General features: G+C 34.3%; 49 protein-coding genes and 4 tRNA genes (2 of these 53 cut by a window edge). 20 read left to right on the forward strand and 33 right to left on the reverse strand.

All coding sequences use genetic code 11. The features are described 5' to 3' along the window. The 5 genes from PQF83_RS18825 to PQF83_RS18845 form a co-directional block, all read left to right on the forward strand. Positions 1 to 393: the 3' portion of an acyl-CoA thioesterase gene (locus PQF83_RS18825; protein WP_000412121.1), read on the forward strand. Its footprint begins 120 nt before the window's first position; 393 of the gene's 513 nt are visible here — the last part of the coding sequence; the start codon falls outside the window, past its left edge; it ends in the stop codon at positions 391 to 393. Between the two features lie 212 nt (positions 394 to 605). Next, positions 606 to 1,334, forward strand: a complete 729-nt coding sequence (locus PQF83_RS18830; protein WP_000151538.1) for a glycosyltransferase family 2 protein — start codon at positions 606 to 608, stop codon at positions 1,332 to 1,334. A 6-nt stretch (positions 1,335 to 1,340) separates the two neighbouring features. Continuing rightward, the gene (locus PQF83_RS18835; protein WP_001121772.1) at positions 1,341 to 1,691 is read left to right on the forward strand and encodes a DUF2304 domain-containing protein; all 351 of its coding nucleotides are present in this window, start codon (positions 1,341 to 1,343) and stop codon (positions 1,689 to 1,691) included. A gap of 103 nt (positions 1,692 to 1,794) precedes the next feature. Further along, positions 1,795 to 1,920, forward strand: coding sequence for a hypothetical protein (locus PQF83_RS18840; RefSeq protein ID WP_000046732.1), 126 nt, complete (start codon positions 1,795 to 1,797; stop codon positions 1,918 to 1,920). A gap of 228 nt (positions 1,921 to 2,148) precedes the next feature. Continuing rightward, a complete protein-coding gene (locus PQF83_RS18845) occupies positions 2,149 to 3,603 on the forward strand; it encodes an oligosaccharide flippase family protein (protein ID WP_001172390.1) in 1,455 nt (484 codons plus the stop codon). A 114-nt stretch (positions 3,604 to 3,717) separates the two neighbouring features. Here the strand turns inward: PQF83_RS18845 and PQF83_RS18850 are convergent, their stop codons facing one another. Further along, positions 3,718 to 4,683 carry a glycosyltransferase family 2 protein gene (locus tag PQF83_RS18850; protein ID WP_001124449.1) on the reverse strand — a complete coding sequence of 322 codons (966 nt, stop codon included), beginning with the start codon at positions 4,681 to 4,683 and terminating at the stop codon, positions 3,718 to 3,720. A gap of 452 nt (positions 4,684 to 5,135) precedes the next feature. Here PQF83_RS18850 and PQF83_RS18855 point away from each other — a divergent pair, with 452 nt between their 5' ends. The 3 genes from PQF83_RS18855 (at position 5,136) to PQF83_RS18865 (ending at position 9,378) form a co-directional block, all read left to right on the forward strand. Continuing rightward, positions 5,136 to 6,689, forward strand: a complete 1,554-nt coding sequence (locus PQF83_RS18855) for an ABC-F family ATP-binding cassette domain-containing protein (RefSeq protein WP_000055411.1) — start codon at positions 5,136 to 5,138, stop codon at positions 6,687 to 6,689. Between the two features lie 115 nt (positions 6,690 to 6,804). After that, a complete protein-coding gene (locus PQF83_RS18860) occupies positions 6,805 to 8,289 on the forward strand; it encodes an MBOAT family O-acyltransferase (RefSeq protein WP_000898526.1) in 1,485 nt (494 codons plus the stop codon). A gap of 18 nt (positions 8,290 to 8,307) precedes the next feature. Beyond that, complete coding sequence (locus tag PQF83_RS18865; protein ID WP_000278073.1) at positions 8,308 to 9,378, forward strand: hypothetical protein; 1,071 nt, start codon at positions 8,308 to 8,310, stop codon at positions 9,376 to 9,378. Positions 9,379 to 9,407: 29 nt separating this feature from the next. Here PQF83_RS18865 and PQF83_RS18870 read toward each other — a convergent pair whose 3' ends face one another. Further along, positions 9,408 to 10,280, reverse strand: coding sequence for a TetR/AcrR family transcriptional regulator (locus PQF83_RS18870; RefSeq protein ID WP_000659619.1), 873 nt, complete (start codon positions 10,278 to 10,280; stop codon positions 9,408 to 9,410). A gap of 142 nt (positions 10,281 to 10,422) precedes the next feature. Between PQF83_RS18870 and PQF83_RS18875 the strand changes: the two genes are divergently transcribed. Continuing rightward, positions 10,423 to 13,542, forward strand: coding sequence for an efflux RND transporter permease subunit (locus PQF83_RS18875; RefSeq protein ID WP_001033528.1), 3,120 nt, complete (start codon positions 10,423 to 10,425; stop codon positions 13,540 to 13,542). Between the two features lie 28 nt (positions 13,543 to 13,570). Here the strand turns inward: PQF83_RS18875 and msrB are convergent, their stop codons facing one another. Then, positions 13,571 to 14,536 carry a peptide-methionine (R)-S-oxide reductase MsrB gene (msrB, locus tag PQF83_RS18880; protein ID WP_000261258.1) on the reverse strand — a complete coding sequence of 322 codons (966 nt, stop codon included), beginning with the start codon at positions 14,534 to 14,536 and terminating at the stop codon, positions 13,571 to 13,573. A gap of 318 nt (positions 14,537 to 14,854) precedes the next feature. Here msrB and PQF83_RS18885 point away from each other — a divergent pair, with 318 nt between their 5' ends. Then, on the forward strand, positions 14,855 to 15,328 hold the full coding sequence (locus tag PQF83_RS18885) for a hypothetical protein (protein WP_000735636.1): 474 nt from the start codon (positions 14,855 to 14,857) through the stop codon (positions 15,326 to 15,328). 278 nt (positions 15,329 to 15,606) lie between these two features. Here the strand turns inward: PQF83_RS18885 and PQF83_RS18890 are convergent, their stop codons facing one another. From PQF83_RS18890 to lytS, 5 genes are all read right to left on the reverse strand, one after another. Beyond that, positions 15,607 to 16,641, reverse strand: coding sequence for an AI-2E family transporter (locus PQF83_RS18890; protein ID WP_001166015.1), 1,035 nt, complete (start codon positions 16,639 to 16,641; stop codon positions 15,607 to 15,609). A gap of 325 nt (positions 16,642 to 16,966) precedes the next feature. After that, complete coding sequence (gene lrgB / locus PQF83_RS18895; protein ID WP_000168869.1) at positions 16,967 to 17,659, reverse strand: antiholin-like protein LrgB; 693 nt, start codon at positions 17,657 to 17,659, stop codon at positions 16,967 to 16,969. Between the two features lie 34 nt (positions 17,660 to 17,693). After that, complete coding sequence (lrgA, locus tag PQF83_RS18900) at positions 17,694 to 18,125, reverse strand: antiholin-like murein hydrolase modulator LrgA (RefSeq protein WP_000104902.1); 432 nt, start codon at positions 18,123 to 18,125, stop codon at positions 17,694 to 17,696. Positions 18,126 to 18,257: 132 nt separating this feature from the next. Beyond that, positions 18,258 to 18,998, reverse strand: coding sequence for a LytR/AlgR family response regulator transcription factor (locus PQF83_RS18905; RefSeq protein ID WP_000921833.1), 741 nt, complete (start codon positions 18,996 to 18,998; stop codon positions 18,258 to 18,260). After that, positions 18,976 to 20,745: a two-component system sensor histidine kinase LytS gene (gene lytS / locus PQF83_RS18910; RefSeq protein WP_000933579.1), complete on the reverse strand. Its 1,770-nt coding sequence runs from the start codon at positions 20,743 to 20,745 to the stop codon at positions 18,976 to 18,978. Before lytS ends, PQF83_RS18905 begins: the two co-directional genes overlap by 23 nt. A gap of 328 nt (positions 20,746 to 21,073) precedes the next feature. Between lytS and PQF83_RS18915 the strand changes: the two genes are divergently transcribed. Continuing rightward, entirely contained in the window at positions 21,074 to 22,372 is a 1,299-nt protein-coding gene (locus PQF83_RS18915; RefSeq protein ID WP_001103431.1) for an MFS transporter, read from the forward strand. 112 nt (positions 22,373 to 22,484) lie between these two features. Here the strand turns inward: PQF83_RS18915 and PQF83_RS18920 are convergent, their stop codons facing one another. Both PQF83_RS18920 and PQF83_RS18925 read right to left on the reverse strand, forming a co-directional pair. Next, the gene (locus PQF83_RS18920; RefSeq protein WP_001242461.1) at positions 22,485 to 24,053 is read right to left on the reverse strand and encodes a BCCT family transporter; all 1,569 of its coding nucleotides are present in this window, start codon (positions 24,051 to 24,053) and stop codon (positions 22,485 to 22,487) included. Positions 24,054 to 24,416: 363 nt separating this feature from the next. Next, positions 24,417 to 25,487 (reverse strand): nitric oxide synthase oxygenase, encoded by a 1,071-nt coding sequence (locus tag PQF83_RS18925; protein ID WP_000047608.1) that lies wholly within the window; start codon positions 25,485 to 25,487, stop codon positions 24,417 to 24,419. Between the two features lie 215 nt (positions 25,488 to 25,702). Between PQF83_RS18925 and sodA the strand changes: the two genes are divergently transcribed. Further along, the gene (gene sodA, locus PQF83_RS18930) at positions 25,703 to 26,329 is read left to right on the forward strand and encodes a superoxide dismutase [Mn] (RefSeq protein ID WP_000094046.1); all 627 of its coding nucleotides are present in this window, start codon (positions 25,703 to 25,705) and stop codon (positions 26,327 to 26,329) included. Between the two features lie 88 nt (positions 26,330 to 26,417). On the opposite strand, the gene PQF83_RS18935 is transcribed toward sodA, so the two are convergent. The 3 genes from PQF83_RS18935 to PQF83_RS18945 all read right to left on the reverse strand — a co-directional run bounded on the left by PQF83_RS18935 (position 26,418) and on the right by PQF83_RS18945 (position 29,249). Beyond that, on the reverse strand, positions 26,418 to 27,299 hold the full coding sequence (locus tag PQF83_RS18935) for an NAD-dependent epimerase/dehydratase family protein (RefSeq protein WP_033671957.1): 882 nt from the start codon (positions 27,297 to 27,299) through the stop codon (positions 26,418 to 26,420). A 105-nt stretch (positions 27,300 to 27,404) separates the two neighbouring features. Continuing rightward, positions 27,405 to 27,995 (reverse strand): AmiS/UreI family transporter, encoded by a 591-nt coding sequence (locus PQF83_RS18940; RefSeq protein ID WP_000542569.1) that lies wholly within the window; start codon positions 27,993 to 27,995, stop codon positions 27,405 to 27,407. A 435-nt stretch (positions 27,996 to 28,430) separates the two neighbouring features. Further along, positions 28,431 to 29,249 (reverse strand): endo alpha-1,4 polygalactosaminidase, encoded by an 819-nt coding sequence (locus PQF83_RS18945; protein WP_000454997.1) that lies wholly within the window; start codon positions 29,247 to 29,249, stop codon positions 28,431 to 28,433. A gap of 290 nt (positions 29,250 to 29,539) precedes the next feature. Between PQF83_RS18945 and PQF83_RS18950 the strand changes: the two genes are divergently transcribed. Genes PQF83_RS18950 through pelG form a run of 5 tightly spaced genes read left to right on the forward strand, consistent with a single transcriptional unit; the run spans position 29,540 to position 36,366 of the window. Further along, positions 29,540 to 30,763 (forward strand): hypothetical protein, encoded by a 1,224-nt coding sequence (locus PQF83_RS18950; protein ID WP_000559346.1) that lies wholly within the window; start codon positions 29,540 to 29,542, stop codon positions 30,761 to 30,763. Further along, the gene (locus PQF83_RS18955; protein ID WP_000601986.1) at positions 30,763 to 31,683 is read left to right on the forward strand and encodes a tetratricopeptide repeat protein; all 921 of its coding nucleotides are present in this window, start codon (positions 30,763 to 30,765) and stop codon (positions 31,681 to 31,683) included. Before PQF83_RS18950 ends, PQF83_RS18955 begins: the two co-directional genes overlap by 1 nt. Then, positions 31,667 to 33,499, forward strand: a complete 1,833-nt coding sequence (locus PQF83_RS18960) for a DUF2194 domain-containing protein (RefSeq protein ID WP_000715314.1) — start codon at positions 31,667 to 31,669, stop codon at positions 33,497 to 33,499. The genes PQF83_RS18955 and PQF83_RS18960 overlap by 17 nt, the downstream gene beginning before the upstream one ends. 3 nt (positions 33,500 to 33,502) lie before the next feature. Further along, entirely contained in the window at positions 33,503 to 34,924 is a 1,422-nt protein-coding gene (gene pelF / locus PQF83_RS18965) for a GT4 family glycosyltransferase PelF (protein ID WP_001219502.1), read from the forward strand. After that, a complete protein-coding gene (gene pelG, locus PQF83_RS18970; protein ID WP_272792306.1) occupies positions 34,912 to 36,366 on the forward strand; it encodes an exopolysaccharide Pel transporter PelG in 1,455 nt (484 codons plus the stop codon). The genes pelF and pelG overlap by 13 nt, the downstream gene beginning before the upstream one ends. A 50-nt stretch (positions 36,367 to 36,416) precedes the next feature. On the opposite strand, the gene galE is transcribed toward pelG, so the two are convergent. After that, positions 36,417 to 37,433 (reverse strand): UDP-glucose 4-epimerase GalE, encoded by a 1,017-nt coding sequence (galE, locus tag PQF83_RS18975; RefSeq protein ID WP_000996533.1) that lies wholly within the window; start codon positions 37,431 to 37,433, stop codon positions 36,417 to 36,419. 186 nt (positions 37,434 to 37,619) lie between these two features. Further along, the gene (gene trhA, locus PQF83_RS18980) at positions 37,620 to 38,267 is read right to left on the reverse strand and encodes a PAQR family membrane homeostasis protein TrhA (RefSeq protein WP_000995365.1); all 648 of its coding nucleotides are present in this window, start codon (positions 38,265 to 38,267) and stop codon (positions 37,620 to 37,622) included. Positions 38,268 to 38,431: 164 nt separating this feature from the next. On the opposite strand from trhA, the gene PQF83_RS18985 reads away from it, so the two are divergent. Further along, complete coding sequence (locus tag PQF83_RS18985; RefSeq protein ID WP_000427879.1) at positions 38,432 to 38,992, forward strand: DUF1836 domain-containing protein; 561 nt, start codon at positions 38,432 to 38,434, stop codon at positions 38,990 to 38,992. Positions 38,993 to 39,030: 38 nt separating this feature from the next. Here PQF83_RS18985 and PQF83_RS18990 read toward each other — a convergent pair whose 3' ends face one another. Next, positions 39,031 to 40,476, reverse strand: coding sequence for a DEAD/DEAH box helicase (locus tag PQF83_RS18990; protein ID WP_001290602.1), 1,446 nt, complete (start codon positions 40,474 to 40,476; stop codon positions 39,031 to 39,033). 477 nt (positions 40,477 to 40,953) lie between these two features. Here PQF83_RS18990 and guaC point away from each other — a divergent pair, with 477 nt between their 5' ends. Together guaC and pepF are read left to right on the forward strand one after the other, a co-directional pair. Beyond that, positions 40,954 to 41,937, forward strand: coding sequence for a GMP reductase (gene guaC, locus PQF83_RS18995; protein ID WP_000432434.1), 984 nt, complete (start codon positions 40,954 to 40,956; stop codon positions 41,935 to 41,937). 134 nt (positions 41,938 to 42,071) lie between these two features. After that, positions 42,072 to 43,889, forward strand: coding sequence for an oligoendopeptidase F (pepF, locus tag PQF83_RS19000; protein WP_000655852.1), 1,818 nt, complete (start codon positions 42,072 to 42,074; stop codon positions 43,887 to 43,889). Positions 43,890 to 44,075: 186 nt separating this feature from the next. Here the strand turns inward: pepF and PQF83_RS19005 are convergent, their stop codons facing one another. From PQF83_RS19005 to PQF83_RS19085, 17 genes are all read right to left on the reverse strand, one after another. Next, the gene (locus PQF83_RS19005; RefSeq protein ID WP_000713636.1) at positions 44,076 to 44,954 is read right to left on the reverse strand and encodes a radical SAM/SPASM domain-containing protein; all 879 of its coding nucleotides are present in this window, start codon (positions 44,952 to 44,954) and stop codon (positions 44,076 to 44,078) included. A 136-nt stretch (positions 44,955 to 45,090) separates the two neighbouring features. Continuing rightward, on the reverse strand, positions 45,091 to 45,570 hold the full coding sequence (gene rlmH / locus PQF83_RS19010) for a 23S rRNA (pseudouridine(1915)-N(3))-methyltransferase RlmH (protein ID WP_001027003.1): 480 nt from the start codon (positions 45,568 to 45,570) through the stop codon (positions 45,091 to 45,093). A gap of 59 nt (positions 45,571 to 45,629) precedes the next feature. Then, positions 45,630 to 45,815 (reverse strand): CxxH/CxxC protein, encoded by a 186-nt coding sequence (locus PQF83_RS19015; RefSeq protein WP_001052827.1) that lies wholly within the window; start codon positions 45,813 to 45,815, stop codon positions 45,630 to 45,632. A 53-nt stretch (positions 45,816 to 45,868) separates the two neighbouring features. Beyond that, positions 45,869 to 47,044, reverse strand: coding sequence for a S1C family serine protease (locus PQF83_RS19020; RefSeq protein WP_272792307.1), 1,176 nt, complete (start codon positions 47,042 to 47,044; stop codon positions 45,869 to 45,871). Between the two features lie 63 nt (positions 47,045 to 47,107). Further along, a complete protein-coding gene (locus tag PQF83_RS19025; protein WP_000522836.1) occupies positions 47,108 to 47,902 on the reverse strand; it encodes an MBL fold metallo-hydrolase in 795 nt (264 codons plus the stop codon). Next, a complete protein-coding gene (locus tag PQF83_RS19030; RefSeq protein ID WP_000383724.1) occupies positions 47,886 to 48,728 on the reverse strand; it encodes a two-component system regulatory protein YycI in 843 nt (280 codons plus the stop codon). The genes PQF83_RS19025 and PQF83_RS19030 overlap by 17 nt, the downstream gene beginning before the upstream one ends. Then, on the reverse strand, positions 48,709 to 50,025 hold the full coding sequence (locus PQF83_RS19035) for a YycH family regulatory protein (protein ID WP_000061587.1): 1,317 nt from the start codon (positions 50,023 to 50,025) through the stop codon (positions 48,709 to 48,711). Before PQF83_RS19035 ends, PQF83_RS19030 begins: the two co-directional genes overlap by 20 nt. Beyond that, positions 50,022 to 51,863: a cell wall metabolism sensor histidine kinase WalK gene (walK, locus tag PQF83_RS19040; protein ID WP_000755380.1), complete on the reverse strand. Its 1,842-nt coding sequence runs from the start codon at positions 51,861 to 51,863 to the stop codon at positions 50,022 to 50,024. The genes PQF83_RS19035 and walK overlap by 4 nt, the downstream gene beginning before the upstream one ends. A 3-nt stretch (positions 51,864 to 51,866) precedes the next feature. Beyond that, positions 51,867 to 52,574: a cell wall metabolism DNA-binding response regulator WalR gene (gene walR / locus PQF83_RS19045; protein WP_000971872.1), complete on the reverse strand. Its 708-nt coding sequence runs from the start codon at positions 52,572 to 52,574 to the stop codon at positions 51,867 to 51,869. A gap of 403 nt (positions 52,575 to 52,977) precedes the next feature. Then, positions 52,978 to 53,050: transfer RNA gene (locus tag PQF83_RS19050), tRNA-Phe, on the reverse strand. Between the two features lie 41 nt (positions 53,051 to 53,091). Continuing rightward, a tRNA-Asp gene (locus PQF83_RS19055) sits at positions 53,092 to 53,167 on the reverse strand. A gap of 21 nt (positions 53,168 to 53,188) precedes the next feature. Continuing rightward, a tRNA-Glu gene (locus PQF83_RS19060) sits at positions 53,189 to 53,260 on the reverse strand. 13 nt (positions 53,261 to 53,273) lie between these two features. Then, positions 53,274 to 53,349, reverse strand: a tRNA-Lys gene (locus PQF83_RS19065). 140 nt (positions 53,350 to 53,489) lie between these two features. After that, positions 53,490 to 54,779: an adenylosuccinate synthase gene (locus PQF83_RS19070; protein WP_000100224.1), complete on the reverse strand. Its 1,290-nt coding sequence runs from the start codon at positions 54,777 to 54,779 to the stop codon at positions 53,490 to 53,492. 215 nt (positions 54,780 to 54,994) lie between these two features. Continuing rightward, positions 54,995 to 56,356, reverse strand: coding sequence for a replicative DNA helicase (dnaB, locus tag PQF83_RS19075; RefSeq protein WP_001286244.1), 1,362 nt, complete (start codon positions 56,354 to 56,356; stop codon positions 54,995 to 54,997). A 27-nt stretch (positions 56,357 to 56,383) separates the two neighbouring features. Next, on the reverse strand, positions 56,384 to 56,830 hold the full coding sequence (gene rplI / locus PQF83_RS19080) for a 50S ribosomal protein L9 (protein WP_000864231.1): 447 nt from the start codon (positions 56,828 to 56,830) through the stop codon (positions 56,384 to 56,386). After that, on the reverse strand, positions 56,827 to 57,671 hold the 3' portion of the coding sequence (locus tag PQF83_RS19085) for a DHH family phosphoesterase (RefSeq protein WP_001113897.1). The gene runs 1,129 nt beyond the window's last position; 845 of the gene's 1,974 nt are visible here — the last part of the coding sequence; its start codon lies beyond the right edge, outside the window; its stop codon occupies positions 56,827 to 56,829. Before PQF83_RS19085 ends, rplI begins: the two co-directional genes overlap by 4 nt.

Consider the following 57,671-nt stretch of genomic DNA (forward strand, 5'->3'; position numbering starts at 1 on the left):
GCTTCAATTGCGGCTGCAAGACATAGTCGTAAACATTGCGTAACAGCATCTATTGATTCAGTTGATTTTTTAACTCCAATTCACCAAGCTGATTCTGTTTGTTATGAAGCATTTGTATGTTATACAGGGAAATCTTCAATGGAAGTTTTCGTAAAGGTAATCGCAGAAAATTTATTAGCAGGCGAGCGTAGAATTGCTGCCACTTGCTTCATTACATTTGTGGCAATAAAAGATGGAAAACCTTCGTCCGTACCACAAGTACTTCCTGAAACTGAAGAAGAACATTGGTTACACACAACCGGTTCAGAACGCGCGGAAAATAGAAAAAAAGGACGTTTAAAAAGTAAAGAAATGGCTGAGGTTTTAACTTTAAATAAACCTTGGAATATTTAATACGATACTCTTCCATATACATGCATAGGTTCTTTCTTCCTTGCATGTATTTTTTATGCAAAATATTCCCCCTTATCCTTTTATTCTCAATCTGTCCTCTTAAATCATGCACCAGCTTTTCCTTTATTTTGTTATACTGTTAATGGTATATTAAAGAAAGTTCGTTTAAAAATAACCATAATATGATTAAGTATATAAGGGATGGTGCGGTAATGACTATTGAAGTACCAATTTCAATACCAAAAACGTTAATTATTATTCCAGCGTATAACGAGGAAGAGGCAATTGCAGATACATTAACAAGATTATTAAAACTAAAACAGCATTTTACTGGATTAAGCATTTGCGTTATTAATGATGGATCACACGATAAAACAGCTCAAATCGTAAAAGAATTTCCTGTTCACCTTGTGAATTTACCATATAATCTAGGTATTGGCTCAGCTGTACAAACTGGATATAAATACGCATATGAGAATGGATATGATATTGCGATTCAGTTCGATGCTGATGGACAACATAACCCAGATGATTTATATAAAATTATAAAGCCTATCGCTGAAGATGAATGCGATATGGTACTAGGGTCACGTTTTACAGAAAAAACAGCATATAAAGGTAGTATTTCCAGAAGAATCGGTATTTTTTATTTTACTGCCCTATTGAAAGTACTAACAAAACAAACATTTATGGATCCAACTTCTGGATATCGTGCTATCAATCGAGAAGTAATTACAATTTTTGCACACAATTATCCAAAAGATTATCCAGAACCAGAAGTTCTTATTCATTTAAAAAAGAAAAAACTTCGCATTAATGAAATATCTGTAAATATGCAAGAGCGACAAGGTGGACAATCTTCTATCACACCTTTTAAATCTGCATATTACATGATTAAGGTAAGTCTTGCTATATTGATGCAAAAAATCGTGAAAGGTTGATAATAAATGCCTATAATTACCTTTTCATTCATCTTTATTTTATTATTATTATTATTAATTATTAATTCTATTCGTCGCGGAACTTTAGAAACGAAATATGCTGTTTTGTGGATTTTTGTTTGTATTGCAATGGCTATTTTAAGTTCTACCGATAAAATTATAAACTGGATTGGAAAACTACTAAAAGTAGAATATCCCCCTTCCATTTTATTTTTATTTGGATTATTATTCTGTTTCATCTTAATTTTTGATCTAACAAGAAAAATTTCTAAACAACATCATCAACTTGTAACATTAACGCAAGATTATGCGTTACTAAAGCAAAAACTACATGCAACTGAGCCAGACAAAGATTAACCTATCATTTCAATTCTTAATACAAAAGCCTCTTACTTTCATATTAAGAGTTGAAGGGCACTCCACTTGTTAGACATATTCTAACAAGTGGAGTGCATTTTTTATGGCTCAATTTTCTTCAACAGAAAAAATCCAAGTAGTGAAACAATATTTGGATGATACAGAAAGCGAAAAAATAATTGTTAAATCTATAGGAGTTACTCCATATAGCGATATAAATAATCAATAATTATATTTCTTAATCAAAACCTCCCATAATAGGCTACCTATTATTCCAAGTATACAGCTCCAAACAGAATAACTATCTTTTATACACATTATAAATAATATAAAAAGTTGATTTACAAAGTTTATATGCGGTAAACTTATACAGATGTTCTTGTTCTTACTTTTAAAATTTTAGAATAAATATTTTGGTGCATTACAAAATTAAAAATATATTTAGAAGGGTTCTATTATGCAAAAATCAATTGCTAAAAATATTATATACAAAATTTTATTAAACATTTTCAATGTCATACTTCCAATTCTTGTTGGCCCCTATGCTTATCGTACACTAGGTGCCTCTTCGATGGGGAAAGTGAACTTCTCTGAAACAATTTTTACTTACTTCTTCATTTTTGCTGTATTTGGCATCCATCAATATGGATTAAGAGAAATTAGTGCCATTAAGGATAATAAAAAGAAATCTGAACAATTATTTACTAGTTTATTTATATTAAGTATCTTCACGAATTTATTAACATTTGGAGCATATTTACTATTTAGTTACTTCGGATATGCGGAAAAAGGTTTATTTTATATCCTCCTCATATTTGGATTTAACTTTATTGCAAATATTTTTTATGTAGAGTGGCTAAATGAAGCCTACGAAAATTTCGACTTTATTACATTAAAGACCATCATTGTAAAATTAATTTATGTCGTAATGCTTTTTATCTTTGTACAAACTGCTCAAGATTTTTATCAATTTACAGGACTATTAGTACTTTCTAATTTCTTAAATAATATTATTAGTTATATATATATAAGACGCACTGTAAAATTCGATTTTTCAAATATTACTATCAAAAAACATTTAAAACCATTATTATTAATCGCCATCTTCTCAAATGCGCATATACTTTATACTCACTTGGATCGCTTCTTCCTTGGAGAATACGTAGGCGAAAAATATGTTTCTTTCTATGTAATGGCTTTTCAAATTATGTCTATTATTAACTTACTCATGTTAAGCGTTATACAAGTAACCTTACCAAGGCTTTCTTACTTATCCGAAGGTGATGATGAAACAGCATATGATAAATTATTAAATACAATATCTCAACTTTATTTCATCACCTTATTCCCAGCAGCTATAGGAATTATCATTGTCTCGAATTTAATTGTTGTAATCTATGGCGGCGCACAATATGCTGCTGCTGGACCTACATTGGCTATTTTTTCTGTTTACATGGTTATATTAGGTATCCAATCCATTCTTGGAAATCAAATTATGTACATTAAACGTAAAGAACATATATTGGTACGTGCGCTATTAGTATTTGGGGTTATAAATATTATACTTAAAGTAATACTGCTAAAGATCAATTTATTTACACCAACGACAGCAACTTTGACAACAACAATTGCAACGCTATTACTTGTTGTGTATATATATTTTTATATCAAAAAATCTTTAAAGGTAAACTATCACCTATTTACGATGGCCAACTTTAAATATTTATTCTATTCCCTTACATTCTTTCCAATTTCTTATGTAGTTCAACTATACGTGTCAGGAACAATTCCTTTATTTCTAGCATTAGTTGTCACAAATGGACTTGCATATACTCTATTGCTATTCCTGACAAAAGATGAAATCTTATTCATGGCTCTTTCTAAGTTAACATCTAAATTTAAAAAATCTTAAAGACGTAATAAAAAGAGACGTACCATTCACTTTTGAATAGCACGTCTCTTTTCTTATTTTTAAACTTATAAAAACTGTTCTCATTATAATATTTCAACATTGAGTTGATTCCAATTACTTCTTCAGTAAACTCTTCGCAATTATACGTGTCAGGAGACCTTTATCCATCAATAAAATAGAACAAAATTTAGGGGAAAATAACATTTTTATATTCCATAAACCATGCTTCGTTCCTTTAAGAATCATATCAAGCCATAGAAATTGGAATATTTGCTTAATATTTTCATCCTCTTTGTTAGCCTTATGATATTGTTCTTCTAATTGGCGTTTTACTTCTAATAATTCTTCTTTCGTTAATGTACCCCTTGCAAATGGTACGCGATTAAATTCAATTCCAATACGAGATAAAGCCTCTGTAGAAATCTTTGCGGCCATAACCTCTTGATCGGAGGCATTAAGACTACTTACACTTGTTTCTGACCAACGATAATTCAATAGTGGCTCCTCTAAGTTAATTACTTTATACTTCTCACTTAATCTCTGGAACAACTCATAATCTTCAGCATGTAAGTAATTCAAATCATAATAAATATTGTGTTCTTTTAAAAATTCCGTGCGCATCATCACAGATGGATGAATCATACAGCTTCGAACATATAAACAATTTCTAATTAATTCCGAAGAACCTGAAATTTGCCACGGTTTTCGATTCTGACCTATAACTTTAACACCCGTTCCACAAACTGCAACATCAGGATGCTTCTCCATATACTGCAATTGAATTTCTAAACGTTTTGGATCTGCTATATCATCACAATCCATCCTAGCAATATATTCCCCTGTTGCTAAATCAATTCCCTTATTTAATGTCTTAATCAACCTTAAATTCACTTCATTTGTCACTATTCTTATTCGTGAATCACTATAGGAATTCAAAATCTCCATACTACTATCTGTTGATCCATCGTTTATAATTAATAATTCAAAATCTGTAAAAGTTTGGTTCAAAATACTATCAACAGACTCTCTTAAATATTTTTCACCATTATATACAGGCATTAGTACCGTAATTTTTGGCATTGTTGACCTCCATAAAAAAGAATTTAAAATTGTTTCATATTATATAATATATACTTTAGACTCACCTTTCCATTTAAACCAGATATGTCTATTTTCCACATATATAACGATATCCGGTAAAGCACTAATATAATTTTTTATTTTTTCTAGTGTATATTTCATATTTCTCTTCACTTAGTATAGCAGGTTCCCCTATTAAATATAGTACCTCTACAAATTATACAGTAACCTAATTAACTTCAACATATTTATACCTTAATTATCATTTGTTCATTTAAATTAAAAAATACCCAATAATATACATATAAAAACATAATAATCCATCCGATTTTCTGTATTTCATCTATAAAAATCCGGAAAATGAATAATGTACCTTTTTGAAATAATAGCATTATATCACAGAATTTAGTATCATGATTCAAGGTACTATTTCAAGTTGGACGGAGGATACTATGAGCTTATTAACAGTTGAAAAATTAGGACATACATTTGGCGATCGTACATTATTTAAAGATGTATCTATGCGATTACTAGCAGGTGAGCACGTTGGATTAGTTGGTGCAAACGGTGTTGGTAAATCAACATTCATGAATATCATTACTGGTCAGCTTATTCATGACCAAGGTCGTGTAGAATGGACACCGGGCACACATTACGGTTACTTAGATCAGCATACTGTTTTAACGCCTGGACGTACAATTCGTGACGTACTAGCGGATGCATTTTTACCGTTATTCGAAAAGGAAAAAGCTTTAAATGAAGTTACAGAAAAAATGGGAACTGCTACACCAGAAGAGCTAGAAGAACTTCTTGAGCAAATGGCAGAAATACAAGATGCACTTGAAGCAGGTGGTTTCTATTTACTAGATATGAAAATTGAAGAGGCTGCACGTGGTCTTGGAATTGATGCAATTGGTTTAGATCGTGATGTTTCAGCACTAAGCGGTGGACAACGTACAAAAGTATTGCTTGCAAAGCTATTACTTGAACAACCAGAAGTGTTATTACTTGATGAACCTACTAACTATTTAGACGTTGAACATATTCATTGGTTAACAAATTATTTAAAAGAATACCCACATGCATTCTTATTAATTTCTCATGATACGGAATTTATGAACAAATGTGTTGATGTTATTTTCCATCTAGAATTCACAAAAATGACACGCTATACAGCGACATATGAAAAATTCCTAGAACTAGCAGAAATCAATAAAAATCAACATATAAACGCTTATGAAAAACAGCGCGAGTTTATCAAAAAGCAAGAAGATTTCATTGCAAAGAACAAAGCCCGTTATTCAACAACAGGTCGTGCAAAGAGTCGTCAAAAACAACTTGATCGCATGGAACTTATTGATCGCCCAGAAACAGCAATTAAACCTGAATTCTCATTTAAAGAAAGTCGTGCAAGTAGTCGCTTCGTCTTTGAAGGTGAAAATGTAGAAATTGGATATACACATCCACTACTACCAAAGCTATCAATGACAATTGAACGCGGTGAAAAAATTGCTATCGTTGGATGTAATGGTGTTGGTAAATCAACGTTACTAAAAACAATCTTAGGTAAAATTAAACCTCTAAGCGGTAAAACAAGCCTTGGGGACTTCTTAGAGCCTGCATACTTTGAGCAAGAGGTTAAAGCTGACAATATAACACCAATTGATGATGTATGGAATACATTCCCTGGCTTAGACCAGCATCAAATTCGTGCGATGTTAGCAAAATGTGGATTAAAAAATGAACATATTTCTCGCCCGTTAAGTCAATTAAGTGGTGGAGAACAAGCAAAAGTTCGTTTATGTAAACTAATGGGTGAAGAAAGTAACTGGCTACTATTTGATGAGCCGACAAACCATCTTGATGTGACAGCAAAAGCAGAACTTAAGAAGGCTATGAAAGCATATAAAGGAACAATCCTCCTTGTATGTCACGAACCAGACTTCTATGAAGATTGGATTACAAAAGTTTGGAATGTAGAAGAATGGTCTCAAAATAAAAATTAATAGATATAAGATTTTCATCCATATTTTATGCTATACTATACTTTGCGTGACAACATCTTGCTCTGTTGTCACGTTTTTTATAGAGTAAGATTTTATTAATGCTGGGGGCTATATTATGCTTTTTAATTCTTTTGAATTTATGCTTTTATTCTTGCCTATAGCAGTAATTGGATATTTCCTATTGCAAAAAGTTAACAAAAATTTCGCGAAACTTTTTTTAGTAGGTATGTCCCTTTACTTTTATGCATATTTTGAGGTGAAATACCTATTGCTAATAGGAGTTTCATTATTTACAAACGCATTTATAGGCCAACAAATTATACAAAAAATCAATCAAAAAACCCGAAAAGTATTTTTAATAGTTGGTTTAGTATTTAACATCTCATTACTGGGATACTTTAAATACTCTGATTTCTTCTTAGATAATATAAATACCCTATTTGGAACTGATGTACCTTTATTAAAGTTATTACTGCCTTTAGGCATTAGTTTTATTACCTTCCAAAAGATAGGTTTTTTAGTAGATTGTTATAAGAGGGAATTAACAAAGTTTAATTTTATTGATTTTTGCTTGTTCGTAACGTTTTTCCCGCAACTTATTGCAGGACCCATTGTCCATCATAGTAAGGTCCTCCCTCAATTTCAAGATGAATCTAAAAGAAGGCCGAATATTGAAAACATTACAAAAGGACTTTACATATTCGGAATTGGTCTTACTAAAAAAGTAGTAATTGCTGATTCACTAGCACAATGGGCTGATTTTGGCTTTAGCAATGTAAATCAACTATCTACGACCGATGCATGGGTTTCATCACTTGCGTATACATTACAACTGTATTTTGATTTTAGTGGATATTGTGATATGGCAATAGGTGCAGCGTTGTTATTCAACATTATACTACCAATTAACTTCTTCTCTCCTTATAAATCTTTAAGTATTCAAGATTTTTGGAGACGTTGGCATATGACATTAGGACGATTTTTCACCCAATATGTATATATTCCATTGGGTGGGAGTCGAAAAGGGCAAATTCGTACTTATTTAAATTTATTTACAATTTTTCTTATAAGTGGAATTTGGCATGGCGCTGGATGGACGTTTGTTATTTGGGGCGTTTTACACGGATTAGCTATTGTAATACATCGATTATTTAAAAACTTAGGTGGAAAAATGCCTAAATTTATTGCTTGGATTTTAACAATGGGATTTGTACATGTAACATGGGTGTTCTTCAGAGCTACTTCTGTAGAAGATGCATTAACTATGTTAAATCGCATGTTCAACGTAAATTACTTACACATCCAAACAGCACTTATTCAATTCCGTCCAGAAACATTAACTGGTGTGTCTATAATGGATAATTTAATTTATTCAATTTGTAATTTATTCCCGTTCCAAGTGACTGGTGATCATTTTAACTTCCAAACTATTTTATACCTAGCAATTGGACTCGCTATTGTATTATTCACAAAAAATTCTATAGAAAAATTAGAATCTTTCCGTCCAAAACCGATTTATGCTCTTGCATTAGCTAGCATGTTTATACTTTCTTTGATGTATTTAAATCGTGTAAGTTCATTCTTATACTTTAATTTCTAATAACCGTAGGTGAAAAATATGTATAAACGTTTTATATGTTGGTTTATTATATTCCTTTTCATTTTATCTGGAATAGTTTGCTCTATTGTTTATAAGCTTGACCCATTGTATGTATATAAATTTAAGAAGAACGATTATTTTTATGCTACTGAACGCTATCAAATGCCTGGACTTATTAAACATATGGATTATGATACCTTATTTGTAGGAACTTCTATGGGAAGAAACTTCCTTGAACCTGACGCTAATAAATTACTTCATACTACCAGCTTTAATGGCTCTCTTCCAGGTTCAACAGCTAGGGAACAAAATATGACAGCCCAGTTAGCTACGCATTCAAAAACTGTTAAAAATATTATTTGGGAGCTTAATTTATATTCATTCTCTGGAAAACCTGAATGGGTATCAGAAGGTGCTTCACCATTTCCAACTTACATGTATGATACAAATAAGTTGAATGATATCCAATATTTAATTAGCCCGTATTCTCGAAAAATAGCATTGCAGAATATGAAGTTAAAACTAGATCCAACAAAATCTCCACAGGATCCCCACTGGCTATACAAATTTGGAGATGACGAGCCAAATTTCTCAGTAGATATAGCTAAAAGGGTTGTTGACGGAACACCTCATCAATCAATCAGCGATGGTTGGTATCATGAACAAATGCTTAAATCTTTTGATTCTAATATTATTGAATTTGTAAAACAAAACCCGGAAGTACAGTTTACATTTTTCTATGCGCCATATCCAGTAACATATCACGTAGTTATGGATAAAAACGACTCAAAGCATACTAAGGAAAATATGTTATTTAAAAAAGAAGTATACACTAAATTAGCACAACTAAAAAATGTAAAACTCTATGATTTCCAAGATCAAAAAGAAGTTACGTATAATCTTTCTAATTATATGTCTGACCAAACGCATTATTACAGATATATAAATGATTGGATTGTAAAACAATTAGCTACAACTGAACCGATTACTAATAAACGAGATTACGAACAAAGATTAACTAACTTCTCTAATGAAATACGGAATTTCGATACTTCTAAGCTAGTGAATTCAGATGAAAGACCTAAATAATAAAAAGGTAACAATGAAAACTATCATTGTTACCTTTTTATATTGTAATAGCCCATAAGCCTCAAACGGAATTCTTTTAAAGTTGGATATGCCTCTAAATTGAACAACATCCCTTGGATAACCGGAATTCTTGGATTTTGCATCCTCATTTCTGCCTCCAAAACATCTAATGTAACAAGCAATTCCTCATCTTCTAATTGATCCGCTAAAGTACGTTTAAACACAATAATTTCTTTTAAAAAATGTTCCTTAACCTGCTCCTTAATAAGCTCTGATTTACAAAGAAATTCTCCAAGCCTTTCTTCATGTAACACAGGTTCTTCTGAAGATTTTACCAATCCATCTACTAAATGATCCACTCTTTTCAAAATAAAAGCCGAGACGTAAGATAAGTCTATTTCTGGCGCTTGTAAAATAATTAGTTCTAAATATCCCCGGCATATGCCTTCTACCATAATGACTAAATCTAATAAATATGGCATAACCTTATCACCATAAATAGACAGTAAACTATTCCGATAAAATGCGTGCGACTCTAACTTCATCCGCATCATAAATTCTTCTACTTCTTTATTAAAAGGAATCGCATTTTCCCTTGCATGCATAATAATAAATTCTTTATGCTTTTGTATATCATTAAACTGGCAATGCAATTGTTTTGCAAATTTTTCACGTGGCAATAACGACTCTTTTTCAATATCCATCATTTTGTTTTGAATCTTGTCATAGTAATATCGAAGTGTCGCTAATAAAAGTTCCTCTTTTGATTTAAAGTATAAATAAAAGGCTCCCTTAGATATGCCACAAGCTGTCACAATTTCCTGCACTGATGTCGCATTTACACCCTTAGTCGCAAATAACTTCATAGCCATCTCTATAATTAAGCGCTCTTTTTCTTTCATATCATGTCTCTCCTAAATTTAATCTCGCATCTTATTATGAATGTATTATACCATCCCTTTTCATTGACGGCTGACCAATCAGTCAGTTATATTATGTATTAGACTGACCAGTTGGTCAATATAATACAAAGGGAGCGCAAACATGAACAAAATTATTAATTTTTCGTTAAAAAATAAGTTCGCAGTTTGGCTACTAACCATTATCGTTACCATTGCAGGTATTTATTCTGGGCTGAATATGAAGCTGGAAACAATTCCTGATATTACAACACCTGTTGTAACAGTAACCACGGTTTATCCTGGTGCTACACCAGAAGAAGTAGCTGATAAAGTTTCAAAACCGATGGAAGAGCAACTGCAAAATTTAAGTGGTGTAAACGTTGTTAGTTCATCATCTTTTCAAAATGCATCTTCCATTCAGGTAGAATATGATTTTGATAAAAATATGGAAAAGGCTGAAACAGAAATAAAAGAAGCTCTCGCAAATGTGAAACTGCCAGAAGGCGTAAAGGACCCGAAAGTTTCACGTGTGAACTTCAATGCCTTTCCTGTAATTTCATTAAGCGTAGCAAGTAAAAATGAATCTTTAGCTACCTTAACTGAAAATGTAGAAAAAAATGTTGTTCCAGGATTAAAAGGACTTGATGGGGTCGCATCTGTTCAAATTTCAGGTCAACAAGTAGATGAAGTACAACTTGTCTTCAAAAAAGATAAGATGAAAGAATTAGGTTTAAGTGAAGATACTGTAAAAAATGTAATTAAAGGATCGGACGTATCTTTACCACTTGGTTTATATACATTTAAAGACACAGAAAAGTCAGTTGTTGTAGATGGAAATATTACAACAATGAAAGCATTAAAAGAATTAAAAATCCCTGCTGTTCCTTCATCAGCAAGCGGTCAAGGTAGTCAAAATGCCGGAGCTGGTACACAAGTGCCGCAAATGAATCCAGCCGCTATGAACAACGGGATTCCGACAGTTACATTAGACGAAATTGCTGATATTAAAGAAGTCGGAAAAGCGGAATCTATTTCTCGAACAAATGGAAAAGAAGCAATTGGAATTCAAATTGTAAAAGCGGCTGACGCGAACACAGTTGATGTTGTAAATGCTGTTAAAGATAAAGTAAAAGAACTTGAGAAAAAATATAAAGACTTAGAGATTATTTCAACATTCGACCAAGGTGCACCTATTGAGAAATCAGTAGAAACAATGCTGAGCAAAGCCATTTTTGGTGCTATTTTTGCGATTGTTATTATTATGCTGTTCCTACGAAATATCCGAACAACATTAATCTCTGTCGTTTCCATACCACTTTCTTTATTAATTGCTGTATTAGTCATAAAGCAAATGGATATTACACTTAACATTATGACGCTTGGAGCAATGACAGTCGCTATCGGGCGCGTTGTGGATGACTCCATTGTTGTTATCGAAAATATTTACCGACGTATGTCGTTATCAGGAGAGAAACTACGCGGGAAAGATTTAATTCGTGAAGCTACAAAAGAAATGTTTATTCCGATTATGTCTTCTACCATTGTAACAATTGCTGTATTTTTACCGCTTGGACTAGTAAAAGGTATGATTGGTGAAATGTTCTTACCATTCGCTTTAACTATCGTCTTCGCTTTATTAGCATCGTTGCTAGTAGCAGTTACAATCGTACCGATGCTAGCTCACTCTTTATTTAAGAAAGAGAGCATGAGAGAAAAAGAAGTACATCATGAAGAAAAACCAAGTAAATTAGCAAATATTTATAAACGCATACTTGCATGGGCTTTAAATCACAAAATTATTACATCAAGTATCGCTATCCTTCTATTAGTTGGTAGTCTTGCACTTGTGCCAATCATTGGTGTAAGTTTCTTACCATCTGAAGAAGAAAAAATGATCATTGCAACGTACAACCCTGAACCAGGTCAAACGTTAGAAGACGTTGAAAAAATTGCAACGAAAGCTGAAAAGCACTTCCAAGATAATAAAGACGTCAAAACAATTCAATTCTCATTAGGTGGCGAAAACCCAATGAGTCCTGGTCAATCAAATCAGGCAATGTTCTTCGTACAATATGATAACGACACGAAAAACTTCGAAAAAGAGAAAGAACAAGTCGTTAAAGATTTACAGAAAATGTCTGGAAAAGGCGAATGGAAAAACCAAGACTTCGGAGCAAGTGGCGGTAGTAACGAAATCAAGTTATACGTTTACGGAGATAGCTCAGAAGACATTAAGCCTGTCGTAAAAGATATTCAAAACATAATGAAGAAAAACAAAGACTTAAAAGATATAGACTCTAGTATTGCAAAAACATACGCAGAATACACTTTAGTCGCAGATCAGGAAAAGCTAAGTAAAATGGGTCTAACGGCTGCACAAATTGGAATGGGACTTTCTAATCAACATGATCGCCCTGTTCTGACAACAATTAAAAAAGACGGTAAAGATATCAATGTATATGTAGAAGCTGAAAAACAAAATTATGAAACAATCGATGACTTAACAAATCGTAAAATTACAACGCCGCTTGGTAGTGAAGTGGCTGTAAAAGATGTGATGACTGTAAAAGAAGGAGAAACTTCGAATACAGTGAAACACCGCGATGGCCGTGTTTATGCGGAAGTAAGTGCAAAACTAACATCTGATGACGTTTCAAAAGCATCCGCCGCGGTTCAAAAAGAAGTAGATAAAATGGATCTTCCTTCTGGCGTAGATGTTTCTATGGGAGGCGTTACAAAAGATATTGAAGAATCATTCAAGCAACTTGGCTTAGCGATGTTAGCTGCGATTGCTATTGTATACTTCGTTCTTGTCGTGACATTTGGCGGTGCTCTTGCACCATTCGCAATTTTATTCTCGCTACCATTTACAATCATTGGAGCCCTTGTTGCCTTATTAATCTCTGGTGAAACGTTAAGTGTCTCTGCAATGATCGGTGCCCTTATGTTAATCGGTATCGTTGTAACAAACGCAATCGTGCTTATCGACCGCGTTATTCATAAAGAAAATGAAGGTCTATCAACACGTGAAGCTTTATTAGAAGCTGGTGCAACACGCCTTCGCCCGATTTTAATGACTGCAATTGCAACAATCGGTGCTCTTATCCCGCTCGCATTAGGATTTGAAGGTAGCGGCTTAATTTCTAAAGGACTTGGTGTAACAGTAATTGGTGGATTAACAAGTTCAACATTATTAACACTTCTTATTGTTCCAATCGTTTATGAAGTATTAAGCAAGTTTAAAAAGAAAAAAGTAAAGTAACAAAAAAATAACCTCGCTAACTGCGAGGTTATTTTTTATTTCCAAACAAGATTAGGAAATCACCATAGCCTTCTTTTTCTAATTCCTCTGTTGGAATAAATCGAAGAGCTGCTGAATTTATACAATAGCGAAGTCCATTTGGTCCTGGACCATCTGGAAATACGTGGCCGAGATGTGAATCTCCTTCCTTACTTCTCACTTCTGTACGCGTCATATTATGACTCACATCCATTTTTTCCTTCACACTAGCTGACATAACTGGCTTCGTAAAACTAGGCCATCCACATCCACTATCAAATTTATCTAGAGAAGTAAACAAAGGTTCACCTGAAACGATATCTACATAAAGACCTTCTTCTTTATGATTCCAATACTCATTTCGAAATGGTGGTTCTGTACCATTTTCCTGTGTTACATAAAATTGCATCTCACTGAGTTTTTCCTTTAAATGAGCATTATCCTTTGGCCAATGTTGCTTAATAAACGCATCTCGCCCTGAGCCCTTACGGTATAACTCGTAGCGGAATTCATTTTTCTTATGATATCCTTGGTGATATTCCTCTGCGGGATAAAACGTAGCAGCTGGCAATATTTTTGTCGCAATCGGCTTTGAAAAGCGCCCACTCCTTGCAAGCTCTTCTTTTGAAGCCTCTGCTTTTTTATGTTGTTCTTCATTATGATAAAAAATCACTGTTTCGTAAGACTGTCCACGGTCATGGAATTGCCCGCCTACATCAGTCGGATCAATTTGTCTCCAATATATATTTAATAACTCCTCATACGGCATTTTATTTGCATCAAATGTAATTTGTACTGCCTCATAATGTCCCGTCGTTTCTGAACATACTTCTTTATATGTTGGATTCTCTTTATGACCACCTGTATAGCCAGAAATAACCTTTATAATTCCTTCCATCTCTTCAAATGGCGAAACCATACACCAGAAGCACCCTCCAGCAAATGTAGCTAATTCTACCTTTTCATTTACAACCATTCTTTCACCCCTATTCTATCTTCTCCTTACAGTATGGCATAAGAAACATCATGTTATAAAAGAAAAAGCATCGAACATCGATGCTTTTTTAATCTGTCTCCTTTGTAACGGACAGTAAAACCTCCAATGATTAAAGTTTGACTTTATTTACGAGGTTTTAAGGAATCTTGAAAATGAAAAGTATTATTTATTAGTAGCAAAATAAATATTTATATATTTGCCTTAAAATCTAATTCTAATAATATGGAATTACAAATACATTTGTTGAAAATAAAATCATAAAGTGTATTAATTTACTTTAAAAGGAGAATTTGTGAAATGAAAAAGTTACTAGTATTACCAGCAATCGCTTTATCTTTAATTGGAACAGGGACAGCTGCAGCATCAGTACCAGAAACGCACATGAATAAAACTCCTGAAGTAACAGAAATTCAGCTAGGAAATGGCGATGATTCAATCATCATGTATTCATCATCAATATTACTAGGGAGTCAAACAGTCTCCTTTGATCATGGCTCTGGGTCCGGTTATTTTTGGAATAAATCTGACGATGACCTTACATTTTGGATTCAAAACACAGGGCCAAGTACTTTACGCTATAAACTTATAAATTCAGCAGGCCATACGCTTTATCAAGAAAGTATAAGTCCAGGGGCGCAAAAAACTCTTTACTTTAGTACTAGTTGGTCAGATTGGGTATCAAGTGGAAAATATACCATCTCTGCATATACTGATCATGGCGGTGTTGATTCATTTAAATTTGCGGCAAGGGCATTTCCAGAAGGGTTTTAAGATCACAAAATATATTTATTTAATTATATATAAATATATATAATTATTAATTAAATTGTCTTTACGTTAATAATAAATAAACCCCCAAATCATGGACACTAAAAAAGTCTATGATTTGGGGGTTTGGTGCATTTTCACGCTCATTCCTCATTAATAATGGAAACGATGATAAAAGTGAGATACAGGAAATGAGCAAAATTATTTTTAATGAAATACAAAGGAGAATTCTTTTGTTAAATTATCCACTTTATAGGGTACAGTTCATTTCTTACTTCACTTTATTTTTTCCCAGCGTCCTTCTCCATTTCATCACTTGTCACATCTAAGACATCTAATAAGAAAATGAAGATTGGAATACCGATAATTAATCCCCATACACCTAAGAAGTGTTCCGAGAAGATTAATACCATAAACGTATAGAAAATTGGTAAGTTTGTTTTTTGTGACATAAACTTCGGATTTAACACGTAACTTTCAAGCGCATGAATGACTGTTACGATAACTAAAATATAAACAACGTACATAATACCGCCGATATTGTAAGCAATCATACAAAGCGGGAATAACGAAATGATAACCCCAGCTACTGGAATTAAACCAAGTAAGAAGATCATTAACGCTAAACCTAATAATTGTGGGAATCCTAATATCCATAATGCAATAACGGATAAAACGCAGTTAACAACTGCAATTAAAAATTGTGCCTCAATTACTTTTCCGAATGAACGTGCAAATTTCTTACCGAAGTACTCGATTTCAGTATAGAAAATTGCAAGTCTGCTCTCTTTAAATTTTGCAGTAAAAGCAACGATACGAGCTTTCTCCAATAAGAAAAATAAACTTAAAATTAAAGAAAGTAACACTTGAAGGCCAAATTTCCCAACATTCGTAATCGATTTATACAAAATGTCAACGCCTTGTCCTACATACTTCGAAAGTTCCATATGATTAACAGCATTAACTGCATACTTAATTAATTCACTGTCCGGTGGGTTTCTTAAAAATACGTTAAATTGATAAATCAATTGTGAAATTTGTATCGTTAATACTGGTAAATATTTAAATAGCGTAATAGCAATTCCACCAATTAACATGACATATAGAAATGCTATAATGAGTTTTCGATTAATGGGCATGAAATGATCTAATTTGCGGGAAATAAACTTTTGGAATCGATCCATTAAATACGTAAGAATAAACGTAATTAAAATTAAATTCAACATACTTTGCAGCCCGTATAACACGAGAGCAAGTATTACTAATACGAGTAACCTCTGAAATCCTTTGCTTTGAAACAGGTTTTTTATTTGCATAATCGACGAGTACTCTCTCCTGTCCTATAAAGTAAAACGTTAATAAGTAGATTTTTCTCTCTTTTCTACTTTTAATTATTCATTCATATTAAGATTTTTATAAGCTCATTATACGCCTACCTTAGCAGATCTATAGTAGCTTACTTCTTATTTTACAATACAATGACCTAATTCAAAACGTATTCTACACAGTATTAATGAAGATTTAAGGAAACTTACATTTTGTCACAATAGGTCTTACCACTACTGTAACATAAAAAGCAAGCTATCAGTAGAAATCTGTCCTACAAATAGCTTGCTTTTCTCATTTTTTAAGTAAGTTTTACTATCCAATGAATGGCATGAACATCGGTATGACAACTACCGTTACAACTCCAACTACTGTTACAGCAATACTTGCCATAGCTGCCTCTACTTCACCCATTTCAATTCCTACTGCCACCCCTAATGCATGACCTGCTGTTCCAAGTGCTAAACCTTTTGCAATTGGATGTTTCACTCTAAATGTTTTTAAGAATAACGCTCCTAATGCGTATACGATGACTGCGTTAAAGATTACTGCAAATGATGTAATTGCTGGTATACCACCAATACTTTCAGAGATTGGTAATGCAATTGCTGTTGTTGCCGCTTGTGGTAACATTGAATTCATTACTGCTGTATCTAGGCCAATTGCTTTTGCAACAATGAACACGACAATTACTGAACAAATAGATCCAACCACGATAGCTGATAAAATTTGCCACCAATATTTTTTCAACTTATCCACTTGTTTATATAATGGAATTGCAAACGCGATTGTTGCTGGCTCTAAGAAAAAGCTAATCATTTTTCCACCAGTATTATATTCTTCGAAAGTAAAGTTACCTACTTTTAAAAAGACAATCCCTAATACCATCGCTACGAATAATGGTGTGAATAAGAAGAACCCTTTTGAATGCTTGAATAATAATGTTCCGATTCCGTATGCGATTAATGAAACGACGATTCCGAAATATGGAGTCATTGTACTTGCCATGTTCATTCCCTCCTAACAATATATACTAAAATGGTTACGCAACTTTTCCGTGTTTGCGTCCTTTATTTACTACTTTCAATTCTTTTGTATCTTCTGTTTCTTTTTTATCTTTTCCTAAAATAAATTGTGCAAATAATCCTGTTACAGCGAGTAAAATAACTGTTGCAACAACAATTACAGTTAAAATTTGTACAAAATATTGTCCCATTACACCAAGAGAATTAATAACCGAAATACCTGATGGGACGAAAAGGAATCCGATAATACCTGTTAAAGCTGTTCCAAGTGATTCAACTTGTTCCAATTTAATAACCTTTAAACATAATAGACTAAATAAAATGACTAACCCGATTACCGATGAAGGCATCGGAATTGGTAAATGTGTTGCAATAATATTAGAAATTAACATAATAGCTGAGAATATGAATGCTTGTGATAAGAAACTATATACTTTTTTCGTACTCATTTTGGCCACCTCTTTCGATTTGGTACCCTTATTGTATAGGATATAACCGCCTTAGTAAGCGTTTACATAACAGAACGTCAAAAATACAGAATCAGTTACAAATATAAAAGGATGAAATACAAAAGCTGCTTCTTAAATACGAAGCAGCTTCTTGAGTTCTTTTGCATATGTACGACTAACAGGTACTTTTGATCCTTCTTTCATAATTAAATTATAAGTAGAATTGAACCACGGCTGGATTTCAGTAATATGATTAATATTTGCAATGAAGCTACGATGTACACGCATAAAACTTGCTTGCGGCAACTTCTTTTCCAAAATCACAAGTGTATCGTGTGTTATATATGTGTCCCTCATTGTTTTTACTGTTACTTTTCCATCCACAAGTCCTACATATATAATATCTTCAATATTCACAAGTACGATTGATTCTTCAATTGGTAATGCTAATTTATGCATATCTGCCGTTACATCTGCCCCTTTTATTTCTTGCTTCGTTTCTATTTGCGACTGCTTTTGTTTTTTATACTTCTTTAATGTTTGTACAATACGTTCTTCATCAAATGGCTTTAAAATATAGTCTAACGCATCTACTTCAAATGCTTGCAACGCGTATTGATCATAGGCAGTCGCAAATACAATGGCAGGTGGATTTTTCATCTTCTTTAATATATTCGCGATTTCAAATCCGTTATCATCAGATAACTGAATATCCAGGAAAACAATATCTGGTTTGTTTTTCATTAGCTCTTCTAATGCGTCCTCTACACAATCAGCCTCACCAATTATCTCAACTTCCTTCGTTCTTTCTAATAAATACTTTAGTTCATCGCGTGCTAACATTTCATCATCAACTACTAGTACTTTTAACAATCTTCTCTTCCTCCCCTACTTTTTTTGGAATAACAAAAGTAATCTCTGTCCCCTCGTTTAATTTACTTTCGATATGAAGCATCGTTTCTTTTCCAAATAGCCCAATAAGACGTTCATTAATATTATATAAAGCTGTTCCAGTCCCTTTCTTGGACGAAACTACCATCTTTCCTAATTGTTCTAAACGTTCTTCCTCAATTCCTTGCCCATTATCTTTTACTTCAAAATGAACCATACCCTCTTTTTCAAAAACATGCACTTCCACTTGGCATACTGGTTGCTTCTTCGGGAAAGCGTGTCGCAATGCATTTTCAACCAATAGTTGAAGAACAAATGGTGGTACTAAAGTTGTCTTTAGCTCTTCCTCAATATACACCTTTACTTCATACTTATTTGGAAACCTTGCTTGTTCTAGCGATAAGTATGCTTGTACATGGTTTAATTCTTGTTCTAGTGGAATCAATAACTGACGTGCCCCTTGTAAATTACAACGGAAATACACACTAAGCTGTAATAATAACTTCCTTGCTTTTTCTACATCTGTTCGGCATAAAGCTGATACTGTATTAATCGCATTAAATAAAAAGTGTGGGTTAATTTGTGCTTGTAATGCCTTTATTTCCGCATCTTGCAATAATTTACTTTGCAACTCAGCTTCCCCTAATTCAAGTTGTGTAGAGAATATTTTTGCTAACCCTTCTGCTAATTCCTCTTCCACACGACTTAACTGGTTAGGGTTTTTGAAATACAGTTTTAATGTCCCTATCGTATTTCCATGTGAAGTTAGTGGAATAACAATCGCCGCTTGCAAAGGGCACCCTTCATGTTGACAATTAATGACCTCACGTGATTTTGCTTTCATTATTTTTCCTGTGTGTAACACTTCTTTCGACAAACCAGTTATTAAACTATGTGAAGGAATATGGTGATCTGATGCTAATCCAACATGAGCTAATATTTTCTCTGTATCTGTTAAGGATACCGCATCAGTTCCTGTAAAGCGGTGAATAATTTGTGCCACATGCTTACACGATTCTTCTGTTAAGCCTTGGCGAAAATACGGTAACGTTTTATCTGCAATACGTAATACCTTATGAGTCTGAAGTGCCTTTGCATTCTCTTCCTGGCGCAAAATAGCTTGTATCATAGAAAGTAAAATAAAACTTCCAAAGCTATTTACAAGGATCATTGGTATCGCAATTGTTTTCACAATACTCATTCCATCCTCTACAATTAATAAGATCATAATCATTTCTAAAGAAACGATAAACACACTTAAAACTGCTGAAAATTTAGGCGTAATTGTACGATTATACTTTTTGAAAATGTATCCAATATAACCTGTTATAACCCCCGCTAAAATTGAAGAGATTGCACAACTTAGTGCAGTCGTCCCGCCAAGCATATAACGGTGAATACCAGCAATTGATCCTACTCCAATTCCAACGATAGGTCCGCCAAGCAATCCACTAATTCCAACACCCATAATACGTGTATTCGCGATTGTGCTCGATGAAGAAACACCCTGTAGCCAATTTTCATTCATAATCGTATTACCCGCTATTTCAATCCCAGTGTAATTGCTTACAATTGTAAACACCGAAAAAATACAAATAAGCTTAAGCTTATCTACATAACCATCTTGCTTATGAAGAAGGCGCCTGAATGTTTTAATATGCGAAAGTAAAAATCCTAAAATAACAATAAGTCCGACGCGTTCAATCATCATAAGTACTAAATTTAGCATCTGTGATTCATTCCTTTTTATAGTAGTTAGTTTTATTATCGGAAAATAGTGAAGTGGGCGTCAAGAAGAATGAAATACCTTTTGCAATATTTTACACATAACAATTCCCTCTTTATTTGACAATCTAATAGAAGAGTGCTAAAAATAAAGTAATATAATACAGTCCTTTAACCCAACCCCGTGAGGTTGAGAAGGAAGTCGGAATACAATATACGTATGTTCTTTTCTAGGAATACGTATGCTTTTTTGGCCTTCTCATCATATCAGGTGAGAAGGCCTTTTGTTATTCTTCCATAGCGACTGTAGAAGAAAATAAGGAGGAATAATGATGAACGTCACTACTGATGTACAATCAACAACAGAGGAGACGAAAGAGAAAAGATATAAAACACTATTTGGGTCTGCGCTAGGATATGCAGCAGAAGGCTTAGATATGTTGCTCTTATCTTTCGTACTCGTCTACATTTTAAAAGAATTTCATTTAAGCCCTGTTGAAGGTGGGAACTTAACTTTAGCTACTACAATAGGAATGCTAATTGGGTCTTATTTATTTGGATTTATTGCTGATTTATTTGGGCGTATCCGTACGATGGCCTTCACAATCTTACTATTTTCACTCGCGACAGCACTTATTTATTTCGCAACAGATTATTGGCAATTATTAATTCTTCGCTTTTTAGTAGGAATGGGAGTTGGTGGTGAATTCGGAATTGGGATGGCCATCGTAACTGAAACATGGTCGAAAGAAATGCGCGCAAAGGCAACATCCGTTGTGGCACTTGGATGGCAATTCGGCGTACTAGTCGCTTCACTCCTACCAGCATTTATCGTTCCACACTTTGGATGGAGAGCCGTTTTCTTATTTGGACTCATTCCCGCACTACTAGCTGTCTATGTCCGAAAAAGTTTAAGTGAACCGAAAATATGGGAACAAAAACAACGATACAAAAAAGAATTGTTACAAAAAGAAGCTGAAGGTAATTTAACAACTACTGAGGCAGAGCAATTAAAACAAATGAAAAAGTTCCCACTTCGAAAGCTATTTGCAAATAAAAAAGTAACGCTAACAACAATTGGTCTTATTATTATGTCATTCATCCAGAACTTCGGATACTATGGAATCTTTACATGGATGCCAACTATTTTGGCGAATAAATATAACTACACATTAGCAAAAGCGAGCGGTTGGATGTTCATCTCTACGATTGGCATGCTCATTGGAATTGCAACTTTTGGTATTCTAGCCGATAAAATTGGTCGCCGTAAAACTTTTACAATCTATTATGTTGGTGGTACTATATACTGTCTCATTTACTTCTTCTTATTCACAGATTCAACATTATTGCTATGGGGAAGTGCATTGCTTGGGTTCTTTGCAAATGGCATGATGGGAGGATTCGGAGCAATTTTAGCTGAAAACTATCCCGCTGAAGCTCGTTCTACAGCAGAAAACTTTATTTTCGGTACTGGACGTGGTTTAGCTGGCTTTGGACCTGTTATTATCGGATTACTTGCTGCAGGTGGTAATGTAATGGGAGCATTATCTCTTATCTTCATTATCTATCCAATCGGTTTAGTTACAATGCTATTATTTGTCCCAGAGACGAAGGATAAAGTATTAGAATAGATTGAAACTACACAGTGTACGATCTTCCTTCAAGAAAGATAGTTATATAAATAGCAAAGAGGAAGCATCTCTAATGAAATGCTTCCTCTTTTGATATAAAATATACAATTATTTATTTTGATCTACTAGCTTTTTGGAACAAGAAAGAAGTTTGCTCTTCTTCTTTTACAATACCTTGTTTTAATGCTAGTTCCCCTGCCACTTTAGGGGCTAGCCATAGCATTGGGAACAACAGAACAGATACTGGGACAGCTGTTACTACGATGAATGATTGCAATGCATTAATACTTCCCTCACCCATGTATAAAAGAATTGCCGCAACTACTCCCATAATAAGCGACCAAAAAATTCGTAAGCTAATTCTAGGATCCCCGTCTCCAGTCACTGCCATCGAAATCGAATAAGCCATTGAATCTCCTGTTGTCACTACAAATAAAATTGTTAATAAAAGAAATGCCGGTCCAATAATATGAGAGAGCGGCAGTTGCTCTGTAATTGCAATCATAGCAGCTGGCATACCAGATGCACTTAATGCGGTCGATATAGAACCAGGATTCATTAACTCATAAAACACACCTGATCCCCCTAGTATAGTAAACCAAAACGTTGTAATAATAGGTGCAATAATTCCAATTGCAACGATGATTTCTCGAATTGTTCTTCCTCTTGAAATGCGGCTCACTAAAATTGCCATCATCGGTCCATATCCAATAAACCATCCCCAGAAAAAGATTGTCCACGATCCTAACCAACCTGTATCACCGCGGTATGTGCTCATTGGAATAAATTCATTTATATAAAATCCAAACGAAGATACAAACGAATCAATAATAAATCCACCTGGTCCACATAATAATACAAATACCATTAATAAAATCGCTAATTTAACATTTAAATCGCTTATAATTTGAATCCCTTTATTAATTCCTGTTACTGCAGATATAGTAGAAACCGCAACTACACAAATAATAATTGCTAATTGAGTAGTAAAAACATCAGGAATATTAAACAATGCTTGTAGGCCATAACTTGCTTGTAAGCCTAAAAATCCGATTGGTCCAATCGTCCCTGCAGCTACCGCAATAATGGCAAATGCATCAATCATTGTTCCAAGCAAACTCTTTCGCAATTTCTCACCAAAAATAGGATATAAAAGCGTTCGAGGTTTTAACGGCATACCTTTATGATAATGCCCATACATCATAACTACCGCACTGATTGTACCTAAAATCGTCCACGCCAGGAAACCCCAGTGCATATAACTTTGTGCTAAAGCAGGCATTACTGCTTCTTTCGTTCCAGCAGATATACCTTCATGTATCGGCGGCACCGTCATCAAGTGGTACATTGGCTCTGCAGCTGCCCAAAAAACGCCACCTCCGGCAAGTAATGTCGACATAATAATAGCAAGCCACTTTGCTGTACTAATCTCAGGTTTTTCTAATCCCCCAAGTTTAACTCTTCCATATTTCGAGAACGCCATACACATTGCAACAATAAATGTACCAATTAATAAAACTTGCCAGAAGGCACCAAAATATTTAATTGAAGCTGCAAAACTGCTATTAATGACTCCCTCTACATAATTTTTATTTAAGAAAACCGCAATTACAAATAATAAAAGCGAACCACCACTAATAAGAAATACAGGCCAATCCGTTTTTCGACTCTTCATCCTCATTTACACTTCCTCCTTCCTCAGCAATCTAAAAAAACAACTTTATTATGTTTTATTGTTTACACCCAAAACACAATGATTATATAAGCATAATAATTTATCTATTTACTACACACTTATGTTGTCCCTAAAAATATGCTAAATCCCTTATTTAAAAGAAAATTTCTATTCCTCTTACATAAAAAAGCAAAATAAAAGACCTTATATTTCTATAAGGTCTTCGAAACAGAAATTTGATTATAACATAAGGAACTTCTTGGTTCAAAAAGCTCCTTCCAAAAATAACCGAGGGTAAAGGCTTCCATTTGCTACGTAACAGTAGTTAAAAAAAATTATATTTTTACAGAAAATGCCCTATACTACAAACTATTTATGAAAAAAATTCGGCTTCAAAATTTCATTCGGATACGGTTTATGATAAATATGAGTGGTAGCTGGAGATAATGGCGGAATGAGCCACACCCAATTGCCCGTTACAACACGACCGGAAGCAGCTTCTTGCTTCTCAAATTGCTGAAATTGTTGCGCCGCAGTATGATGGTCAACAATACTGACTCCTTGTTTTTTAAAGGAATGTAAAACAGCCACGTTTAATTCAACTAATGCCTTATCTTTCCATAACGTACCGTTTCTTGATGTATCCAAATCCATCATTTCCGCAACTGCTGGAAGTAAATTATAGCGATCATGATCCGCTAAGTTACGTGCCCCAATCTCTGTTCCCATATACCATCCATTAAACGGAGCTGCTGTATAGGAAATACCGCCAATTTCTAAGCGCATATCTGAAATCATTGGAACCCCGTACCATTTTACTCCAAGTGACGAAATTGGGTATTCTGGGTGTTCAATTGGCACCTCTTTTACTTCTTCTTTCGGAATTTCTTTATATATCGGCGCTTTTCCATCTATAGAAAACACAAGTGGCAATACATCGAAATTCGTACCTTCTCCTTGCCAGCCAAGTTCTTGACAAAAATCTGTAAACACAGCGGAATGAGAGTCACCAATCACTCCCATTTCTGTTTTATATCCTGCATACCGAATCAATTGGTGATTATAAATTCGTATATTATTTTCTTCACCTTGATATTGCTTAAAAATTGTAATGGTCGGTTTCACTTTTCCGTCGTTCGTTGCATATTGAATATGATGAATTAATGCATTATATACACCTTCCTCATCATTTACTTCACGTGCATCTAATATGTGCATCTTACTCCAAAATAGTCTTCCGATACATCGATTACTATTGCGCCATGCCATTCGCGATCCGTGAACAAGTTCTTCAAATGTATGTTCATACGTCCCCGTCTTCTCTATTTCAACTCGAATTTCTTTCATGCGTTCTTCTATGAATTGTTCTTTATTAAGCTCTTTATAGCAAATCGTAATAAAATGACTCGCTTCCTCTATTAATTGCTTCGTTTTACTCATAAGCGATCTCCTTCTATTTCAACAAAACGTTATTACTTTACAGTATAAGCAAAAAGAATAAGAGTCACAAACGAAAGTCGAAGTGTTACTTTTATTGTACTATCTTTCAGAAAATTAAGAGATTACTATTGACTTTCATGAAAAATAGGTGTATTTTTTACTCAGGTAAATTATTTTTACCTAGACCAACTTTTAGAGAGAAAGGAGGAAATGTCATGTCTTCATTTCAATTGCCAAAGCTTTCATATGACTATGATGAACTAGAGCCATATATCGATAGCAATACACTTTCTATTCATCATGGAAAGCACCATGCGACATACGTAAATAATTTGAATGCCGCATTAGAAAACTATTCGGAATTACATAATAAATCTTTAGAAGAGTTACTATGTAATTTAGAAGCTTTACCAAAGGAAATTGTTACAGCTGTCAGAAATAACGGTGGTGGACATTATTGTCATAGTCTTTTTTGGGAAGTAATGAGCCCACGGGGTGGCGGCGAGCCTAATGGAGACGTTGCAAAAGTAATTGATTATTATTTCAATACCTTTGACAACTTAAAAGATCAACTGTCTAAAGCAGCAATTAGCCGTTTTGGAAGTGGTTATGGATGGCTTGTCCTTGATGGTGAAGAACTTACTGTAATGAGTACACCTAATCAAGATACACCTTTGCAAGAAGGCAAAATTCCATTACTTGTCATTGATGTATGGGAACATGCCTATTATTTAAAGTACCAAAATCGTCGCCCAGAATTTGTTACCAACTGGTGGCATACAGTGAACTGGGACCGGGTAAATGAAAAATATTTACAAGCAATTCAATCACAAAAACATTAGTCGTGCGTATAAGGTAAGTTTGGTAATGTAAAATTAGTATTGTCGAAATCCTCCAGAATCCCCCGGATTGCCACCGGGGGATTTATGATCATTTCATTGCATGTATGTAATAACGTAATACTTTTTCTATTTCTATTTTCAACCCTCGGAACGGGAATCCTAATTCATTAGCTTTTCCATTATGTAATGTACAATTAGTCAATTCATTATAAGGTGCTACATGATCTCCTCCTTCTTGAATGAGTGATTTTATTCCCGTATTTTCTTCTATAAAATGAATAATTTCCCGAGTAGAAACTACCCCGTTGCTACAAGCATTAATTGGCCCTTCTATATCTTTCATCCCACACCAAGCTAAAAATTCCCCGGCTTCTTCTTCATGTATAAACGACAATTTTCCATCTAGATCATTCACTGCGACAGGTTCTTCTCTCACAATATGTTCAACGTAAAATTGTAACCTTTTCGTATAATCGTTTTCTCCAATAACAACTGGAAAACGAACTGCAACAACTGGAAATGTTGCTTGTTGAAATACAACTGCTTCGGCTAATCTCTTTCCTTCACCATAATTGAAGTCATTCCTATCTCCATACGCAATTGCATACTCGTACGGATTGAAGTTCTCTTCTGATAAACTTAGTGTTGGTTCATAGACAGCCATTGAAGATGTCATAACGTATTTCTTCGTTTTCCCTCGTAACACTTCACATATTATCTTCGCTGCATTCGAGCTATAGCATAAATTATCGTATACAATATCATAACTTTTATCTGTTAGACGCTCTGTTAGTTGTTTTTCATCTTCTCTATCTACAATAAGTCTTTTTACTCTACTCCCAAAAAAATCTTCCGTAATTCCTCTCGTCGCAATCGTTACATCGTGCCCATCTTGCAAAAGTGTTTCTACTAAATGTTTACCAAAAAATCTAGTTCCCCCTAGCACCAATACTTTTTTCAACTTTATCATCCCCATTTTAGAAAATTGTAAAATACTACCTCTCTATTATAAATGCTAACATATAAAAAGCATGGAATTCGTTTAACGATTCCATGCTTTTCTACAAAAAATATATTAACGTACTCGATATTTATAAATACAATAACAGAAGTATAAAATAGAAATTACAGATACATAAACCCATAATTCATATACGAATCCCTCTCCCCATACTCCCATAAAATAAAAGAGTGAAGGTAACGTCAATGTTACCCATGATTGTACGAAGGCAATCCTTCCAAGATATTGATTGATGTTCTTTTTTTGTGTATTTAATACAAAGAATAAATACCAAAGTAATGCCCACATAAACCACGTTAACGCATTCACAACATCGTGGAATTGAACAAATGAAACAACCATATAGAATAAAGCAATAATTGCTACCCAAATGCAGAACCAACCTAAACCGCTACTATCCATTCCTTTTATAAAAGTAACACCTACATATAAATAGGTTAATCCGAATAAGAAAGTAGCTGCATATGAATATACCGTCCAATTACTTTGATCAGAAATCATGATTAAATAGAACGGAATAATAATTTGTAGTGCACCCACAAATAAATTAAAAACACCTGCACTTTTCATCTCTGCTTTTCCTAATATAACGAGACTATTTAAAAATAAAGCTGCACCCGAAAGTAATAATCCTACGTAACCCATATGTATTCGTGTGAAAGTCTTTCCCTTTCACACTTTTAACCTCCCCACAATATAAAGTAATTCTTTATTATTTTTCTTCCTATTTAAAACTACATACATAATTTTTAATCCAAATAGGTCAGACTTCCTACCTTGAAGAACACCAAATTTAAAACGCTTTCAATCATAAATAACCCTATCAGAACATTAATAGGATTCCTTGATTATAAACGTACTCTAACCATGACACAAGTATTGATGTTATTTTAAATATTACGTTTTTTATTTCTATAAAAGTTAATAGGATAATGCACTTTTTCTATCTTATTCTACTAATTTCTAACATGGAATATTATAAAATGAGCTAGTCAGTAATACATTCATCTTTATAAGATAATCGTATACTGACCTAAACTTTCATATTCAATATTGATAGTTTCTCATCCCTAATAATTGCTATTTATCATAAATATCATTCGGATTAATTGTAGGAATAAATCCATTTATAGAACTATATTTTTTAGATACGGTATTTGGAGTAACGGTAAACGTTACAATCTTATTACTTTGTTGTTTAAAATAGTGCATCCAATTTTGACTCCATTCATCTTTCGTAATAACTTGTTTATTGAAGTCCTCCCACAATACACCATGTATAAAATTCAAGGATGTATTTTTGATTGTGTCAAATCCCCAATTCTGTATAAGAAGCAAATCAGAATTAACACCTTTTATTTCTTTTAATAAATTTACATATGCTTCGCGAAATTTCCCTTGTGTAACTGGCTGATCATAAAAATAGTCGTCAATATCACCAGCGGTATCTAAAAACACACCGTCTATTCCTTTTCCAATAATTTGCTGTTTCACCTTATTTACAACAATCCGTCGGTAATGTTCATCAGCTAAATTCATAATATATGTATCCCACTGCTCAATCTTCATTTTCTTACCGTCTCGATAATAATAGTCTGATTCAACTACTTGCGATTTATGCCACGATTCTAATTCTAAAACACTAACATACCCAAGGACTACTGTTCCTGATTTTTTTAATTGCTGAACTTGCTCTTTCGAAAATGCATATGGCTCTATAATGACCATGTCATACTTTGAAAGTCCCTCAATTACTTGCTCATTTGCTTCACCATAATAAATTTTATAACTTCGTACATTTTTTAAAACTGGTTCCACGACATTTGCTTGGGTGGATGTACTTGAGGAAAAAATAAAAGAAAATATAGCTAAAAAGCATATGGAACGTTTCCACTCCATAATAATATTCCCCCCCTATAAAACTGTAATTTTTTATCATTTTAAATATTAATACAAGTATAGTAATACAATAACATTTTACATTTTTTCAAGCTTGATATTTAATAAAAATCCCAATAAATACAATACATTAACAAAAATTAGAATTTATTTCACTTGAATTTACTACATCTCTGTTGATAAAATGATTTGGGCTTTATATATTTTAAAATAATTCTTTTAAATTATGTATTTTATTTCAGTGTACTATTCCTCAAAATTAAATTTGCAAACGAAAGAAGGGATTTTTTATGCACTATAGACAATCTAATTTATTACAAAAAATGATTGAACCTACGATTCTCTTTATTGCTCTATTTTTTCTCTCAATACTAACTGATTTTCTAACACCAACGTATGAATACTTCTTACTCTTATTTATTACATTAATTATTTCTAGCCGGTATGGCATATCTATCGCCCTTTTCACCTTTCTAGAAGCAATGATTTATATTTTTGTAAGCGGTATATATAAGGAAGATGATATATTACTGTACTTTTATTCATTAGATTACTGGATTAATTGGATTTTCTTACTTGTTATTAGTTTATGTTGTGGACTAATGAGTACTGCACAAAAGGAACGGTATGAAGATGTACATATGATAAATAATGAGCTAAAAGCCGAAAATAAAGAATTAAAATATGTTGTGAAACAATTGGATGAAACACGTATTACACTACGTTCTCGTGTACTTGAATCAAATAATCACTTATCTAAAATGTATCATATGTTTAAAGCTTTAAATCATACACATCCTGAAATTGTACTCGATGAGGGGATAAATGTATTAAAAATGTATTTCGGAGCAAAAAAAATTGGTATCTATCACGTCGATAACAATAAACAATCACTTCGTATTAAATTAAGAGCAGAAACTGGTAAAAATACCTTACCTCAATCCATTTTTGTTAAAAATGCTTCGCTAGTCATCAAAAATGCTCTAGCACATAATCGACCTTTTTTCCGTACAGAAGAGGATTTTCAAGACGCTCCACTTTTAGTTGGTCCCGTCCTATTCCAAGATGATGTACAATATGTCATTATATTAGACGAAATTGAATTTTCAAAAGTAACTTCTGAGCAATTCGAACTTTTCACATGGTATTTACGCTGGATGGGTGATCGTTTACAAAACGCTTCTAATCTTTGGCTATCAAGTCAAGAGGATCGTACATTCCCTAAAACGAGCATTTATTATGAAGATGAATTTGAACATTTACTAAAAATAGAAAAGAAACGTTACGAAACATTATCTTATCCATATTCCTATTTTGAATTTACTGTTCCACAAGATTCCTTAGAAATGATAAATTCTATTTTAAAAGATCATTTGCGTGATATTGATATATTCGGTTATAGCACGACCGAACAAAAAGTTATGATTCTATTACCTGGCACTGAAGAAAAATTTTTATTACCAGTCAAAACTCGTATACAAAACGCTCTTTCTTCTAAAGGAGTGGTATTCTAATGATTTTACTCCTTCTTTACTTTATTTATGCTATTTTGGTTTTTCTTTTATTTCGATTTACGAAAGGTTTGATTACTGAAGATAAGAAAGGAATTATTGAGTTTTGCTTGATTATCTCTCTCCTTTTCCCGCTTGTCGGACTTATTGTATCAGCAATCATGTTATTACTGAATATAAGACGCTCCAAGACCGAGTGGTTACAGCAATACTCTGAGTATGTTTCCTTTCAAGTTGATCATTATGAAGATATTTTGGCATCAGCAAAACAAGATATGGACCTAATTTCATTTTCTTCTGGATTAGAACTAGATAAGCCTGAATTACATAAACAACTCATTGTACAGTTAAGCTCCTCCCCTATTTCCAATGAAGGAGGCTTATTGAAAGAAGCCATTCACCATAAAGATCCTGAAACTGTACATTACGCAGCAACTACTATTAATTTACTAAATGAACGGTACGAAAAACAGATCGAATACTTAAATAAGCAATTCCTACAAAATCCACAAAATGAAATTGCAAAAGAATTGGTTTCTAACTATTTAAGATATGTAGACAGTGGTCTTCTTTCTAATCAGCAAAAGGAAAAAATAATCGCCGAATTTATGAATTTTATTACACAAAGTGTAGAACTATTCCCTACCGAACCTCTTTATCCTTTCCACCTTGGAAATCTGTTTCTACATACAAAACAATATGCAAAGTCTGAAGAACAATTTTTAAATCTTATTCATTTCTATCCTGAATCATATTACGGTTACGTTGGGTTACTTGAAATATATTATGAGCAAAAGTTATGGGACGAGCTCTATAACTTAATCAATAATCTAGCAGCTGCAAAAAGAGTTCATATACTACCGCGTAAATATCAATTATTTGTAAGGCAGTTTGGAGGCGCACACATTGAAAAAGGGGATTAATATATATATCGGAATTGTTAGTATCATTTTATTTCTCTTAATTATATCCATCCTTATATATCGAACAGAAAATTTCTATCAAAAGTTTTCTGTTCCTAAAACTAAAGAAACAGATACTGTTAAAACACTCAAAGCAAAAGATGTAGCCCAAAATGGACAAAAAATGCAATTATACGTTTTAAAAACGGATAATACATTAGGGCAACAAGTCGAATTTAATACGAAAAAGGCAATGGATTACGCACACCTACACTATAAAAATATTACAGCCAATGAAATTAAGGGACTTACTCCCTCTCCCTATACAGGAATTATTATTACAGGTGAAATAATGGCGCAACTTCCACAAGCCGATATTCAAAATTTTGTACAAATGGGCGGAAGAATTATTATCGCAAACCGACTTGATTCAGATTCTTCCTGGAACACATTATTTGGTATTACAAAAAAAGAAGGCTTCAAAGATGTGAAGGGATTAACCTTTGAAGAAGTTTTATTCCCTGGTTATCCTGATCTCTCAAGTTCTTCTCCATTGTTCACTCATAGCTCAATGAATATTACGCTAGATGAGAATACAACTAATACTTGGATTACTGCAGAAGATACTCCCATCCTTTGGACCAATGACTACGGTGAAGGAAAAGTCTTATATTGGAATACAACAGCATTGAACGATAAATTAGGTAGAGGTATGTTCGTTCAATCACTGGGTACTATTTTCCCGACTTTCGCTACAGTACAACTTGGAGCGGAGATTATGTATATCGATGACTTCCCATCTCCAATTCCAAGTGGAGAACTAAAAAACTTAACAACAGAAAAAATTTCTGTTGAAGAATTTTATAAAAAACATTGGTGGAAAAATATGAAGGATATCTCTGAAGAGCTTGATATTAAATATACAGGGGTTGCAATTGGGACATATCAAAATAAAGTAACGCCACCCTTTGAAAATTTTACAGGTAAAAATAGAAATACCTATTTATTATTTGGGAGAGAATTATTAAGTCACGGTGGAGAAATCGGTATTCATGGCTATAACCATCAACCTTTATTATTACCACCAGACCCAGTAGATAAAGCACTTGAATATGTTCCATGGAATTCAAAAGAGGACATGGAGAGATCCTTAGATGCTTTACAAAGACTCGTGTATAACTTCTTTCCAAACGAAAAACTGAAAACCTATGTACCACCATCCAATATTATAAATACGACTGGATTAAGTGCATTAAACGACGCGGTCCCAACTATGGAAACAGTTGCTTCTCTATATGTGGGAAGTAAAAGTAACGGCAGTTTAATTCAAGAATTTGGACCAGACGAGCACAACAAAAATATTTATCACTTCCCACGTATTACGAGTGGCTATGCCATTTCAGATGAAGAACAATTTATTTTAGCTGATGTTACTGCAAATTTAGGGGTTATCTCACATTTCGTCCATCCAGATGATATCCTTGATGAAAAACGTTCGGGTAATTTAACGTGGGAAGAATTATTTAAAGCTTATAAAACGACAATTAAAGAAATACGAGAAAGATATCCTTATATAAAAAGTATGACACAAAGTGAAGCAACTGCTTCCATGAAAATTTATCAAACCGGTGATTTAGCTGTTTCTTATGAAGATGATGCTGTTCACATTGCATATAAAGGATTACCAAACCACACTGCAACGATTATACGTGTGGAAGAAGGGAAAAAATTAAAAACCGGTTCATTCCCATACGGCACAGTTACAAAGCTAGATTCACAAATTTATAGCGTTATATTAAAACAAGCTAACGCTACAATTCCAATTAAAGGGGTATAGCAGATGAGAATAGGTTTAGTCGTTGAAGGAAGTTATCCTTTTGTCAGTGGCGGAGTAGCAAGTTGGGTACAAATGATTATCCAACAATTTAAAGAACATGAATTCACCATCTTTGCGATCGTACCGCAAATAAAAACAGAAGAGGAATATCAATATGAAATTCCTAACAATGTAAAAGATATCATTATGATTCCCTTACAATCAGAAAGTGACTCAAACCATATAAAAACCAATTTAACGACTGATGAAGTACAAACACTTCAAAAATGGTTTACATTCCAAGCTAACGACACAGAAGCATTACAAATATTAGGGAACAAGCAAAAGCTAGGAACACTACATTCCTTCTTCGAAAGTCGTGAATTTTATGAAATAGTGAAAGAAAGCTATTTGTATGAAGAAAGTAGTGGTTCTTTCTTAAATTACTTTTGGATGTGGAGATCTATGTTCACACCAATCATTCAAATTTTACAAATTGATTTTCCTGAATTAGATCTTATCCATTCTGTATCTACAGGCTATGGTGGGCTTCTTGGAGCTGCAATTAGTGCCAAATCTGACATACCATTTATTCTAACAGAGCATGGTATTTATTCTCGGGAACGTGAAGAGGAAATACTCCAATCAACTTGGATACCAATCGAATACAAAAAAAGATGGGTTTCTTTCTTCCATCATTTATCTCACCAAGCATATGAACAAGCTGCTGATGTGATTACATTATTCGGACGGAATAGTACATATCAAAAAGAACTAGGAGCTCCGGCCCATAAACTAAAAATTGTTCCAAATGGTGTTACTTTATCTGATTATAAAGGGCTACGTAAGCCAAAACATAATTCAGATAAACTCATTATTTCTGCTATTATACGAGTTGTGCCAATTAAAGACGTAAAAACAATGATTTATGCAGCTAAATTATTATTAGAAAAAGATATTCCGTTTATCTTCTACTTATTAGGTCCTGATACAGAAGAACCAGAGTATGCCCAAGAATGTCGTGATTTAATTCAGCAACTTGGATTAAAAGAACATGTAATAATGACTGGCAGAGTAAACATTAAAGATTACTTAAAACAAACGGATATTCTCGTATTAACTAGCATATCTGAAGGGCAACCACTAGCTATGTTAGAAGGAATGGCATCGGGATTACCATGGGTTGTTACAGACGTTGGTTCTTGTAAGGAGTTAATTTATGGACAAGATGAAGATCCTTACGGCCAATGTGGCTTTGTTGTACCACCTGTATCTCCTGAACAAGTTGCCACCCACTTAGAATGGTATTATCGCCACCCTGAATCCATTCAACAATTCGGAAACAATGGGCGTAATCGTATTGAAGCATATTATCAATTATCAGGTGTTGTTGATAGTTATCGTAAGCTTTATTTAGAAAGGGGTGCGAAAACATGGCAGGTATAGGATTTCGATTACAAAAATTATTTCAGGAAGACTACTATTCTTCAAGGGTAAAAGCTTATGGATTTTCGTTATTTGTTACAGCTGGTCCTTGGTTAGTCGTTATTTTAGCAGTAACAACTATTAGATTCATTTTGAGTTTATTTCATTCTATTTCAATTGAAGAACAGCGTCTTTTCACTATTTCAATTTCATATTGGTTTATTTTTTCTCAAATTATTTACGGAGCATTGCAGCTCATTGTAACTAGATATGTAGCTGACCTTTTATACGAACAAAAAGCTGATAAAGTATTTTCTTCATTTTTAGGAATGACGAAGATCACACTTTTTTTAGCTATTATGTTATGGCTTTTGTTTGCATTTTTCACACCGTTAGCTTTATATTATAAAATCGTGATGCTATTTTTATTTTTAGCTTTAAATATCATCTGGATTCAGTCCATTTATTTAACAGCAGCTAAAGATTATCAATCAATTGCACTGGCATTTTTAATCGGATCCATTTTTTCCCTATTAGGAATTATCCTAGTAGCTTACTGGCACCCTACACTTGGGTTAGAACATGGATCTGCCCTATTGCTTTTAATTTCTTTTACAATTGGTACTTTCATTACACTAGTATGGTTAAGTATCGTTATTGTACGAATGTTTCCAAATAGCGATGCTACTGAACAATTTACCTTTCTTTCTTATTTAGATAAATATCCAGAGTTATTTTGGTCAAGCCTATTTTACAATGTGGGTATTTGGGTATGTAATTTTGTTATTTGGTTTGGAGACGGTCGGGGAAATATTGAAAACACATTTATTTATCATCAAATTTATGATACTGCTGTTTTCTGGGCGTATTTAAGTATTATCCCAACCTATATTTTCTTTGTAGTATCCATTGAAACCAGGTTTTATGAAAGATATAAAAAGTTCTTCGGTTCGGTAAACAATGGCGGAACATTACATACGCTTTTACAATTAAAAGATTCCATGAACTTTGTCTTAAAGCAGGAAATGGAACGTATACTTCGTAATCAAGGTATTTTTTCCTTACTTATTATTTTTATAATATGGATGTTTAGTTCGCAATCTGGAAACACAACACTTAATTACTCTATTCTGCAACTAACTATAGTTGGTGCTTATGCAAATGGAATGGTGCTCGTTATTACATTACTACTCCTATACTTTGAGGATCGTAAAGGGGCATTTCGAACATCAGCTATTTTCTTTTTTGCAAACTTGTTATTAAGCCTTATCCTGCTTCCATTTGGATTCAATGGTTACGGCATTAGTTTCGCAGTTGGATCTTCTATTACATTCCTATATGCTATTTCTAGACTCTTTACTTACATTAAAGATATTGATTATTATACATTTTGCCAGTCAAATATTCCTATAAAACAGCGGACCTTTTTTACCAAATTAGCTAATAAACTTAACGGGAAATAGATACAAAAATGACCTTTGCTCATGCAAAGGTCATTTTTTATATCTACATATTAAACTTCCAAATAGCCATTTTTATTATTTGATTGCCATCTCCAAGAATCTGCACACATTTCTTCTAATCCACGTTTTGCTTCCCATCCTAGTTCACGTTTTGCCTTTGATGCATCTGCAAAACATATTGCCACATCGCCAGGACGACGCTCTGTAATTTTATAAGGAACCTTTTTTCCTGAAACCCTTTCAAATGCTTCAACCATCTCAAGTACACTATACCCTGTACCTGTGCCCAAATTATAAGCATCTACTCCTGTTGTATTCAGTACTTTCTCTAGCGCTTTTACGTGACCTTTTGCTAAGTCTACAACATGTATGTAGTCACGGATGCCTGTTCCATCTTTCGTTGGGTAGTCATTTCCAAATACACTTAATTCTTTTAGCTTACCTACTGCCACTTGTGTGACATATGGCATTAAGTTATTTGGAATTCCATTTGGATCCTCTCCAATACGTCCACTTTCATGTGCACCAAATGGGTTGAAATAGCGAAGTAATGCGATACTCCATTCTCTATCTGCAAATGCTACATCACGCATAATTTGCTCAATCATTAATTTCGTTTGACCATATGGATTTGTTGCACTTAATGGAAACTCCTCTGTAATCGGTGACGTTTCCGGGATACCATATACAGTTGCGGATGAACTAAAAATCATCTTCTTTACATTATGTTTCTGCATTACTTCACATAGCACTAAAGTGCTCGTAATGTTGTTATGATAATATGTTAATGGAATTGCTACTGATTCCCCTACAGCTTTAAACCCTGCAAAGTGAATAACTGCTTCGATTGCATTTTCTTCAAAAATCGCGTCAAGTGCTTCTTGATTTAAAACATCTTCTTTATAAAACTTAAATTGCTTTCCTGTTATTTCTTTCACTCGATTTATAGATTCTACCGAGCTATTCGAAAGATTATCAACTACTATAATTTCGTAACCGCTATTTAGTAATTCTACACATGTATGACTACCAATATACCCTGCTCCACCTGTTACAAGTATTGCCATAATTATAGTCCTCCATATTTCATTCATTATAAACTTCTCAAAGTATATCACATATTTCTTATCCTATGTTTAATATGCGAACACAGAAACTTACATTTTATCCCATAATAATTTTATAACATATACGATTCCAATCAAGTAATAAGAAAAACGCCACATAATTTTTGTTATGTGGCGTTTTTCTTATTAAATTACGTAATAATATACACTTAGAAAATGTGCAAGACTACCTAATAATACAAAAACGTGAAAAATCTCATGATGTCCCATATATTTAAACTCTAGCCATTTTGGCTTTGTTCCATAAATAAATCCACCAATTGTATAAAAAATGCCCCCAAGTACTAAGAAAACAATGCCTCCTGTACTTAAATTCTCAGCTAACGGTGCAAAGAATAAAACAATTAACCAACCCATCGTAATATAAATTGCTGTCGATAACCATCTTGGACAATTAAACCAAAACATTTTAAACACAATACCACAAATCGCAGTTGCATAGACTAAACAAAATAATAGCAAACCACTTGCTGAATTTAATGTAATTAAGCAAAAGGGTGCATATGTACCTGCAATTAATATAAAAATCATAGAATGATCTAGCTTCCTAAAGAAGTAAATAACACGTTCATTGGCCACAACACTATGATATACAGCTGATGCCGTATAAAGGACCATCATTCCAATCCCAAACAAAATAACAGCTGTAATTGCAGCAAATGATGGCATCTTGATAGAAACTTTCACAAGCATAGCTAATAAGGCAATAAATGATAATATCGCTCCACCTAAGTGAGTAAATGCATTAACTGGTTCCCTTACGTAAGCATTCATAATAACACCCCTCATATAATTACATGTAGTTTTAATAACTACGTGTAATTATATACACATTTCTTTTTAAGGTCAACATTTACAATTTATTTGTTTCGTAATACCATATTTAAGGATGTATTAGACATTAAGTTCCACTAAGTTATAAAAGTGAGGGATTCTACGTGGAAAATATAAATGAATTACTTGAGACATTGCATTTAGAAAAAAATATTAAACTTGAGGATATTCCAAATGTCGACTTATATGTAGATCAAGTTGTCCAACTATTTGAGAATACTTATGCAGATACAACGAGAACGGATGATGAAAAAGTATTAACAAAAACGATGATTAATAATTACGCAAAAGGGAAACTATTCATCCCTATCAAAAATAAAAAGTATTCAAAAGAGCATATGATTTTAATTAGCTTAATTTATCAATTAAAAGGTGCTCTTTCCATTAACGACATAAAAAGTTCATTAGAAACTATAAATGACTCCTTATTAAATGATGATTCATTCGAATTAAATACGTTATACAAAAATTATCTTGCTCTTACTGAAAGCAATGTCGAAAGCTTTAAACAAGACGTAAATAACCGTGTTACAGAAGTAAATGAGATTTCTTCCTTAGAAGACACAAAGCTAGAAAAATTTCTACTACTAACATCCTTCGTGACTATGAGTAATATGTATAGACGTTTAGCGGAGCAACTAGTGGATGATTTAAAAGAATCATAAATAAAAACTATCCACCTATTAAAGTGGATAGTTTTTATTTACTTAATTGCTTCATGAACTTTTAGTTGTTTCCCTTTAATCGTTGTAGTCTTCATGACTTTCAAGACAAGTGGTCCTTTTCCATTTAATATTTCAACGTAAGAAACATTATCTTGTATCGTAATAATGCCTATATCTTCTGCTGTAATACCTTTAATTTTAGCGATTGTACCGACGAAATCTACCGCCCTAATTTTCTTTTTCTTCCCGCCATTAAAGTAAAGCTTCATAATGCCTTTGTTGATGTCTGCATTTTTATCTTTCTTTATAATTGGTTTAGCATGTATCTTTTCTTCAAATGCAGCTTTCCCTTTCATAACTTCTTCTTTTGAAGGTCCAATTGCCTTTGGAATTTCAAAGCCAATATACTCCTCAATCTCTTCTAAAAATCTATTTTCATATGGTGTTATAAATGTAATAGCTTTTCCACTATTTCCAGCTCGTCCCGTTCTTCCAGTACGATGTACATAGCTTTCTTTTTCAAGTGGAATATCATAATTAATAACATGTGTAATATTATCAATATCAATTCCCCTCGCAGCCACGTCTGTTGCTACTAAATAACGAAATTTTCCTTTTCTAAAATCATCCATGACTTCAAAACGATCTTCTTGTACCATACCACCATGTATTTTGTCACAAGGATAGTTAGCTCGTTTTAATTGTCTATATACATGATCTACATTTTCTTGTGTACGGCAGAAAATAATACAGCTATCAGGATTCTCAATCGTTGTTACATCTTTAAGTAGTGAAAGCTTCTCGTCTTCTATCGCCTCAAAAAGAGTATGTTCAATTTTATCCGTCGTAATCCCAGCCGCTTTAATTTCAATATGAGTTGGTGCATTCATATATGTACATGATAACCTTTCAACATCTTCCGGTAAAGTTGCTGAAAATAGCATTGTCATTCTATTTGTAGGTAATTCATCAATAATTGCCTCTACTTGATCGATAAAGCCCATGTTTAGCATTTCATCCGCTTCATCAATCACTAAATATTTTAATCGCTCTAAAGAAAGGGTCCCTTTTTCAATATGATCCAATACACGCCCTGGAGTCCCTACTACAATATGCGTCTTTTGCTTTAACTCTAATTTTTGACGTGCAAATGGGGATTTACCATAAATTGCGGCGGCTTTAATTCTTTTGAATCGCCCTATATTTGTAATATCTTCTTTCACCTGTACCGCAAGCTCTCTCGTTGGTGTTAAAACTAATGCTTGTGGTTTATTCTCTGCCCACTCCACCATTTCACAAAGTGGAATACCAAATGAAGCTGTTTTTCCACTTCCCGTCTGGGACTTCACAACAAGATCCTTCTTTTGTAATGCGACTGGAATAACCTTACCTTGTACTTCTGTTGGATGATCATACCCTAACCCAGTAAGTGCCCTTACAATTTCTTTACTTAATTTATACTCAAAAAAACCTTTTTCACTCATATATTAACCTCATTTTATTCTGTATTATTTTCTTTTTTATCTTTTGTATACGTTACTATCGCCCTACTTATTATACTTGAAACCTCACATAAAAAGATGGATTATGCCAGATTCATCTTTTTACATAGAAATAAACCTTATCATTTCATATATTGTTCAACTACTTGATAACATCTTTTGCTCGTATTATTAGCATTAACCTTTTCATAGAATCCTACGTCCACTCAAAAAAAATAAAAAGAATACATACATCCTTGTATAATTATCTTAATTTTTCAACCTTTTTATAGACGAACAATATAAAACAAAAAACATTTTAAATTCGTTTTTAACGTTGTTTTTTACATATAAAATCTACTTTTTAAAAAAAACGTTAAGAAATCCTTTGACTTTTTAATGAAAACAATGTAAATTATCATATGGACGAACATTTTTAATTAATAAAAATAAAATATTCGTATTTTAGGGGTGTAAATGATGGAAAACGTATTCGACTATGAAGATATTCAATTAATTCCTGCAAAATGTATTGTAAATAGCCGCTCTGAATGTGATACAACTGTCACTTTAGGAAAACATAAATTTAAATTACCTGTCGTACCTGCAAATATGCAAACGATTATTGATGAAAGAATTGCAACGTATTTAGCTGAAAATAATTACTTCTATATCATGCATCGTTTCCAACCAGAGAAACGAATCTCATTCATCAGAGATATGCAATCACGTGGATTAATCGCTTCTATTAGCGTTGGTGTAAAAGAAGACGAGTATGAATTCGTACAACAATTAGCTGCTGAGCACCTTACGCCTGAATACATCACGATTGATATCGCGCATGGACATTCTAATGCTGTAATCAACATGATTCAACATATTAAAAAGCATTTACCAGAAAGCTTCGTTATCGCTGGAAACGTTGGAACTCCAGAAGCGGTAAGAGAATTAGAAAACGCTGGTGCTGACGCCACAAAAGTTGGTATTGGACCTGGTAAAGTTTGTATTACTAAAATTAAAACAGGCTTTGGAACTGGTGGTTGGCAACTAGCTGCACTTCGCTGGTGTGCAAAAGCTGCAAGTAAACCAATTATCGCTGACGGTGGTATTCGTACACATGGCGACGTAGCTAAATCTATTCGATTTGGGGCGACTATGGTTATGATCGGTTCTCTATTCGCTGGTCATGAAGAGTCTCCAGGGGAAACAATCGAAAAAGACGGCAAACTTTATAAAGAGTACTTCGGTTCAGCTTCTGAATTCCAAAAAGGTGAGAAGAAAAACGTTGAAGGTAAGAAAATGTTCGTTGAGCATAAAGGTTCTTTAGAAGACACTTTAATCGAAATGGAACAAGATCTTCAATCTTCTATCTCTTACGCTGGTGGAACAAAATTAGACTCCATTCGTACTGTAGATTATGTAGTCGTAAAAAACTCTATTTTCAACGGTGATAAAGTATATTAATTTTTAAACTTAACTCGAAGGACAAGCAGTTTTATGCTTGTCCTTTTTCATATATAGAAATGTAAAATATTTTCATTTTACTGAATTTTCTAGTATCATATTTTTAGATACTTATAATAAGGGGGATATAATATATGAAAGATGTAATTGAGAAACGCTATATTCGTGCAGAAGTTCCCACTGAATTAACATGGGACCTCTCTGATTTATACGAATCTGATAAAGAGTGGGAAACTGCATTACGTGTATTAACAGATGATATAAAAAAACTTGATGCGTTTAAAGGACAATTACACAATAGCCCTACCACCTTATTACATTGCCTACTTTTAGAAGAAGAGCTTTTAATGAAGTTAACAAAACTATATTCATATGCAAATTTAAAAGAATCTACTGATCGTACAAATCCAGTTATTCAAGCGAACTCTTCCAAAATTGCCGCTTTATGGACGAAAGTACATACGGCGCTATCCTTTATTCATAATGAAATTCTCTCATTAGAAGAAGGCACAATTGAAAAATATTTAACGGAAGAAACAAAACTTGAACCTTTCCGTAAATCATTACTAGACATATTACAAAAAAGGCCGCACACGCTCTCTCCTGAAACTGAAGAAGCACTTGCTGCACTTGGCGAAGTACATAGTTCTCCATACAAAATTTACGGTATGACTAAATTAGTCGATATGGATTTTAACTCCATACAAGATGAACAAGGAAATGAACTCCCTGTGTCGTTTGCATTATTTGAAAGCAAATATGAGTTTTCTCCAAGCGCAGACATACGTAGGAAAGCATACTCATCATTTGTTTCCACCTTGAAACGATATAAGAATACAGTGGCAACAACATATGCGACTGAAGTAAAAAAACAAGTAACACTCTCTCGCTTACGCAAATTTGAATCTGTTACTCATATGCTTTTGGAACCTCAAAAAGTTCCACTTGAAATGTATAACAATCAACTCGATATTATTTATAAAGAATTGGCGCCTCATATGCGCCGTTTTGCAGTTTTAAAAAAGAAAGTATTAGGACTCGATGAAATGTTGTTCTGCGACTTACACGCACCTTTAGATCCCGAATTTAATCCGACAATTACTTACGAAGAAGCTGGAAAACTTATTCAAGACTCTTTACAAGTACTCGGGGATGAATATAGTTCCATTATCGAAAAAGGATTCAAAGAAAGATGGGTCGACCTTGCAGATAACGTAGGCAAGTCAACTGGAGCATTTTGTTCAAGTCCATATGGTTCTCATCCGTACATTTTAATTACATGGCAAAATACGATGCGCGGCTGTTTCACATTGGCTCATGAATTTGGGCATGCTGGTCATTTTTATTTAGCAAATAAAAACCAGCGTATTATGAATGTACGTCCATCTATGTACTTCGTTGAAGCACCATCTACAATGAATGAATTACTATTAGCCCAGCATTTATTAGCGACGAATGACGATAAGAGAATGCGTAGATGGGTGATCCTGCAACTACTCGGCACATATTATCATAACTTTGTTACTCACTTACTTGAGGGAGAATATCAAAGAAGAGTATACAGCCTAGCAGAAGAAGGTGGAGCACTTACAGCTACAACTTTAACTGAAATAAAAGCAAATGTACTTTCAACATTCTGGGGAGATTCCATAAAAATTGATGAAGGTGCTGGATTAACTTGGATGCGTCAACCTCATTATTATATGGGCTTATATTCTTACACGTATTCCGCAGGCCTCACTGCATCTACTACGGTGGCTCAAATGATTAAAGAAGAAGGACAACCTGCTGTTGATCGCTGGTTAGATGTACTTCGCGCTGGTGGTACGATGAAACCACTGGAATTAATGAAACATGCTGGAGTCGATATGTCAAAACCAGATACAATCCGCAGAGCTGTTTCTTACGTTGGTTCCTTAATTGATGAATTAGAAAGCTCTTATCAAGAATAAAGTGAAACTTTAATCAGTGGGGGCCATCCCCCACTGATTATTAGCCCTCACCAATCGGGCTTTTACGGACAGTTGATTCCCTACCTAACTTCTTTGCTTCCGCTGAATTTTGAGGTAGGAATCTTACTGCCTGGCAAATAGCGGGATAAAAAATAAACCCTCGCTTTATGAGGGCTTATTTCATATTTACTTTCCAAATCTTTTACGGTATCCACATTTTCTACATAGCTCTTCAACTGCAACTCTTCTGGAAAATCCATCAACAATGTTTGTTGCTCTTTCGCCTTCTATAATGTTAGAGAATGAATCATTATTAATATTTCCAAGGTTAATAATCCCTTCACCATCTAAACAACAAGGAATAACCGTTCCGTTCGCTAAAATACCAGCTTGATTTCGAAGCCCATGACAGAATCCTTTTCCATCATCCTCTTCTTCATGCAATGCTGGCCACTGGAATTCATAGTCTTGATTAATAAAGACACGTTCCGCAATTTTTATACCTTTTCCTGGTGTAAGCTTCTCTTCAATTTGATAAGATAAATTAAACTCATTTTCAATGATAGATAATAACTCTCTATTCTTCTGGATTTCAGCATTTGTTTTATTATCCTGCGTTAAGTTCCATAATCTAAGTGAAACGATTAAATCCGATTGACTTGTCGCCTCTCTAATGAAGGAAAGTATACTTCTTACATACCCCTCTTTGTCTTGTGAACCTGGGTGCCCATCAAAACTATGCAGTGAAAAATTCATTTGTCTTAAAGCAGGCTTATTTAACAATCTATGCCTTCTCTTATTAATTAACGTTCCGTTCGTTGTAATATTAACTTTAAACCCTTTTTCATGGCTTAAATCTAACAATTGATCTATTTTTGGATGCAGCAACGGCTCACCCTTCACGTGCAAATAAATGTAGTCTGTGTGTGGTTTAATTTGGTCTAACCTTTTCGCAAAATCCTCCACAGAAATGAATTGCTTCTGTCTTTCCGTCGGCGGACAAAAGCTGCACGCAAGATTACATACACTCGTAATCTCCAAGTAAAATTTCTTAAACTTCTTCACCTTTAACTCCTCACTTCTATGACTACTTATACTTTTTCCTCTTCATATTACAGCATACTTTTTTAGAAATAGAAACATACTTATTTTAGGAAATATAGAAAACGGCCACATCTGTAGCCGTTTGAATGTACTATTACTATTTATGATACGGTTCTCCACGATTAATCCGAAACGCCCTATACACTTGCTCAAGCAATACTAATCGCATTAATTGATGTGGTAACGTCATCTTTGAAAAAGAAAGAGATTCATTTGAACGCTTCATTACTTCTGAACTTAGTCCAAGTGATCCGCCAATTACAAAGGCAACTTTACTCTTCCCATATGTAGCAAGACGATCTAAGCTTACTGCAAATTCTTCTGATGATTTTTGCTTTCCTTCTATCGCTAACGCAATGACATGCGTATCATCAGAAATTTTATCTAGTATACGTATACCTTCTTTTTCTTTTACAATTAACATTTCTGCTTCACTTAAATTTTCTGGTGCCTTTTCATCTGGCAATTCAATTACTTCTACTTTTGCGTATGCAGATAATCGTTTTAAGTATTCTGCTATACCTTGTTTTAAATATTTTTCTTTTAATTTCCCAATTGAAATAATCGAGATATTCACACGTATTCCCCACCTTACAAACATGTTATCCACATAACTTATCCACATATCCACAATTGTTACCCACATATTGTGTGAGAATCTGTGTTCGATACAACATATGTCGCCTCATTTTGACAAAATTCACATGTTTTTTTCTCTTTTTCTGAGTTATCCACATTGTTAATAACTGGCGCGACTTCACACTCATCCACAATAATATCTAAAGCTAATTCAACATGTTCTAAACAACAAGGTAAGTTCATATTCTTCACCTCACTTTTCTACAATAGAAAACAGGAGGTAGGCCCTCCTGTTTTTAATACTTTTGAATGCCTAGTTTAACCGTTGTTGTTGCTCGTTTTGTACCACGATAAAACGTAAGAGTCATTTTATCATTAATTTTTTTATCATATAAGGCCGTACGGAATCCGATAATATCGCGAACTGGTTTCCCATCTACTGCTACAATCACATCGTGTTCTCGCAAACCAGCATCTGTACCTGGCGAAGGGCTTTTCACATCTAAAATGCAAACTCCCTCTGTTACATTGCCTGGTAAATGCAATGTTTTTGACCAATAGTAGTTTGGAATTTCATTTAATGATCTCAGTTCAATTCCAACATACGGCCTTCTTACTTTTCCGTACTTCTCTAATTCATTCATAATTGGAACAGCTCTAGTAACAGGAATAGCTAGCCCAATTCCTTCTACTTCTTTTGCCGCAATTTTCATTGAGTTAATACCAATTAATTGGCCTGCTGCGTTTACAAGCGCACCACCACTATTACCCGGATTAATTGCTGCGTCTGTTTGCAATACTTCTACTTGCCAATCATAATGTCCATCTTGATCTAAATCTACAGGGACAATACGCTCATTAGCCGAGATAATACCTTGTGTGACGGTTCCAGAAAATTGGAGCCCGAGCGGGTTTCCAATCGCAATGACTGGTTCTCCTCTACGAACAGTATTAGAATCGCCAATCTCAATTACTTTTTTCACATGCTTTGCATCTATTTCTAGTACAGCCAAATCTGTGACCACATCGGTTCCTAATACCTTTCCAGGAACCTTCTTACCATCACTTAAACTTACTTCAATACGATTTGCTCCAGCAACAACATGATTATTCGTTACAATGTAAGCTTGACTATCTGTCTTCTTATAAATTACACCTGATCCCGTACCTGCTTCTGAATCTGCCTCTGAAAAATTATCTCGTTGAATATTAATAACTCCAACAACAGCTTCAGACGCACGATCAACAGCATCCACAAAACTAATTTGTTTAATGCCTTGAGCTTCCGCCATATTACTTCCACTTGCTTCAGCTTGCGGAAACGCGTCCGTATCATTTGAAAATAAAGGAGCTCCAAATGCAAATAAAGAAGCTCCTACAATTGTTCCTGCTATGCTAGAAATAACAATACCTTTATGCTTCTTTTTTCTTGCACGTTTCATACGATAATTTTCTTCATCAATAAAGGACATATTTGTTCACCTATCTTCCTGAAAACAACTATATTCACCTTTATTGTTTACTAAAATGAAGAATTATACGTATTGAATTTTTGTCGGCATTTTTGGATCTGTATCATGGATTTCAAAGGCTTCTCCCACTCCAAATCCCTTTTCCTCTAATACTTGTGATACTGACATACGTGCTAGTTCTTTCATGTTATTATCTAAACTTAAATGGGCTAAATAAATATGCTTTGTCTCATCTGTAATTACATCCGCCATCGCTAATGCAGCATCTTCATTACAAACGTGCCCCACATCACTTAAAATACGTCGTTTAATACTCCATGGATAACGTCCCATACGAAGCATTTCTACGTCATGATTACTTTCAAATACGAAAGCATTAGCTCCCTTAATAACACCTTTCATACGGTCACTCACGTACCCTGTATCTGTAATAAGGGCTAATTTTCTATTATTGTTATGAAAAGCATAGAACATCGGCTCTGCCGCATCATGAGACACCCCAAATGACTCGACCTCAATATCACCAAATGTTTTCACATCCCCAACTGAGAAAATAAACTTTTGCTCAGTTGGGATATTTCCTATTAAGTGTTCCATTGCATTCCATGTTTTCTCATTTGCATAAACAGGTAAATCATATTTACGTGCCAATACACCTAAGCCTTTAATATGGTCACTATGTTCATGTGTTACAAGAATACCCGATACATCATTTATATTTAATTCTGCCTGTTTAAATAAAGCCTCAGTTGCTTTACCACTTAAACCTGCATCGACGAGTAATTTTTTTTCATCTGTTCCTACATATAGCATATTTCCTGTACTTCCACTTGCAAGTACGCTAAAATGCAACCCCATTCTTTCTCACTCCAGTATGTTCATCAACCACTTGATTTTCCTTTTCGCCTAATTCCATAACTTGTCCTTCAATTGCATTTACAAAGAAGTCCTGCTTCTGCTCCGTCTTTAAGTTCCACGTTGGAGCAAGTACTTGGTTATTAGAAGTAGATGCGGTAAGGTTGGCATAACCAATTTGCGCTTCTTTTACATGTGTATTCCCATGAATTTTATTTTTTAAATACAGATTTTCTAAAGCAGTTTGGGCAGTAATAATTTCTTGCTGTTTCGTTTTTTCACTTTCGCCCATTTCTTTTAAATCTGTTAACATCGTCTGCGTGTACGACACAAGTTCATTTTTTTCATTTAATTCCACAACAATCATCGCCTGATCGTTATAGAAAATAGGCTTATCTTTATATTTTTGGAAGAAGTAAATTTTAGAATCTTTCATCGCTCCAAACTCATACTTTTGTCCATCCAATACATAGTTCTTCAAAAAATCATTATACTTATCTTTTGATAACGATTTTGTATTTAAAAAGGGCTCTTTTAGCTTACTTTCTATCTTGTACATATTTTGTATATGCGCCGTTTGATTTTTTAAAGACTGTATGTCTTCTTCTTTAAATGCCTTGTTTTCAGCCCTAATAAATGACTCTTTTTTCGGTTCTTTAGGGAAATTACCCATAGTAATTTTGTTTGCTTTTAATTCTTGATCTATCTTTGTTTCTGCAATAAGCTCCAATTGATTACTATCTTGCTTTTGAATGAATTGAAAAATGAGAAAGAGGTCCAAAACAAAAAAGGTCACAATAAATATGGTTTTAATCCGATCCCAATCCATTTAGTCCCCCCTCATTCCACTCATATATTTTTTGTTTGCCAGCTTCATCTTCAACAAACTTTACATACCAAATTGGCTGTAGTCGCGCTACTTGCCCATCTAGTGATAATTTGTATCCAATCCCAATGTCTTTAATGGATCTTTTATCTACCGTGGCATTATTTTCTAAGGATGCTATTACAACATGACCTGACGGAAGAGTAACCTTCTGCTCTATACCTTTCGTATTTAAAGAAAGCAACGGTCTTTCATATTCCATTACTTCTTCTGATCCCCATACTTGTCTCAATTCAGCTAATCCATCAGTATTGAATACGGGATATCCATCTTCCTGTAAGCGGAATACTGTCTGTCCTTTATTCATATAGTCCAAACGATATGAATCCAAACTCCCACTGTGACCATTTACAAAATCAAAACTTTTTTGTAAAAGCATTAAATTATCTGGCTTTTTCTCACTTAAAACAGAAGAATTTTTATACTTTAGCATATGCTGATCATTTTCAATCTCCATAGACCTAATACCATCTGTAAATATTTCTTTCGATCCCTCGATAATAGGGCTTAAATAACGTGGGTCACTAAAAAGAGCATTCTTAAATGTATCAACCGCCAAATTAGATGAAATATATGTTATATTACTTAATTCTGTCGTTCCATCTGGTAAAAATAGCTTTTTCATATCATTAATTTGATAGTCAAAATAAGGTTTCGCTGATACTATAAATTGATTTTGTGCATTTACAATATCTTTTAAATACACACCACTTAATTTTGCTTCATATATTCTAGAGTTATCACCATCGGAAACAAAATTAATTTTAATTTCTTGATCCCTACTTCTAGAAGGGTCAAGAATAATTCGATTAAAGTGTTTAGGCTTATCTATACTCTTTTCTTTCATACTAAACATAGATTTAACTGCATCAAATGGGATGTTGGTAGGGAAAATAAGTTCAATTTTCCCTTCACCATGCACATAAGAAAGAAAGTCAGCCTTAGCAATCGATATCTCTTTGAACTCATGTAATTCCCCTGCTTCCAAAGTTCTATAGATTGATTCTATATCTCCCTCTCTTTTGCTCCCGTAATGATTTTTATCTTTATGCACAATGATAGAAGTAGGGCGGACAACATCAGCGATTTTCGTTTGAGTATTTCCCTCATTCCCCTGTACAAATTTTGCGTTTTGCATAGATGTGGAATCTGGCACATACGTCCATAAGTTAAAAGTAAGAAATAGACTAATTACAACTAAATTAATTAAAACTATCGTTTTAACATTCTCCATACTCATTCCCATTCGTCCTCTTCATCTGCTGCCATAGGCAATGTGAAATAAATCGTTGTCCCTTTTCCTTCCTCACTCTTTGCCCAAATCGAGCCACCATGTGCCTCAATCATTTCTTTCGCAATTGCTAATCCAAGTCCTGTACCGCCCATTTGTCTTGAACGTGCTTTATCTACGCGATAAAAACGTTCAAAGATTTTATCGACGTTTTCTTTCGGAATACCCATTCCTTGATCACTTACACTAATCTCCAATAATTCTCCGCGATCACGTAAACGATATGTTACTGTTCCACCTTCTGGTGAATACTTTAATGCATTCGAAATAATGTTATACAATACTTGCGTAATTTTATCCGTATCCATATCAATAAATCGAGATTTTTTAGAGAAAGATCGTTTGAAGCTTACGTTTTGCTCTTTAGACATTTCAAAACGATCAATAATGTTATTAAAGAAGTCAGTAAAGTCGACCCATTCTTTCATTAAACGATGTTCTGTACTATCGAGTTTAGATAGTTGCAATAACGCATTTACAAGCCTAATCATTCTTTCTGTTTCTTCTTGTGTAACTGTTAAAAACTGGGGTGCAATATTTGGATCTTGCCACGCACCGTCTGTAAGTGCCTCTAAGTAACTGCGCATTGTCGTTAATGGCGTTCTTAATTCATGAGAGACGTTTGCTACAAACTCGCGGCGTTCTCTTTCTATACGCTCCTGCTCAGTCACATCATATAATACGGCAATTAAACCATTTGCTTTCCCTGTCTCTTTTTGAATAACAGAGAAACTAGCGCGTAAAATATATGGCTCATTTCTCGTACTAAAATCTAATAAAACAGAATCCGGCTCTTCGTATAAATGATCGAGCGTAAATTCTTCTTGTATTCCCAATACTTCTAAAACAGATTGATCGAGCGCCGTTTCACGCGAAACATTTAGCATCTTTTCCGCAGGATCATTTAATAAAATAATGTCCCCTTTTCGGTCAGTAGCAATTACTCCATCTGTCATATGTGATAATACGGATGACAATTTACGTCTTTCACTTTCTGTTGAAGAACGAGCTTGTTGTAATTTTTTTGATAAATTATTGAAAGATAATGCTAATTGTCCAATTTCATCATGGCTATGCACTTTTACTTTTCTTGAATAGTTTCCTTTTGCCATTTCAATTGCTTGTCTTCGCATATCAGAGATTGGTCTCGTAATCGTTTGAGCTAACAAAATTCCAAGTACAGCTGTTACGAGTAATGCAATAACGGTTCCGGTCGCAAAGATTTGATTAATATCCTTCATCTGCTTATAAACATCTTCCATGGATGCAACAACGTAAATAGCACCAAGTGCATCTTTGTTATTATCATCCATAATAGGAGTAATCATAACTTGTACACGATGACCTGTACGACCATCCTTCTCAATTTTTACTTCTGGTTTTTTTTGTACCAATACCCGCTGAACAGCTATATCAGTTGACGTTCTATTTACCTTGTTTTGCTTTGACTCATCTGAAATAGCGAGCAGCTTTCTATTCGCATCAAATACACTTACCTCTTGAATATCCTTCTTTCGATCAGAGGCAAATTTTCGAATGGAAGTTTTAATCGTTTCACCTGTTGATTCTGTCTCTGCTTTTGTATAACTTTTTTTAAACTCTTGTTTCAAGTTATACGATAATAAGTTCGTTTGTTGCGTTAAAGAATCTCTAAAACCTTGTACAAGACTCTTTTCTAACTCTCTTACGAAATATACCCCAATAACTTGCATAGCTATCAATATTAATAGCATATATATGAGTACAAATTTTAAATGAATAGATTGAAAAAAACCGACTTTCTTCATATACTATTCCTGCTCTGGGTCACGCAAGTAATACCCTACTCCACGTCTAGTGACAATTAATGTAGGATGACTTGGATTATCTTCAATTTTTTCACGCAGACGACGTACTGTTACATCCACTGTACGTACATCTCCAAAATAGTCATAACCCCAAACTGTTTGCAATAAATGTTCGCGTGTCATAACTTGTCCTAAATGTTTTGCTAAATAATGTAATAGCTCAAATTCACGGTGTGTAAGCTCAATATTTTCCTCACGTTTCGTTACACTATACGCATTTGGATTGATAACAATTGGTCCAATAACCATTTCCGTATTTTCTTCTTTTTCTGCCGCACCACCTTGCTGATGACGACGTAAATTCGCCTTCACGCGAGCAAGTAATTCCCTCGTACTAAATGGCTTCGTTACATAATCATCTGCGCCAAGCTCAAGTCCTAATACTTTATCAATTTCAGAATCCTTCGCTGTAAGCATAATAATCGGCATTTCTGAGCTTTTACGTATTTCACGGCAAACCTCTAAGCCATCCTTACCTGGTAGCATAATATCTAATAAAACCATATCTGGCTGTTCTTCAGTCGCTTTTTCAATTGCTTCATCACCATCGTGCGCCATTACAATTTCAAAACCTTCTTTTTCTAGGTTGAACTTCAAAATATCTGCAATCGGCTTTTCATCATCAACTACTAAAATTTTCTTTCCCATCATCGTTTATTTCCTCCTTATAAAGTGAAGCTTTAATCAACCCTCACCAATTGGGCTTTCACGGGCAGCCCTCCCTCCACCTAGCTTCTTTGCTTTCGCTGAATTTTAAGGTGGAGGCCTTACTGCCCATTAAATAGCGGGGTAAAAATATGGTCAATATCCCTAAACACATTGATGTCTACATAGTATGTCCCTATATGACCGCATCTTTTGCTTAAGTACTTTCTCCTCTATTCTCACAGACTCATGTATGATCCACTTTTACACGGAATCCTATACGATCTATAGAAAAACCTCTAGCTTCAACTGCTAGAGGCTCCTCATTCTATTTTAAAATAACTACTCAATTTTGTAAAATTACACAAATAAAAAGGATATTAAGTGGGCCCACTTAATATCCTGAGAGTGGCTCGGGACGGAATCGAACCGCCGACACGAGGATTTTCAGTCCTCTGCTCTACCGACTGAGCTACCGAGCCAAAACTATATATAAAACCACTAATGGTGGTATAAACAAAAGTGGCGGTCCCGACCGGGGTCGAACCGGCGATCTCCTGCGTGACAGGCAGGCATGTTAACCACTACACCACGGGACCAAAAATGAACATAAAAAAACATGACCCGTACGGGATTCGAACCCGTGTTACCGCCGTGAAAGGGCGGTGTCTTAACCACTTGACCAACGGGCCACGAAAAATAAAATGGTGAGCCATGAAGGACTCGAACCTTCGACCCTCTGATTAAAAGTCAGATGCTCTACCAACTGAGCTAATGGCTCATACTCACCAACGTCATATTTTCGTGACGACAAGATGTATCATAACATGTTTTATTTATTTTTTGCAATACCTTTTTTTATTTTTTATAAAAAACAAGAAAAAACTCATGCGGACATGAGTTTTTCCTTAAAAATATCAATTAAGCTTCGTATACGTTACGAACGATATTCGTTTGATTACGATCTGGTCCAACTGAGAACATAGATAATTGAATTCCTGTTAACTCAGAAACACGTTCTACGTATTTTCTTGCATTCTCAGGAAGTTCGTCTAATGATCTTACACCAGTAATATCTTCTGTCCAACCTGGAAGCTCTTCGTATACAGGCTCACATTTCGCTAAAATGTTTAAGTTTGCTGGAACTTCATCGATAACTTCGCCATTGTATTTGTAAGCAACACAAATTTTAAGAGTTGGAATACCAGTTAGAACGTCGATAGAGTTTAATGATAAATCTGTTAAACCACTAACACGACGCGCATGTCTTACAACAACGCTATCAAACCAACCTACGCGGCGTGGACGACCAGTTGTCGTTCCATACTCACGACCAACTTCACGAATTTGATGACCAATTTCATCATGAAGCTCAGTAGGGAATGGACCATCACCTACGCGGCTTGTATATGCTTTACATACACCTACAACGCGAGTAACTTTTGCAGGGCCAACTCCAGTTCCAACTGTTACACCACCAGCAATTGGGTTAGAAGATGTAACGAACGGATACGTACCGTGGTCGATATCAAGCATAACACCTTGTGCACCTTCAAATAATACACGGTGATTATTATCTAATGCATCATTTAATACAACAGACGTATCACACACATATTGCGCGATTTGTTGTCCGTACTCGAAGTACTCTTCGAAGATTTCTTCTACACTGAAACCTTCTGTATCGTACATTTTTTCAAACAAACGATTTTTTTGTGCTAAATTGCGCTCAAGCTTCTCTTTAAATGCTTCACGGTCTAAAAGATCAGCCATACGAATACCAATACGAGCAGCTTTGTCCATGTATGCAGGACCGATACCTTTTTTCGTTGTACCGATTTTGTTATCACCTTTACTTGCTTCTTCTAACTCATCTTGTTTTAAGTGATAAGGCAAAATAACGTGCGCACGGTTACTTACGCGTAAATTATCAGTACTTACACCACGATCGTGTAAGTATTTTAACTCTTCAAGTAATGCTTTCGGATCTACTACTAAGCCGTTTCCGATTACACAAATTTTCTCTTTATAGAAAATACCAGATGGAATTAAGTGTAATTTATATTTAACTCCGCCAAAAACAATTGTATGTCCTGCGTTATTTCCACCTTGATATCTTGCAACTACTTCCGCATGCTCAGAAAGAAAATCAGTGATTTTACCTTTTCCTTCGTCGCCCCATTGTGTTCCTACAACTACTACTGAAGACATTATTAAAGCACCTCCGCAATTTTCAAACGATCTATTCAAACAATATAATTGTACCAAAACCGAAAAAGAAGTCAACCAAAAAGCGAACATTTTTTTATCAAAAAACTTTTTCGTTCGTAAGAATTATATTTTCACACTATGAAAGCCTTATCTTTTCTATAAAAAAAAAGAAACACATCTTATTATAAGAAATGCGTTTCTTTTTTATACTATCGTTATGCCGGCGGCGCATGTCCATCTTCGAAACGACGTTCTAAGTTAACGAACTTATTGAACTCTTTAACGAATGCGAGCTCTACTGAGCCTACTGGACCATTACGCTGCTTTGCAATAATAATTTCAATCGTATTTTTATTTTCCGTTTCTCGATCATAGTAATCTTCACGATATAGGAAGGCTACGATATCGGCATCCTGCTCGATACTTCCCGATTCACGAATATCAGACATCATCGGACGTTTATCTTGACGAGATTCTACACCACGAGATAACTGTGACAAGGCAATAACAGGAACTTGTAATTCACGCGCAATCCCTTTTAGTGTACGAGAAATCTCAGATACTTCCTGCTGACGGTTCTCTCCTGATTTCCCACTTCCTTGAATAAGCTGTAAGTAGTCAATCAAGATCATACCAAGACCCTGTTCTTGTTTTAATCTACGACATTTTGCTCGAATCTCATTTACTTTAATCCCCGGCGTATCATCAATATAAATACCAGCATTAGAAAGGCTACCCATTGCCATCGTTAATTTCGCCCAATCATCAGAAGTTAACGATCCGGTACGAAGTCTTTGTGCATCAATATTCCCTTCTGCACAAAGCATACGCATAACAAGCTGATCAGCACCCATCTCTAGACTAAAAATCGCTACATTTTCATCCGTTTTCGTCGCTACGTTTTGTGCGATATTTAATGAAAATGCCGTTTTACCTACCGACGGACGTGCCGCTACGATGATTAAATCATTTCGCTGGAACCCTGCCGTCATCTTATCTAATTCAGTAAATCCAGTCGGTATCCCGGTCACTTCACCTTTTTGATTATGCAAAAGTTCGATTTTATCGTAAGCATCTACAAGAACGTCTTTAATATTTTGGAATGCTTTCGCATTCGTCTGATGAGATACTTCTAATATTTTTTTCTCAGCCTCATTTAAAAGACCATCCACATCATCTTCTCTCTCATATCCATCAGACACAATATGAGTCGCCGTTCGAATTAAACGACGTAACAGTGCTTTTTCAGCGATGATTCTTGCATAATACTCTACGTTAGCAGCAGTCGGAACAACTTCTGCTAATTCTGCTAAGTAAGAAACCCCACCAACTTCTTCTAGTAATCCTTGATCAGCCATTGCTGACGTCATCATTACTAAGTCAATTGGCTCCCCCTTATCAGATAAACCAAGCATGACTTCAAAAATCTTTTGATGTTTCGTTCGATAAAATGAGTCAGGTACTAATAGTTCCGATGCCGATGTTAACGCATCCTGATCAATCAATATAGCACCTAAGACTGCCTGCTCAGCTTCTATATTATGCGGAGGGGTACGATCAGCCATTACATCACTCATACGCAATCCTCCTTGCTTAACTTAGTTTTATTGTTCACTAACATGAACTTTTACTGTTGCTGTTACTTGCGGATGCAATTTCACAGTAACGTTTGTATAGCCTAATGCACGAATTGCATCATCCATTTCAAATTTACGCTTATCAAGTTTAATATTGTGAGATTTTTGCATTGCATCTACGATTTGTTTACTTGTGATTGAACCGAATAGACGGCCACCTTCTCCAGATTTAGCCTTTAATTCTACAGTTAATTTCTCTAACGTTTCTTTTAATTGTTTTGCATTTTCAAGCTCTGCTGCTGCATCTTTTTCTTCTTTGCGCTTTTGAGCTTCTAAAGTTTTCATACTGCTATTCGTCGCTTCAGCAGCTAATCCTTGTTTTAGTAAGAAGTTATTTGCATAACCATCTGGTACGTTTTTTACTTCCCCTTTTTTCCCTTTACCTTTTACGTCTTTTAGAAAAATTACTTTCATGATTGTGTGCCTCCCTGTAAATAGTCATCAATAACAAATCGAAGCTTCTCCTCAGCTTCATCTACTGTAACATTTTTCATTTGTGTGGCTGCATTCGTTAAATGCCCGCCACCACCTAAGTTTTCCATAATTAGCTGCACATTCACTTCACCTAAAGACCTGCCGCTAATTCCAATGAAATTCTCGCCACGTTTTGCAATAACAAATGATGCAATAATTCCTGTCATTGTTAATAATGTGTCCGCTGATTGCGCAATAAGCACTTGATCGTAGTAATCATCGCTATCAACTTTTGCAATCGCAATTCCATTTTTATAAATGTACGCATTTTTAATAGCTTTTGCAACCCGTAAATACTGATCCATATCTTCTTTTAAAAGCTCTTGTACAAGTACAGTATCTGCACCGTGTGAGCGTAAATAAGAAGCAGCATCAAACGTACGAGCACCTGTCCGGAATGTAAAGCTTTTCGTATCAACAATAATACCTGCTAATAATGCTGTTGCTTCTAACATTGTCATTTTTAAATTTTTCGGTTGGTATTCAAGTAATTCTGTAACAAGTTCCGCCGTGGAAGAAGCGTATGGCTCCATGTAAACAAGCAATGGATCTTCAATAAAATCTTCTCCTCGGCGATGATGGTCAATAACAACTACATTTTCAATTTTGCGTAACAGCTTTTCTTCCATCACCATTGAAGGCTTATGCGTATCAACAACAACAAGTAATGAATCATCATTTGCAAATTCCATCGCTTGTTCTGGTGTAATAAAGTGAGACCATAACTCTTCATTTTGTTTCACTTTATCCATTAAACGCTTAATTCCCTTATCAGAATCAT

Origin of the sequence: Bacillus sp. FF-1, assembly GCF_028548245.1 — a bacterium.
Taxonomy (GTDB): domain Bacteria; phylum Bacillota; class Bacilli; order Bacillales; family Bacillaceae_G; genus Bacillus_A; species Bacillus_A paranthracis.

Bases quoted from the DNA above. Each gene is read 5' to 3' on its own strand.
- PQF83_RS18830 (WP_000151538.1), top strand. From the start codon at position 606: ATGACTATTGAAGTACCAATTTCAATACCAAAAACGTTAATTATTATT.
- PQF83_RS18835 (WP_001121772.1), top strand. From the start codon at position 1,341: ATGCCTATAATTACCTTTTCATTCATCTTTATTTTATTATTATTATTA.
- PQF83_RS18840 (WP_000046732.1), top strand. From the start codon at position 1,795: ATGGCTCAATTTTCTTCAACAGAAAAAATCCAAGTAGTGAAACAATAT.
- PQF83_RS18845 (WP_001172390.1), top strand. From the start codon at position 2,149: ATGCAAAAATCAATTGCTAAAAATATTATATACAAAATTTTATTAAAC.
- PQF83_RS18850 (WP_001124449.1), bottom strand. From the start codon at position 4,683: ATGCCAAAAATTACGGTACTAATGCCTGTATATAATGGTGAAAAATAT.
- PQF83_RS18855 (WP_000055411.1), top strand. From the start codon at position 5,136: ATGAGCTTATTAACAGTTGAAAAATTAGGACATACATTTGGCGATCGT.
- PQF83_RS18860 (WP_000898526.1), top strand. From the start codon at position 6,805: ATGCTTTTTAATTCTTTTGAATTTATGCTTTTATTCTTGCCTATAGCA.
- PQF83_RS18865 (WP_000278073.1), top strand. From the start codon at position 8,308: ATGTATAAACGTTTTATATGTTGGTTTATTATATTCCTTTTCATTTTA.
- PQF83_RS18870 (WP_000659619.1), bottom strand. From the start codon at position 10,280: ATGAAAGAAAAAGAGCGCTTAATTATAGAGATGGCTATGAAGTTATTT.
- PQF83_RS18875 (WP_001033528.1), top strand. From the start codon at position 10,423: ATGAACAAAATTATTAATTTTTCGTTAAAAAATAAGTTCGCAGTTTGG.
- msrB (WP_000261258.1), bottom strand. From the start codon at position 14,536: ATGGTTGTAAATGAAAAGGTAGAATTAGCTACATTTGCTGGAGGGTGC.
- PQF83_RS18885 (WP_000735636.1), top strand. From the start codon at position 14,855: ATGAAAAAGTTACTAGTATTACCAGCAATCGCTTTATCTTTAATTGGA.
- PQF83_RS18890 (WP_001166015.1), bottom strand. From the start codon at position 16,641: ATGCAAATAAAAAACCTGTTTCAAAGCAAAGGATTTCAGAGGTTACTC.
- lrgB (WP_000168869.1), bottom strand. From the start codon at position 17,659: ATGGCAAGTACAATGACTCCATATTTCGGAATCGTCGTTTCATTAATC.
- lrgA (WP_000104902.1), bottom strand. From the start codon at position 18,125: ATGAGTACGAAAAAAGTATATAGTTTCTTATCACAAGCATTCATATTC.
- lytS (WP_000933579.1), bottom strand. From the start codon at position 20,745: ATGCTAAATTTAGTACTTATGATGATTGAACGCGTCGGACTTATTGTT.
- PQF83_RS18915 (WP_001103431.1), top strand. From the start codon at position 21,074: ATGAACGTCACTACTGATGTACAATCAACAACAGAGGAGACGAAAGAG.
- PQF83_RS18920 (WP_001242461.1), bottom strand. From the start codon at position 24,053: ATGAGGATGAAGAGTCGAAAAACGGATTGGCCTGTATTTCTTATTAGT.
- PQF83_RS18925 (WP_000047608.1), bottom strand. From the start codon at position 25,487: ATGAGTAAAACGAAGCAATTAATAGAGGAAGCGAGTCATTTTATTACG.
- sodA (WP_000094046.1), top strand. From the start codon at position 25,703: ATGTCTTCATTTCAATTGCCAAAGCTTTCATATGACTATGATGAACTA.
- PQF83_RS18935 (WP_033671957.1), bottom strand. From the start codon at position 27,299: ATGATAAAGTTGAAAAAAGTATTGGTGCTAGGGGGAACTAGATTTTTT.
- PQF83_RS18940 (WP_000542569.1), bottom strand. From the start codon at position 27,995: ATGGGTTACGTAGGATTATTACTTTCGGGTGCAGCTTTATTTTTAAAT.
- PQF83_RS18945 (WP_000454997.1), bottom strand. From the start codon at position 29,249: ATGGAGTGGAAACGTTCCATATGCTTTTTAGCTATATTTTCTTTTATT.
- PQF83_RS18950 (WP_000559346.1), top strand. From the start codon at position 29,540: ATGCACTATAGACAATCTAATTTATTACAAAAAATGATTGAACCTACG.
- PQF83_RS18955 (WP_000601986.1), top strand. From the start codon at position 30,763: ATGATTTTACTCCTTCTTTACTTTATTTATGCTATTTTGGTTTTTCTT.
- pelF (WP_001219502.1), top strand. From the start codon at position 33,503: ATGAGAATAGGTTTAGTCGTTGAAGGAAGTTATCCTTTTGTCAGTGGC.
- pelG (WP_272792306.1), top strand. From the start codon at position 34,912: ATGGCAGGTATAGGATTTCGATTACAAAAATTATTTCAGGAAGACTAC.
- galE (WP_000996533.1), bottom strand. From the start codon at position 37,433: ATGGCAATACTTGTAACAGGTGGAGCAGGGTATATTGGTAGTCATACA.
- trhA (WP_000995365.1), bottom strand. From the start codon at position 38,267: ATGAATGCTTACGTAAGGGAACCAGTTAATGCATTTACTCACTTAGGT.
- PQF83_RS18990 (WP_001290602.1), bottom strand. From the start codon at position 40,476: ATGAGTGAAAAAGGTTTTTTTGAGTATAAATTAAGTAAAGAAATTGTA.
- guaC (WP_000432434.1), top strand. From the start codon at position 40,954: ATGGAAAACGTATTCGACTATGAAGATATTCAATTAATTCCTGCAAAA.
- pepF (WP_000655852.1), top strand. From the start codon at position 42,072: ATGAAAGATGTAATTGAGAAACGCTATATTCGTGCAGAAGTTCCCACT.
- PQF83_RS19015 (WP_001052827.1), bottom strand. From the start codon at position 45,815: ATGAACTTACCTTGTTGTTTAGAACATGTTGAATTAGCTTTAGATATT.
- PQF83_RS19020 (WP_272792307.1), bottom strand. From the start codon at position 47,044: ATGTCCTTTATTGATGAAGAAAATTATCGTATGAAACGTGCAAGAAAA.
- PQF83_RS19025 (WP_000522836.1), bottom strand. From the start codon at position 47,902: ATGGGGTTGCATTTTAGCGTACTTGCAAGTGGAAGTACAGGAAATATG.
- PQF83_RS19030 (WP_000383724.1), bottom strand. From the start codon at position 48,728: ATGGATTGGGATCGGATTAAAACCATATTTATTGTGACCTTTTTTGTT.
- PQF83_RS19035 (WP_000061587.1), bottom strand. From the start codon at position 50,025: ATGAGTATGGAGAATGTTAAAACGATAGTTTTAATTAATTTAGTTGTA.
- walK (WP_000755380.1), bottom strand. From the start codon at position 51,863: ATGAAGAAAGTCGGTTTTTTTCAATCTATTCATTTAAAATTTGTACTC.
- walR (WP_000971872.1), bottom strand. From the start codon at position 52,574: ATGATGGGAAAGAAAATTTTAGTAGTTGATGATGAAAAGCCGATTGCA.
- PQF83_RS19070 (WP_000100224.1), bottom strand. From the start codon at position 54,779: ATGTCTTCAGTAGTAGTTGTAGGAACACAATGGGGCGACGAAGGAAAA.
- dnaB (WP_001286244.1), bottom strand. From the start codon at position 56,356: ATGAGTGATGTAATGGCTGATCGTACCCCTCCGCATAATATAGAAGCT.
- rplI (WP_000864231.1), bottom strand. From the start codon at position 56,830: ATGAAAGTAATTTTTCTAAAAGACGTAAAAGGTAAAGGGAAAAAAGGG.